General features: G+C 19.5%; 48 protein-coding genes, 1 tRNA gene, 1 rRNA gene and 1 other RNA gene (1 of these 51 only partly in view). 18 read left to right on the forward strand and 33 right to left on the reverse strand.

All coding sequences use genetic code 11. The annotated features are described in order from the left end of the window. Nucleotides 1–2: 2 nt before the first annotated feature. Nucleotides 3–1,573, reverse strand: a 16S ribosomal RNA gene (locus tag GJT98_RS01775). 196 nt (nt 1,574–1,769) lie between these two features. After that, on the reverse strand, nt 1,770–2,582 hold the full coding sequence (murI, locus tag GJT98_RS01780; protein ID WP_168821247.1) for a glutamate racemase: 813 nt from the start codon (nt 2,580–2,582) through the stop codon (nt 1,770–1,772). 161 nt (nt 2,583–2,743) lie between these two features. Here murI and GJT98_RS01785 point away from each other — a divergent pair, with 161 nt between their 5' ends. Then, entirely contained in the window at nt 2,744–3,904 is a 1,161-nt protein-coding gene (locus GJT98_RS01785; protein ID WP_168821249.1) for a cysteine desulfurase family protein, read from the forward strand. A gap of 29 nt (nt 3,905–3,933) precedes the next feature. Here the strand turns inward: GJT98_RS01785 and pykF are convergent, their stop codons facing one another. From pykF to murJ, 8 genes are all read right to left on the reverse strand, one after another. Next, the gene (pykF, locus tag GJT98_RS01790) at nt 3,934–5,343 is read right to left on the reverse strand and encodes a pyruvate kinase PykF (protein ID WP_168821251.1); all 1,410 of its coding nucleotides are present in this window, start codon (nt 5,341–5,343) and stop codon (nt 3,934–3,936) included. A gap of 72 nt (nt 5,344–5,415) precedes the next feature. Continuing rightward, nucleotides 5,416–5,847, reverse strand: a complete 432-nt coding sequence (sufE, locus tag GJT98_RS01795; protein ID WP_168821253.1) for a cysteine desulfuration protein SufE — start codon at nt 5,845–5,847, stop codon at nt 5,416–5,418. A gap of 5 nt (nt 5,848–5,852) precedes the next feature. Beyond that, the gene (locus tag GJT98_RS01800) at nt 5,853–7,082 is read right to left on the reverse strand and encodes a SufS family cysteine desulfurase (protein WP_168821255.1); all 1,230 of its coding nucleotides are present in this window, start codon (nt 7,080–7,082) and stop codon (nt 5,853–5,855) included. Continuing rightward, entirely contained in the window at nt 7,072–8,352 is a 1,281-nt protein-coding gene (locus tag GJT98_RS01805; protein ID WP_168821257.1) for a SufD family Fe-S cluster assembly protein, read from the reverse strand. The genes GJT98_RS01800 and GJT98_RS01805 overlap by 11 nt, the downstream gene beginning before the upstream one ends. Continuing rightward, nucleotides 8,342–9,085 carry a Fe-S cluster assembly ATPase SufC gene (gene sufC, locus GJT98_RS01810; RefSeq protein WP_168821259.1) on the reverse strand — a complete coding sequence of 248 codons (744 nt, stop codon included), beginning with the start codon at nt 9,083–9,085 and terminating at the stop codon, nt 8,342–8,344. The genes GJT98_RS01805 and sufC overlap by 11 nt, the downstream gene beginning before the upstream one ends. 30 nt (nt 9,086–9,115) lie before the next feature. Continuing rightward, entirely contained in the window at nt 9,116–10,564 is a 1,449-nt protein-coding gene (gene sufB, locus GJT98_RS01815; protein WP_168821260.1) for a Fe-S cluster assembly protein SufB, read from the reverse strand. A gap of 4 nt (nt 10,565–10,568) precedes the next feature. Beyond that, nucleotides 10,569–10,952, reverse strand: coding sequence for a HesB/IscA family protein (locus tag GJT98_RS01820; protein WP_168821262.1), 384 nt, complete (start codon nt 10,950–10,952; stop codon nt 10,569–10,571). A 252-nt stretch (nt 10,953–11,204) separates the two neighbouring features. Next, the gene (murJ, locus tag GJT98_RS01825) at nt 11,205–12,752 is read right to left on the reverse strand and encodes a murein biosynthesis integral membrane protein MurJ (protein ID WP_168821264.1); all 1,548 of its coding nucleotides are present in this window, start codon (nt 12,750–12,752) and stop codon (nt 11,205–11,207) included. A gap of 185 nt (nt 12,753–12,937) precedes the next feature. On the opposite strand from murJ, the gene ribA reads away from it, so the two are divergent. Beyond that, nucleotides 12,938–13,531 (forward strand): GTP cyclohydrolase II, encoded by a 594-nt coding sequence (gene ribA, locus GJT98_RS01830; protein WP_168821266.1) that lies wholly within the window; start codon nt 12,938–12,940, stop codon nt 13,529–13,531. Here the strand turns inward: ribA and sbcB are convergent. Beyond that, nucleotides 13,523–14,947 (reverse strand): exodeoxyribonuclease I, encoded by a 1,425-nt coding sequence (gene sbcB, locus GJT98_RS01835; protein ID WP_168821268.1) that lies wholly within the window; start codon nt 14,945–14,947, stop codon nt 13,523–13,525. The genes ribA and sbcB overlap by 9 nt on opposite strands. A 56-nt stretch (nt 14,948–15,003) precedes the next feature. On the opposite strand from sbcB, the gene GJT98_RS01840 reads away from it, so the two are divergent. Together GJT98_RS01840 and GJT98_RS01845 are read left to right on the forward strand one after the other, a co-directional pair. Beyond that, nucleotides 15,004–15,088, forward strand: a tRNA-Ser gene (locus GJT98_RS01840). Between the two features lie 58 nt (nt 15,089–15,146). Beyond that, nucleotides 15,147–15,713, forward strand: coding sequence for a DedA family protein (locus GJT98_RS01845; RefSeq protein ID WP_168821270.1), 567 nt, complete (start codon nt 15,147–15,149; stop codon nt 15,711–15,713). Between the two features lie 3 nt (nt 15,714–15,716). Here the strand turns inward: GJT98_RS01845 and GJT98_RS01850 are convergent, their stop codons facing one another. From GJT98_RS01850 to parC, 17 genes are all read right to left on the reverse strand, one after another. After that, a complete protein-coding gene (locus GJT98_RS01850) occupies nt 15,717–17,189 on the reverse strand; it encodes an NADH-quinone oxidoreductase subunit N (protein WP_168821272.1) in 1,473 nt (490 codons plus the stop codon). Nucleotides 17,190–17,240: 51 nt separating this feature from the next. Continuing rightward, nucleotides 17,241–18,761: an NADH-quinone oxidoreductase subunit M gene (nuoM, locus tag GJT98_RS01855; RefSeq protein WP_168821273.1), complete on the reverse strand. Its 1,521-nt coding sequence runs from the start codon at nt 18,759–18,761 to the stop codon at nt 17,241–17,243. A gap of 61 nt (nt 18,762–18,822) precedes the next feature. Continuing rightward, entirely contained in the window at nt 18,823–20,691 is a 1,869-nt protein-coding gene (gene nuoL / locus GJT98_RS01860) for an NADH-quinone oxidoreductase subunit L (RefSeq protein WP_168821275.1), read from the reverse strand. After that, nucleotides 20,688–20,990, reverse strand: a complete 303-nt coding sequence (gene nuoK / locus GJT98_RS01865) for an NADH-quinone oxidoreductase subunit NuoK (RefSeq protein ID WP_168821277.1) — start codon at nt 20,988–20,990, stop codon at nt 20,688–20,690. The genes nuoL and nuoK overlap by 4 nt, the downstream gene beginning before the upstream one ends. 40 nt (nt 20,991–21,030) lie before the next feature. After that, nucleotides 21,031–21,531, reverse strand: coding sequence for an NADH-quinone oxidoreductase subunit J family protein (locus GJT98_RS01870; RefSeq protein WP_168821279.1), 501 nt, complete (start codon nt 21,529–21,531; stop codon nt 21,031–21,033). 25 nt (nt 21,532–21,556) lie between these two features. Next, nucleotides 21,557–22,099 (reverse strand): NADH-quinone oxidoreductase subunit NuoI, encoded by a 543-nt coding sequence (gene nuoI / locus GJT98_RS01875; protein WP_168821281.1) that lies wholly within the window; start codon nt 22,097–22,099, stop codon nt 21,557–21,559. A gap of 25 nt (nt 22,100–22,124) precedes the next feature. After that, nucleotides 22,125–23,102 carry an NADH-quinone oxidoreductase subunit NuoH gene (nuoH, locus tag GJT98_RS01880; protein WP_168821283.1) on the reverse strand — a complete coding sequence of 326 codons (978 nt, stop codon included), beginning with the start codon at nt 23,100–23,102 and terminating at the stop codon, nt 22,125–22,127. Next, a complete protein-coding gene (gene nuoG, locus GJT98_RS01885; protein ID WP_168821285.1) occupies nt 23,099–25,810 on the reverse strand; it encodes an NADH-quinone oxidoreductase subunit NuoG in 2,712 nt (903 codons plus the stop codon). The genes nuoH and nuoG overlap by 4 nt, the downstream gene beginning before the upstream one ends. A gap of 96 nt (nt 25,811–25,906) precedes the next feature. Further along, a complete protein-coding gene (gene nuoF, locus GJT98_RS01890) occupies nt 25,907–27,187 on the reverse strand; it encodes an NADH-quinone oxidoreductase subunit NuoF (protein WP_168821287.1) in 1,281 nt (426 codons plus the stop codon). After that, complete coding sequence (gene nuoE, locus GJT98_RS01895) at nt 27,126–27,677, reverse strand: NADH-quinone oxidoreductase subunit NuoE (protein ID WP_168821289.1); 552 nt, start codon at nt 27,675–27,677, stop codon at nt 27,126–27,128. The genes nuoF and nuoE overlap by 62 nt, the downstream gene beginning before the upstream one ends. An 11-nt stretch (nt 27,678–27,688) precedes the next feature. Further along, a complete protein-coding gene (gene nuoC, locus GJT98_RS01900; protein ID WP_168821291.1) occupies nt 27,689–29,512 on the reverse strand; it encodes an NADH-quinone oxidoreductase subunit C/D in 1,824 nt (607 codons plus the stop codon). Between the two features lie 33 nt (nt 29,513–29,545). Further along, a complete protein-coding gene (locus tag GJT98_RS01905; RefSeq protein ID WP_168821293.1) occupies nt 29,546–30,208 on the reverse strand; it encodes a NuoB/complex I 20 kDa subunit family protein in 663 nt (220 codons plus the stop codon). A 31-nt stretch (nt 30,209–30,239) separates the two neighbouring features. After that, nucleotides 30,240–30,623, reverse strand: coding sequence for an NADH-quinone oxidoreductase subunit A (gene ndhC / locus GJT98_RS01910; protein ID WP_168821295.1), 384 nt, complete (start codon nt 30,621–30,623; stop codon nt 30,240–30,242). A gap of 35 nt (nt 30,624–30,658) precedes the next feature. Further along, nucleotides 30,659–31,963, reverse strand: coding sequence for a threonine synthase (thrC, locus tag GJT98_RS01915; protein WP_168821297.1), 1,305 nt, complete (start codon nt 31,961–31,963; stop codon nt 30,659–30,661). Then, a complete protein-coding gene (gene thrB, locus GJT98_RS01920; RefSeq protein WP_168821299.1) occupies nt 31,960–32,901 on the reverse strand; it encodes a homoserine kinase in 942 nt (313 codons plus the stop codon). Before thrB ends, thrC begins: the two co-directional genes overlap by 4 nt. Before the next feature lie 24 nt (nt 32,902–32,925). After that, nucleotides 32,926–35,379 carry a bifunctional aspartate kinase/homoserine dehydrogenase I gene (gene thrA, locus GJT98_RS01925; RefSeq protein WP_168821300.1) on the reverse strand — a complete coding sequence of 818 codons (2,454 nt, stop codon included), beginning with the start codon at nt 35,377–35,379 and terminating at the stop codon, nt 32,926–32,928. Between the two features lie 270 nt (nt 35,380–35,649). Further along, nucleotides 35,650–37,905, reverse strand: a complete 2,256-nt coding sequence (gene parC / locus GJT98_RS01930; protein ID WP_168821302.1) for a DNA topoisomerase IV subunit A — start codon at nt 37,903–37,905, stop codon at nt 35,650–35,652. A 189-nt stretch (nt 37,906–38,094) separates the two neighbouring features. On the opposite strand from parC, the gene GJT98_RS01935 reads away from it, so the two are divergent. Both GJT98_RS01935 and tyrA read left to right on the forward strand, forming a co-directional pair. Then, nucleotides 38,095–39,153: a 3-deoxy-7-phosphoheptulonate synthase gene (locus GJT98_RS01935; protein WP_168821304.1), complete on the forward strand. Its 1,059-nt coding sequence runs from the start codon at nt 38,095–38,097 to the stop codon at nt 39,151–39,153. A 34-nt stretch (nt 39,154–39,187) separates the two neighbouring features. Then, a complete protein-coding gene (gene tyrA, locus GJT98_RS01940) occupies nt 39,188–40,303 on the forward strand; it encodes a bifunctional chorismate mutase/prephenate dehydrogenase (RefSeq protein WP_168821306.1) in 1,116 nt (371 codons plus the stop codon). 59 nt (nt 40,304–40,362) lie between these two features. On the opposite strand, the gene bamD is transcribed toward tyrA, so the two are convergent. Beyond that, complete coding sequence (bamD, locus tag GJT98_RS01945) at nt 40,363–41,109, reverse strand: outer membrane protein assembly factor BamD (protein ID WP_168821308.1); 747 nt, start codon at nt 41,107–41,109, stop codon at nt 40,363–40,365. A gap of 75 nt (nt 41,110–41,184) precedes the next feature. Here bamD and GJT98_RS01950 point away from each other — a divergent pair, with 75 nt between their 5' ends. The 5 genes from GJT98_RS01950 to typA all read left to right on the forward strand — a co-directional run bounded on the left by GJT98_RS01950 (nt 41,185) and on the right by typA (nt 46,012). After that, complete coding sequence (locus GJT98_RS01950; RefSeq protein WP_168821310.1) at nt 41,185–41,364, forward strand: S4 domain-containing protein; 180 nt, start codon at nt 41,185–41,187, stop codon at nt 41,362–41,364. Nucleotides 41,365–41,405: 41 nt separating this feature from the next. Next, nucleotides 41,406–42,140 carry an RluA family pseudouridine synthase gene (locus GJT98_RS01955; protein WP_246208950.1) on the forward strand — a complete coding sequence of 245 codons (735 nt, stop codon included), beginning with the start codon at nt 41,406–41,408 and terminating at the stop codon, nt 42,138–42,140. A 135-nt stretch (nt 42,141–42,275) separates the two neighbouring features. Beyond that, the gene (locus tag GJT98_RS01960) at nt 42,276–42,962 is read left to right on the forward strand and encodes a DsbA family protein (protein WP_168821312.1); all 687 of its coding nucleotides are present in this window, start codon (nt 42,276–42,278) and stop codon (nt 42,960–42,962) included. Nucleotides 42,963–43,007: 45 nt separating this feature from the next. Further along, nucleotides 43,008–43,874 (forward strand): 5'-3' exonuclease, encoded by an 867-nt coding sequence (locus GJT98_RS01965; protein ID WP_168821313.1) that lies wholly within the window; start codon nt 43,008–43,010, stop codon nt 43,872–43,874. Between the two features lie 302 nt (nt 43,875–44,176). Then, nucleotides 44,177–46,012, forward strand: coding sequence for a translational GTPase TypA (typA, locus tag GJT98_RS01970; RefSeq protein ID WP_168821315.1), 1,836 nt, complete (start codon nt 44,177–44,179; stop codon nt 46,010–46,012). Between the two features lie 45 nt (nt 46,013–46,057). Here typA and ssrA read toward each other — a convergent pair. After that, nucleotides 46,058–46,421: a transfer-messenger RNA gene (ssrA, locus tag GJT98_RS01975) on the reverse strand. 9 nt (nt 46,422–46,430) lie between these two features. Continuing rightward, entirely contained in the window at nt 46,431–46,871 is a 441-nt protein-coding gene (smpB, locus tag GJT98_RS02320; protein WP_168821441.1) for an SsrA-binding protein SmpB, read from the reverse strand. A 336-nt stretch (nt 46,872–47,207) separates the two neighbouring features. On the opposite strand from smpB, the gene grpE reads away from it, so the two are divergent. From grpE to rpmG, 3 genes are all read left to right on the forward strand, one after another. Further along, nucleotides 47,208–47,861 carry a nucleotide exchange factor GrpE gene (grpE, locus tag GJT98_RS01985; RefSeq protein ID WP_168821317.1) on the forward strand — a complete coding sequence of 218 codons (654 nt, stop codon included), beginning with the start codon at nt 47,208–47,210 and terminating at the stop codon, nt 47,859–47,861. Nucleotides 47,862–47,971: 110 nt separating this feature from the next. Next, nucleotides 47,972–48,190, forward strand: coding sequence for a 50S ribosomal protein L28 (gene rpmB / locus GJT98_RS01990; protein WP_168821319.1), 219 nt, complete (start codon nt 47,972–47,974; stop codon nt 48,188–48,190). Nucleotides 48,191–48,209: 19 nt separating this feature from the next. Next, the gene (rpmG, locus tag GJT98_RS01995) at nt 48,210–48,374 is read left to right on the forward strand and encodes a 50S ribosomal protein L33 (RefSeq protein ID WP_168821321.1); all 165 of its coding nucleotides are present in this window, start codon (nt 48,210–48,212) and stop codon (nt 48,372–48,374) included. A 124-nt stretch (nt 48,375–48,498) separates the two neighbouring features. Here rpmG and rpmE read toward each other — a convergent pair whose 3' ends face one another. Continuing rightward, nucleotides 48,499–48,720, reverse strand: coding sequence for a 50S ribosomal protein L31 (gene rpmE, locus GJT98_RS02000; protein WP_168821323.1), 222 nt, complete (start codon nt 48,718–48,720; stop codon nt 48,499–48,501). A 113-nt stretch (nt 48,721–48,833) separates the two neighbouring features. On the opposite strand from rpmE, the gene priA reads away from it, so the two are divergent. The 4 genes from priA to nrdB all read left to right on the forward strand — a co-directional run bounded on the left by priA (nt 48,834) and on the right by nrdB (nt 56,782). Beyond that, nucleotides 48,834–50,879, forward strand: coding sequence for a replication restart helicase PriA (priA, locus tag GJT98_RS02005; RefSeq protein ID WP_168821325.1), 2,046 nt, complete (start codon nt 48,834–48,836; stop codon nt 50,877–50,879). Nucleotides 50,880–50,931: 52 nt separating this feature from the next. Then, a complete protein-coding gene (mnmG, locus tag GJT98_RS02010; protein ID WP_168821327.1) occupies nt 50,932–52,812 on the forward strand; it encodes a tRNA uridine-5-carboxymethylaminomethyl(34) synthesis enzyme MnmG in 1,881 nt (626 codons plus the stop codon). A 516-nt stretch (nt 52,813–53,328) separates the two neighbouring features. Then, nucleotides 53,329–55,611 carry a class 1a ribonucleoside-diphosphate reductase subunit alpha gene (gene nrdA / locus GJT98_RS02015; RefSeq protein ID WP_168821329.1) on the forward strand — a complete coding sequence of 761 codons (2,283 nt, stop codon included), beginning with the start codon at nt 53,329–53,331 and terminating at the stop codon, nt 55,609–55,611. Between the two features lie 40 nt (nt 55,612–55,651). Beyond that, nucleotides 55,652–56,782 carry a class Ia ribonucleoside-diphosphate reductase subunit beta gene (nrdB, locus tag GJT98_RS02020; RefSeq protein ID WP_168821330.1) on the forward strand — a complete coding sequence of 377 codons (1,131 nt, stop codon included), beginning with the start codon at nt 55,652–55,654 and terminating at the stop codon, nt 56,780–56,782. Nucleotides 56,783–56,871: 89 nt separating this feature from the next. On the opposite strand, the gene GJT98_RS02025 is transcribed toward nrdB, so the two are convergent. After that, nucleotides 56,872–57,671 carry the 3' portion of a basic amino acid/polyamine antiporter gene (locus tag GJT98_RS02025; RefSeq protein WP_168821332.1) on the reverse strand. The gene runs 592 nt beyond the window's last position, so only the last 800 of its 1,392 coding nucleotides appear in the window; its start codon lies off the right edge, out of view; the stop codon is at nt 56,872–56,874.

Raw genomic sequence — 57,671 nt, forward strand, 5'->3', positions numbered from 1 at the left:
GTAAAGGAGGTGATCCAACCACAGGTTCCCCTACGGTTACCTTGTTACGACTTCACCCCAGTTATGAATCACAAAGTGGTAAGCGCCCTCCTGTAAAAGGTTAAGCAACTTACTTCTTTTACAACCCACTTCCATGGTGTGACGGGCGGTGTGTACAAGGCCCGGGAACGTATTCACCGTAGCATTCTGATCTACGATTACTAGCGATTCCGACTTCATAGAGTCGAGTTGCAGACTCCAATCCGAACTAAGATATATTTTATGAGATCCGCTTACTCTTACGAGGATGCTTCCCTTTGTATATACCATTGTAGCACGTGTGTAGCCCTGGTCGTAAGGGCCATGATGACTTGACGTCGTCCTCACCTTCCTCCGGTTTATCACCGGCAGTCTCCTTTGAGTTCCCAGCCTAACTGATGGCAACAAAGGATAAGGGTTGCGCTCGTTGCGGGACTTAACCCAACATTTCACAACACGAGCTGACGACAGCCATGCAGCACCTGTCTCATGATTCCCGAAGGCACTAAAATATCTCTATTAAATTTCATGGATGTCAAGACCAGGTAAGGTTTTTCGCGTTGCATCGAATTAAACCACATGCTCCACCGCTTGTGCGGGCCCCCGTCAATTCATTTGAGTTTTAACCTTGCGGTCGTACTCCCCAGGCGGTCGACTTAACGCGTTAGCTACGAAAGTTATAAGTCAAGCTTACAACCTCCAAGTCGACATCGTTTACGGCATGGACTACCAGGGTATCTAATCCTGTTTGCTCCCCATGCTTTCGCACCTGAGCGTCAGTATTCGTCCAGGGGGCCGCCTTCGCCACTGGTATTCCTCCAGATATCTACGCATTTCACCGCTACACCTGGAATTCTACCCCCCTCTACGAAACTCAAGCTAATTAGTTTCAAATGCAGTTCCTAAGTTAAGCTTAGGGATTTCACATCTGACTTAATTAACCGCCTACGTGCTCTTTACGCCCAGTAATTCCGATTAACGCTCGCACCCTCCGTATTACCGCGGCTGCTGGCACGGAGTTAGCCGGTGCTTCTTTTACAAGTAACGTCAATGATAAAATATATTAGATTTTATCTTTTCTTTCTTGTTGAAAGTACTTTACAACCCTAAGGCCTTCTTCATACACGCGGCATAGCTGCATCAGGCTTTCGCCCATTGTGCAATATTCCCCACTGCTGCCTCCCGTAGGAGTCTGGACCGTGTCTCAGTTCCAGTGTGGCTGATCATCCTCTCAGACCAGCTAGGGATCGTTGCCTAGGTAGGCTTTTACCCTACCTACTAGCTAATCCCATCTGGGTTCATCTAATGGTATAAGGTTTTATATAAAAAATAAAATCCCCTACTTTAATCTTAAAAAAAGAYATTATGCGGTATTAGCTGTCGTTTCCAACAGTTATCCCCCTCCAAAAGGCAGATCCCCAGATATTACTCACCCGTTCGCCGCTTGCCGACAATAAAAAAATTTTGCAATTTCTTTATTTCGCTGCCGCTCGACTTGCATGTGTTAGGCTTGCCGCCAGCGTTCAATCTGAGCCATGATCAAACTCTTCAGTTATACATAAAAATTTTAACAAAAATAAATATATAAATTTTATTAAAACAAATTTATACACTTAATAACACTCTTCAAAGAGTGTCCTTAAAAGTTTTTTACAAATTTTTAAAGAACTATAAAATAGTATTAACTATCTTACATATTCATAATAAATAGTCAAGTATTTTATTTAAAATTTAAATAAAATTATAATCTTCTATATCTTTAATTTAGAAATAATGGTAAAACCTTTTTTTAAAAAAAAAAATTTTATTTTATTTATAAATTTATTTGTTTTAGTGTAAAAAACAATATTTTTTTTTTTACTTGAAATTATTTCATTATAATTTATTATTTTTTTTAATTTTAAAAGAATATTTTTTTTAGAATCTAAAAAACTTATATTTTTAGGGAAAATAGTTTTTAATTCATTTATAATTAATGGAAAATGTGTACAACCTAAAATTATAGTATCTGGAAATATTTTTAAAGTAAACCAAGAAAGAAAAATTTTTTTTATTTCATCTATAATAATTTTATATCCTAGTAATTTTTTTTCAGCTAAAAAAACTAATTTAGAAGATGATATCGTTTTTATTATATATTTTTTATTTAAAAAATTAATTTTTTTTTGTATTTTAGAATTTTTTAAAGTTGTATTAGTCGCTAAAAAACCAATTACGTTATTTTTAGTTTTTTGAATAGCTAAATTTATAACAGGAGTAACTCCAATAATAGGGAAATTAAAATATTTTTTTATTTGAGGTAAACTAGAAACACTAGCAGTATTACATGCAAGAATTGCTAATGAAATATTATAACTATTTGAAATTTTTTTTAAAATTTTAATTAATCGTTGTAAAATAAAATTTTTTGATTTATTTCCATAAGGAAAATATTTATTATCTAATAAATAGATAATATTTGTATTAAAAAAAATATTTTTAATATAATTATATATTGTAATACCACCTAGTCCAGAATCAAAAATAAAGATTGTTATTTGTGATTTTAAAAATATTTCTTTCATAAAAGATCCTAATTTATTTACAATATTTATATTTTAAAAATAAATAATATTATTCTTTTAAATTAATAAATATATATTATATAATATGAAAATATTAAATTTATTTTTAATAATTTTTACTTTATTAAAAATATATAAATTATATATTAATATTTTAAAATATGAAAAAATTAATTTATTTAGATTATGCATCTACAACTCCAGTTGATAAAAGAGTTTTAGAAAAAATGAATAATTATCTTACTATAGAAGGAATATTTGGTAATCCATCTTCTTATACACATGCTTATGGAATAGAAGCAAAAAATGCTATTGAAAAAGCTAGAATTAATATAGCAAATATTATTGGTGGAACAGAAGAAGAAATAATTTTTACATCTAGTGCTACTGAATCTATTAATTTAGCAATTAAAGGAATTATATATAATTATTTTAATTGTCAAAAAGAATATGTTATTACAAGTACAAGTGAACACAAAGCTGTATTAGAAACTTGTAATTTCATAAAAAAATTAGGAGTAAAAATTATATATATACAAAATTCAAATACAGGAATAATAAATTTAAATTTATTAGAAAAACAAATAACAAATAAAACTATTTTAGTTTCTATAATGCATATTAATAATGAAATTGGAACTATTAATGATATAAATAAAATTGGTAATATATGTAAAAAAAAAAATATATTTTTTCATGTAGATGCTACACAAAGTGTAGGTAAATATTCATTAAATTTAAAAGAAATGAATATTGATTTATTATCATTTTCTGCTCATAAATTTTATGGACCGAAAGGAATAGGAGTTTTATATATTAAAAAAACTAAAGATAAAATAATCTTATCACCATTATTACATGGTGGAGGACAAGAAAAAGGGATAAGATCAGGAACCTTAGCTGTACACCAAATTATTGGTATGTCAACAGCATTAAGTATTGCTAATGATGAATTAAAAAAAGAAAAAAAAAGAATAAAAATATTAAAAAAAAAATTATGGAATGGAATAAAAAATATTTCGGGTATATATTTAAACGGTAATTTAAAAAATAGTTCTCCCTATATCATTAATATAGGCTTTAAAAATATTTTTAATAAAATTCTTATGATAGAATTAAAAAATATTGCTATATCATCTTCTTCTGCATGTAATTCAAATATTCATAATACATCACATGTTTTAAAATCTTTAGGATTAACAGAAAAATTAATTCATAATTCTATTCGTATTTCTCTGGGTAGATTTACTACTAAAAAAGAAATTAGTATTACAATTAAAAATTTATATCTTGCTATTAAAAAAATTAGAAAAAATTTATAACTTTTATATAAAAATATAATTTTTAAAAATTATATAATATGTACAGAAGTTGTATTAGTTGTCCCACTGGGAACTAGTGCACCTGATACCATCACAATAACATCTCCCTTTATAGCATATTTACTAGATAAAGCTACTTTTTTTCCTATAAGATAAAAATCATCTGTAGATGATATTTTATTAACTAATTTAGGTATTATTCCTTTACTTAAAATTAATTGTTTTACAGTTTTTGTATTTGTAGTTAAAGCTAAAATAATTGCTTTAGGAAAATATTTTCTTATTGATTTTGCTGATTTTCCTAATTGAGTAGCTACAATGATTAAAGGAGCTTTTAATTTTTCCGCTATTTCTACTGCACTACGACAAACTGCATCAGTAATACTCATATCTGTATTATCATAAAAATTAATTCTATTAGTCATTGTAATATCTGTTCTTTCACAAATTGTTGACATAATAGATACAGATTCTAATGGATATTTTCCTTTAGCACTTTCTCCAGATAACATTACAGCATCTGTTCCATCTAAAATAGCATTAGCTACATCACCAGCTTCTGCTCTTGTTGGACGAGGATTTTTAATCATAGAATCTAACATTTGTGTTGCTGTTATGACTATTTTACCAAAATAATTACATTTTTTAATTATCATTTTTTGAGCAAAAATTACATTTTCTACAGGAATTTCTACTCCTAAATCACCTCTAGCAACCATTATACCATCAGATATATCTAATATTTCATCAAAATTGTTCAATCCTTCTTGATTTTCAATTTTAGCTATAACTTGAATATTATTTCCATTATGTTTTTTTAAAAAATTTTTTATTTCTAAAATATCTTGTTTTTTACGAATAAAAGAAGCAGCTATATAATCTATTTTATTTTGACAAGCAAAAATTAAATCATATTTATCTTTTTCTGATAAAGCAGGTAATTTTATGGATATTCCAGGTAAATTAATACTTTTATTTTCTGATAATTTTCCATTATTTAATATTTTACAAATAATTTTATTATCTATAATTTTTAATACTTCCATTGCTATTAAACCATCATCAATTAATATTTTATTTCCAATATTTAAATCATTAATAAGATTAGGATAAGTAATAGCAACACATTTATTATTACCAATAATTGATTGATTAGTAGTTAAAACAAATTTTTTTCCAGATTCTAAATATACATCTTGACCTTTATATAAAGTCATAGTACGTATTTCAGGTCCTTTAGTATCTAATAAAATTGCTGCATTTTTACCTGTTTCTTTTATAATTTTTTGTAAAGTATTAATTCTTTTTTTATGATCATTATGATTACCATGTGAAAAATTTAATCTAGCAACATTCATTCCTAAATTTAATAATTGAGTTAAAATATATTTAGATTCAGAACTAGGTCCTATAGTACAAACTATTTTTGTTTTTTTCATAATATTTATATTTCCTAAATTTATCTAGTAAATTAATATTAAAATTAATTATATTTTTTATAATATTTTTATTTATTTTAAACTTAAAATTAATTTTCTTAATTTATTTTTAATTGTTTTAATAATAATATTCATACCTTGTATCCGGGAAAAAGTTAAATATTTATTAAAGTATAATTTTTTAAAACATGATTTAATATCAAATTTAATAATTTCATTATAAGTTTTTTTATTATAAAAAACAAAAATCATTGTTAATAACCCTTTAACTATAGAAGAATCACTATCTCCTCTAAATATAATATTATTATTTGAATCAATTTCTATTGAAATCCATACTCTACTTTGACATCCTGGAATAAAATTTTCTAAAGAATGTTGTTTAGGTAATAAAACAGGAATTTGTTTACCTAATTCTATTATATATAAATATTTTTCTTCCCAATTATTACAATTTATAAAATTAATTTTAATTTTATTTATACTAGGTAAAATATATGACATAATGATTAATTTAATAAATTATTTATATGTATTAATTTTTCTGTAAAAAAATTAATATCGTCTATATTATTATAGATAGAAAATGAAATTCTACACATAGATTGAACTTTAAAATATTTCATAACAGGTATAGAACAGTGATGACCAGTACGAATAGCAATACCATATTGATTTAAAAAATTACCTACATCATAGGGATGATGTTTTCCTAAATTAAATGCAATTATACCTATTCTATTATTAGTAAAATATTTTTCTCCAAATATTTTAATATTTGATATAGAACTAAATTTTTCAAAAGTATATTTTGTTAAAAATCTATTATATTCAATTATATCTTTGATATTAAAAGACATAAACCATGATATTGCTGCTCCTAAACCTATAATACCAGATATATTTGGAGTCCCAGCTTCAAATTTCCAAGGTATTTTTTCCCAAACAGGATTATTTTTATATATGTCTACAATCATACCTCCTCCTCCTTGCCATGGAGGCATTAATTCTAATATTTCTTTTACTCCATATAATATACCTATACCAGTAGGTCCAAAAATTTTATGACCAGAAAAAACAAAAAAATCACAATCTAATTCTTGAATATCAATTTTTTGATTTGCAATTGCTTGAGCACCATCAATTAAAGTTATAATTTTTTTTTTTTTAGCTAACTGAATTATTTTTTTGATAGGATTAATAGTTCCTAGAATATTAGAAATATATGTAATTGATATTAAACAAGTATATCTATCAATTAAATCATCAATTCTATCTAATTTTAAATTTCCATTTTTATCTAATGGAATAACACGTATACTAAATCCTATTTTTTTAGATAATATTTTCCAAGGAATAATATTAGAATGATGTTCCATTTCAGAAATAATAATGTTATTATATGAAAGAATATTATTTTGTCCCCATGTATTTGCAATTAAATTAATACTCTCTGTTGTACTTTTTGTAAAAATTATTTCTTCAGTATATTTTGCATTAATAAATTTTGCAATTTTACAACGTATTTTTTCCATTTTATTTGTTGCATTTATACTTAAGTTATAAATACCTCTATTTACTGAAGAATATTCATTTTTATAAAAATAATTTAATGCAGAAATAACTTTTTTAGGTTTATGTACAGTAGTTGCATTATCTAAATAAATAAGTTTATTTCCATTAATTTTATTAAATAAAATAGGAAATTGTTTCCTAATATTTTTTATATTAAAATTCATTAAAAAAATTCTCTACTGACAAATAACATGATATTTTTTTTGAGATTTTTATTTTTAAATTGTTATTATTAATTTCTCTTAAAGAATCTTTTATAAATATTATAAATAATATATTATATGCCTTTTTAAAACTTATTCCTCTACTTCTTAAAAAGAATATTTGATTAGAATCTATTTTACCTGTAAAAACGCTGTGTTGACATTTTACATTTTTATTAAAAATATCTAATTTTGGTTGTATATTTATTTTTGATAAATTACTTAATAATAAACTACTATAATTTATTTGTCCATTTGTTTTTTCTGCATATTTATTAATTTTTAATAATCCAATTGAATTTATAGTAGATTGATCTAAACTAATTGCTTTATGTGATTGAATACTACAACAATTTTTTCCATTATGTTCTATATGATTATTTATGTTAATTAAATTATCATTTTTAGAAAATAAAATACTTTTATATATTAATTTTGATTTTTTACCTATAAATTGAAAATTATTACTTTGATTCATATGTTTATTAGAAATAAATAAATCATATTTTTTTAAAAAAATACTATCATATAAATAATATTCATTATTAATAGAGCAACAATTTTTGTTATTATTTTCATTAGTAAAAAATCTATAGTATTCTACTTTAGAATTATTTTTTAAAATTAAAGTATTATAGATATTATTAAAATATAATTCATCTGTATTTATATGATGTTCTATTATAGAAATAGAAGATATATTATTTATATATATATAATTTCTATAATTAGACATAAAAATTTTATTATTTTTATTTCCTTCATTAAAATATACTAAATAAAGTGGTTTAATGTTAATATTTTTAACATGATTAATATCAATAGATACGATTTCTTTTGTTAAAGTTTCAGATAAACAAGTAAAGATATTATTTTTAAAAAAATTATTTTTATAATCAATATTATTATATGTATTAATATTTATTTTATAATATAAATTATTTATATTACTAATATTTTTATCTATTTTCCCGTTAATAAAAAATAATATAACAGAATCTATTTCAAATAAAAAATTTTTTAATTTATTTTTATTTATAGATAATGTTGGGGAATTTATTAAGAAATTATTATTTATATATTCTAAAAATTTTTTTTTATCATTATCATATTTTTTATTTTTTAATAAAATTTTTAATTTAAGCCAATTAATTTCTGATTTATTTGAAAAATGATATTTTTTATGTAATTTATAAATATTTTTTATTTGATTATAAATATTATTTTTCATTAATCCATCCATATCCATGTTTTTCTAGTTGTGAAATAATATCAAGTTTTCCTGATTTAACAATTTTCTTATCATATAAAATATGGACATAATCTGGATTTATATAATCAAGAATACGACGATAATGTGTAATAATTAAAAATGACCTATTTATGTTTTTCATTAAATTAATTATTTTAGCTACTAATTTTAATGCATCTATATCTAATCCAGAATCAATTTCATCTAAAATACAAAGATCTGGTTCTAATACAAACATGTGAAATATATCATTAATTTTTTTTTCACCTCCAGAAAAGCCCACGTTTACAAAACGTTGTAAAAAATCTTTTGATTTTCCTAAAATTTTTATTTTTTTATTAATAATTTCATTATAGGTAAATCTGTCTAATTTAATTTTTTCTTTATATTTTTTTATTGCTTTTAAAGAATTGAATAAAAATATATTATTACTTAATCCTGGAATTTCAATAGAATATTGAAAAGAAACAAATATTCCTTCTCTAGCTCTAATTTCTGGTTTCAGATATAATAAATTTTTATTTTTAAAATATATTTCTCCTTTAGAAACAATATATTCTTTTTTTCCAGATAATACATATGATAATGTACTTTTGCCTGAACCATTAGGTCCCATAATAACATGAATTTCTCCAGAATTTATAGATAAATTTAATTTATTTAAAATTATTTTATTATTTATGTGAACATATAAGTTTTTAATTTTTAACATAATTTTTTAATTATTACTAAAGATATTGTTTTATCCTATACTATTTTCTAAATGAAGAGATAATAATTTTTGTGCTTCTACTGCAAATTCTAAAGGAAATTTAACAAAAATTTCTCTACAAAATCCATTAATAATAAGAGAAATAGCATTTTCTTTATCTAATCCTCTTTGTAAACAAAAAAATATTTGGTCTTCTTCAATTTTAGAAGTACTTGCTTCATGTTCAACTTGTGCAGTATTATTTAATATATTTATAGTAGGATATGTATGTGCACTACATTTAGAACCAATTAAAATAGAATCACATTGAGTAAAATTACGAGAATTTTCTGCATACTTATTAATATGAACTAATCCACGATAAGTATTTTTACTGTTTTCCGTAGAGATACTTTTAGAAATAATTGTTGATTTTGTATTTTTTCCTATATGAATCATTTTAGTACCAGTATCAGCTTGTTGATTACAATTGGTTAAAGATATAGAAAAAAATTCTCCAGTAGAATTATCTCCTTTTAAAATAATACTAGGATATTTCCAAGTAATAGCAGATCCTGTTTCTGATTGAGTCCAAGACATCTTACTGTTTTTTCCTTTACATATTGCTCTTTTAGTAACAAAATTTAAAATTCCTCCTTTATTATTTAAATTTCCTGAAAACCAGTTTTGTACAGTCGAATAATTAACTTGTGCATTTTTATGTAAAATTACTTCAACTACTGCAGCATGTAATTGAGAATTATCTCTAATTGGTGCAGAACAACCTTCTATATAATTTACATAACTATTTTCATCAGCAATTAAAATAGTACGTTCAAATTGTCCTATTTTTTTTTCATTAATTCTAAAATAGGTAGATAAATCTATAGGACAATGTGTATTTTTTGGAATATAAATAAATGTTCCGTCCGAAGCTACAGCGGCATTTAATGATGCAAAAAAATTATCATCTGCAGGAACTATAGAACCTAAATATGTTTGTACTAATTCAGGATAATCTTTTATTGCATCATTAAATGAACAAAAAATTATTCCTTTATTTAATAATTTTTTTTTATTTGTTGTAATAACTGAAATAGAATCAAAAATAGCATCAATAGCTATATTAGAATTTTCATTAATAGGAATATTTAATTTATTAAATGTTTTTTTAACTTCAGATGTTAAATATTTATTTTTAATATTTTTATTTTTTTTTACCTTATATAAAGGAGTAGGAGTAGAATAATAAATATAATTTTGATAATTTAATTCTTTATAAAAACCATTTAACCAGTGAGGTTCTTTTTTATTAATCCAAGAATAATATCCTTTTAATCTAAAATCTAACATCCATTTTGGTTCATTATGTATTTTAGATATTTGAAATATTGTATCTAAATTAATACCAGGAATAAATTTTTTATTTTTTAATTTTGTAAAAAATCCTTCTTTATATTTCTTTTTTTGTTTTCTTAAATATTTTAAATTATTATTCATATTATTAATTCTTTTTATAATCAATATTAAAACTTTTTTTACATCCACAAAATTGTTTAATTTTATTATTATAAAATTGAAAAGATTGTAAAAAATTATTTTTTGTAAAATCAATAATAGTACCATCTATAAAAATAATATCTTTATTATTAACAAAAATATATATTTTTTCTTTTTTAAATAATATTTCATTATCAAGTATTTTTTTTATTAATAAAATTTTATATTTAAAACCAAAACAACCAGATTTTTTTAAAAATAATTTAATTTTTTTATCATATTTTTTAATTATTTTATTTATTTGTAAAAAGGCATTTTTTGTTATATATAAACCTTTATAATTATTTTGTTTACATTTTAAATGTATTAAATCTTTTTTAATTATCATATAATAACCTAAAAATATAAATTTATACATATTTTAATATATAAAAAAAATGAAGAAAATTTAATAAATTTTAATATATAAAAATTAATTATTTTAAAAAATTAATTTTACATATTAATCTAAGTTAGATAAAAATTATTTTTTGTTTAACTTAAATAATTATCTTTTTATAATAAAAATTATAAATTTTGTATATTATTTAAATTTAAATAATTAATTATTAATATATTAATTATTTTAAAAAATAAAATATTATTTTACCATATCTTTTAAAGAAAAATCTTTTATACGAAATCCTAATAAAAATAATATAAATATATATAATACAAAAATTAAAAAACAAATACTTAATAAACAAAACATACGTATTTTAAAAGGAGATAAAATTAACCATTTTTCAGATATTATTTTAGAAATAAATAATAAAAATATACTTAAAATAATTGTTACTATAGTAATTCGAGATAAAAAATTTAACCAGCCAAATTCTGGTTTATAAATATTTCTTTTAACTAATGTTTTAAATAATAAAATAACATTTAAAAATGCTGCAAAACATATAGAAATAGGAAATCCTATATGATGTAAGAAAAAAATAAAAATAGGACTAATTAATTGAGTAATAATTAAAACAAATATATTAATTTTAACAGGTGTTTTAACATCCTGTCTTGCATAAAAACCTATAGCTAAAACTTTTGCAATTATTAAAAATATTAATCCAAATGAATATATAATAATATTTATTTGTGTCATTAATACATCAAAATAAGTAAATGCTCCATATTGAAATAAAGCAATTAATAATGGTTTAGATAAAAATCCTAAAATTAATGAACTAGGAACTATTAATAAAAAACATAAACGTAATCCTATATCCATTAATTGATTATATTCTTTTTTTTTATTTTGATTAAAAGCATCAGTTAAAGCAGGTAATAAAACTATTGTTAATGCAATTCCAAACATACTTATAGGTAATTCCATTAAACGATCAGCATAATAAATCCAAGTAATTGATCCTGTAATTAAAAAAGAAGCAAAAGCAGAATTAATTAGTAAAGATATTTGTGTAGCTGTTACACCAATAATTGCGGTACCCATTTTTTTAAAAACTCTTAATACTCCTTTATCAAATTTTTTAAAATTAGGTATAATTAACATATTTATTTTTTTTAAATAAATTAATTGATAAAAAATTTGTAATAATCCACCAATTAATACAGCCCATGCTAAAATTAATATTGAAGGTTCTAAAATATTAGGAAATATTATAATTAATAATATCATGCTTATATTTAATAAAATAGGAGTTATGGCTGGTACAAAAAAATTTTTCCAAATATTTAAAATTGAACTAGCTAATGAAGATAATGATACTAATAAAATATAAGGGAATGTCATTTTTAATATTTTTGATGTAAGTTTTAATTTATAATCTGTATTAACAAATCCAGGAGCAATTATAGAAATAATAAAAGAAGAAAATATTATTCCTAATACTACTATTATAGAAAGTATGATAATTAATATACCTGAAGTAGAAGCAATAAAATTTTCTGTATCTTTTTTACTTCTTTTATTTTTATATTCAGCTAATATAGGAGTAAAAGCTTGAGAAAATGCACCTTCTGCAAATATACGACGTAATAAATTAGGTAGTTTAAAAGCTATAAAAAAAGAATCACTATAAATTCCTGCACCAAAAAATTTTGCTATAAGACTATCTCTAATAAAACCTAATAATCTAGAAAACAACGTTATTATACTAACTGTCGTTAATGACTTTAATAAATTCATATAATTCCTAAAAATAATAGTTTATTATATAAATAAATTATTTTAATAAAAAATTCAATATAATAAATTATTTTCTTTTATAAAAAATATTTTAAAAAATATTTATTTTAATAAAATTTTTTAATAGATATTTATTTTTTATAAATTTTAATTTATTTAATAAGATTTTTCATAGGTAATATATTATGAATATAAAAGAAATATCTAGAGCAAAACTTCCAACAAAATGGGGAGAATTTATTATAATAGGTTTTGAAGAAATAAATACAGGTAATAATCATATTGCTTTAATATATGGATTAAAAAAAATATATAAAAATTCAAGTATATTAACAAGAATACATTCAGAATGTTTAACAGGAGATGCTTTTTTTAGCTTACGTTGTGATTGTGGTTTCCAATTACAATTAGCTTTAGAAAAAATTTCTAGAGCTGATTGTGGTATATTAATTTACCATAGACAAGAAGGTAGAAATATTGGTCTTCTAAATAAAATTAAAGCATATAATTTACAAGATCATGGTTTAGATACTGTAGAAGCTAATTATAAATTAGGTTTTCATGCAGATGAAAGAAATTTTATTTCTTGTATAAATATATTAAAAATATTAGGTATTTTGAATATTAAATTATTAACAAATAATCCTTATAAGATTAATATTCTAAAAAAAAATGGGATAAATGTTATAAGTAGAGTTCCATTAATTATAGGTTGTAATATATATAATTATAAATATTTAAATACTAAACATCTAAAATTAAAGCATATATTAAATTAATATATTTAATAAATTTTTTACATATTGTAACAAATTTTTTAAAATTATAATTTTTTTATTACAAAATTGATTTTGTAAAAGTTTTTCAATTTTTGAAATATAATTATTTAGGAATTTTTTATTAAAAATATTTTTTTGATATATATTCCACTGTTTCTGTTCTATTTTATTTAACATAAATGGGAAATTTCTTGCTTTATATTTAAATAATAGAATATTAGCTCTTGTATCTCTAAAAGAGAGTTTATTAAAATTTATATTAGTAAATTTTTTATTACATATTTGTTTGAATTTTAATAAATCTTCATTAGGAAAAAAATTTTTGTATAGTTGTTGATCTACATTATAAATATTTGTTTTGTTATTTAATTTATGAAAATTAATTAAATTTAATTTAATAATTTTTTTTATTTTTAAAAAATTTTTTTTAAATAGTATAAAATTATTTATATAAAACGTAATATTGAATTTTAAACGTTCAATATCTGTTTTTTTTAAAATATTTAAAGGCATTAATAATGGAGATTTACTAAAATTAATAGATTGTATATATAAAAAAATATATTCTTTATTTAAAGTTATTTTATTTTTAAAAAATTTTAAAAAATTATTTATATTTTTCATTAAATTAAAAGAAATTAATATATTTTTATTTTCTGGATGCCAAAATAATGGAGTAATACAATTTATATTATTATTTTTATTTTTATAAAAACTACTAATATGTATTAAAATTTGAATTTTTGATAAATTTATTAATTTTATTAATTTTTTTTTATTTCTAAATTTTAAAAAATATTCATATAACAATGGTTGTTTTTGTTTTATTAATCTAGTTATAGATATTGTAGTATATACATCAGATAAAGCATCATGTGCTTTATAATATGGAATTATATTATTTAAAATAGCTATTTTTTCAAGATTAAATATTGGAACATTATTAATTTTAGGCCAAAAAATTCCATTAGGTCTTAATACATAACATGCTCTAACTAAATTTAATATATCCCAACGACTATTATGGTTTTTCCAAAACCAACTATATGAATCTAAAAAATTACGATAAAATAAAAATTTACTAAATTCATCATCAAAATTAATATTATTATATCCTAATATACAAGTATTAGGATATAAAAATATTTTATTAATATAATTAGCAAATTCATTTTCTTTAATTCCTTTAGAATTAGCAATATAAGGACTAATATTATGAATAATAATAGATTGCGGATCAGGTAAATAATCATTAGGTATTTTACAATAAAGTACTATAGGTGAATTAATTATATTTAAATTTATATCAGTACGTATACAAGCAAATTGAGCAATTCTATCTTTTTGGGGATTTAACCCAAAAGTCTCATAATCATAAAATAAAAAATTAAATTTTAATTTTTTTTTCTTTAACATAGTATATAATACTATTATATTATTAATATTTTTACAATAATTATTATATAAATTATGGTGAGATGGCCGAGTGGTTTAAGGCGCATGCCTGGAAAGTATGTATATGGAAACATATCAGGGGTTCGAATCCCTTTCTCACCGAAAAATTATATATTTTTTTATAAAATATTAAATATTTTTTATATATGTAATATAAAATATGCTTGCTATTAATATTGCTAAAATAATAAATAAATACGGTTATTTTATTATATTATTAAGTTCTTTAGTTGAATGGGAAACATTTATTATAATTGCTGGAATGTTAGCTCATAAAAAAATATTATTTTTAAATAAAATAATCTTTATTACTATTACAGGTTCTATCATAAGTAATCAAATATTATTTTATTTAGGTAAAAAATATAGTAAGAATTTTTTATCTTTTTTTAAAAATTATAATTTAAAGATTCAAAAATACCGTAATTTAATTCTTAGCTATCCCTATTTATTTATTATCTTTACAAGATTTATTTACGGCTTTAGATTAATAAGTCCCATTACAATGGGTATTATTAATATTTCTAATATAAAATTTTTTTTATTAAATGTTATTGGTGCTGTTATTTGGACTATATTTTTTACTATTACTGGTTATTTTTTTGGAGAAATTATATCTACTTGGATAAAAGATTTTACTAAAATTATTAAATATATTTTATATATTATTTTATTATTTATAATACTTAAAATTTTATTTAAAATAATAAAAAAATTATACTTTTAATATTTAAATAAAAATTTTAATATATTGAATAATAAATTCAGGATATAAACCTATTATTATAGTCAATATACTTAATATTAATAATATATTTTTAATAAAAAAATAATTTTTATTTTTTATTTTAGTAAGATAAATATCTTTATTTATTTTAGATGGATTTAAATATAAACTAATAATAATACGTAAATAATAATATAATCCTATAGAACTTCCTAAGATAATAGCAGCAGTTAAATACCATATTTTAATTTTTATACTTAATGCTATTAAATAAAATTTAGATATAAAACCTATAGTTATAGGAATCCCAGCTAAAGATAATAACATAATAGTTAATGTAAAAGTTAATATTGGATCATACCAAAATAATCCACGATAAAAATATAATTTATCTATATTTTTTTCTTGTAAAGTTAAACTAGAAAATAAACTTATTACTCCTAAAATACCTAAATTATTTATTATATAACCAATAATATATATACCCATCATTTCTAAAGAAATTAAATGTATTTTATATTTTTGATTATAAATTAAAATTATAAACATATAACCAATATGAGCTATAGACGAATACGCTAATAAACGTTTAATATTATTTTTTGTCATAATACCCATAATATTACCAAATATAATTGATAATATTGAAATTAAAATTAATATTTTATATAAAAAATATTTATTATTATTAATTTTAGAACAATAAATTAAAAATTTTACTAAAAATATAAAAATAGATGATTTACTAAATGTATTTAAAAACATTGTAACAGGTGTAGGTGCACCTTGATAAACATCAGGAGTCCATAAATGAAATGGAACTATAGATAATTTAAATCCTAAACTTACAAAAATTAAACATAATCCAATTATAGTTAAATAATTAATTAAAAATTTATTATAAAATAAATAATGATTTAATAAAAATATGAAATTTAAACTACCATTATCTAAATAAATAAAAGATATTCCCAGTATTAAAAATGATGATGCTATTGTAGATAAAATTACATATTTAATACTAGCTTCTAATGAATATTTTAATTGAATATTATAACTTATTAAACCAAATGTAGGAATAGATATTAATTCAATACCTATTAACATAGAAATCAAATTATTTGAATTTATTAGAACCATACTACCTAGAGTTGATATTATAATTAATATATAAAATTCGTCTTTATTATATTTTAAAGTAGATAACCATTGATATGATATTAAACATATTAAAATATTGTTACAAATTAATATAATTATATAAAATATAGAATATGTATCATTTAAAAATAAAGAATTAATTAAAAAATTATTATTTTTTGTATAAATAATAGATATTATCGTTAATATAAATCCTAAAATTGTAATAATTAAACTTGTTAAATTATTTCTTTTAATTGATATTTTTATTAATAAAATTATTATTAATGAAATAATAGTAATTAAAGGTACTAATGATATTAATGATTTAGTCATAAAAAATTTCTATTTTATTTAATTAATTTTGTGTAAAATTATATATAAATTTTATTTATAATTAGTTAATATAATCCTATTATATATACTACTCATAGTTGAGTCTGATATATTTAAAATAATTTGTGGATAAAATCCTAAAATTACTAATAAAATTACAAGTGTAAAAATAATAATTTTTTCTCTTAATAACATATTTTTTATAAAAATATGTATTTTAGTTTTAGAACCATAAAAAATTTTTTGTATCATATTTAATGAATAAATACTAGAAAATAATAAACTAAAAGTAGCTATACTTGTACATATAGGATATGAATGAAAAGTTCCTAGTAATATTAAAAATTCTCCTATAAAATTTCCTGTCCCAGGTATCCCAATACTAGCAAAAGCAAAAAATAAAAATAATCCTGGTAATATTTTTATATAATTCCATATTCCTCCCATTATTTTAATATTTCGTGTTTTGAGTCTTTCATATATTTGCCCACAAAGAATAAATTGTGCTGCAGCAGAAATTCCATGTGATATCATTTGTATTATAACTCCTTGATAAGCTATTTTATTATGACTATAAATTCCCATTAAAATAAATCCCATATGAGATATGGAAGTATATGCTATAATTTTTTTAATATCTGATTGTGTACAAGCCATCCAAGAACCATAAAATATACCAGACATCCCTAATAATATTGCAATAAATGAAAATTTTAAAGATGATATAGGAAACAAAGGTAAAGTAAATCTTAATAATCCATAAGCTGCTGTTTTTAATAAAATACCTGCAAGATCAACTGATCCAGCTGTTGGAGCTTGACTATGTGCTTCAGGTAACCAACCATGAAAAGGTATTATAGGCATTTTAACAGCAAAAGCAATAAAAAAAGATAACATTAATAGAAATTCTGTTTGTAAACTTAAGTGATTTTTTAATAAATAACTATATTCAAAAGTTAATATACCAGTTAATGTTTGATTTAAAAAAACTAAAGATAAAATTCCACATAACATTAATAAACCGCTAGATTGAGTATAAATAAAAAATTTAGTAGCAGCTTTAATACGACTATGTCCTTTGATTCCTTTATGTCCCCATAAAGAGATTAAAAAATACATAGGTATTAACATAATTTCCCAAAATAAAAAAAATAAAAACATATCTACAGATAAAAATACTCCAATAACTCCACTTAAAATCCATAATAAGTTTAAATGAAAAAAACCATGCCATTTTTTAACTTCATTCCAAGAACATAAAACAGCCATTATTCCTAATAATCCAGTAAGATTAATCATTATTAATGATAATCCATCTATTGCTAAATGGAAATGTATTCCAAATCTTGGTATCCAATTTAATATAAATTCTGAGATCCATAAAGGATATATAAATGATATTTTATCATTTAAATGATATATATATAAAATATATTCTAAAATTGATATAAAAAAAATACAACTAATAGAAATCAGAGATATCCAACGAGGTAATTTAAAATTTATTTTTTCACTTTGCCAACAAATTATACCACTAATAAAAGGAACTAATATTAACCAAGGTAATAACATAAGAAAATTTCCTAATTATATTTTTTATTATTATATATATAAATTTAATTTTATTATTTAATTAATTATTAATTAATATTATTAAATATATAATAATTAGTATTAATCCTAAATACATTGTTGATACATACCAACGAATATATCCACTTTGACTTATTAATAATATTTTTCCTGTTTGATTTATAATTTTTATTATTAAAAAATCTATGAATTTAGAAATAGGATCATTTTTGATAATTGATAATATATTTATAAAAATATTTACAAAAAATTTTTTATAAAAAAAATCTATATAACATCCATTTAAAAAAAAATGATTTATAAAATAAAAATTATAACAATAATTTTTAATAATTTTTTTAATAAAATTTTTATTTTTAATATAAAAAAAATATGAAATAAAACTTATTATAAATATAAAAATGGATATTAATCCTAATATATGATAATAATTATGATTAATTAATAATATTTTATTAGGTAATAAAAATTTTTTTTTAATTGGTAATATTTTTATTCCAATATAACTTGATAATATACTTAGTATTATTAATGGAAAATTATGTGTAAAATAATTTTTTCGTATAGTAATAGAAAAAATATTTTTTTTACCATAAAATATAGTATAAAACATACGTATAATATATAGAGAAGTAAAAAAACTACCCATTATACCAATAATAAATAAAAAAATATGTTTATTTATTATAATTTCATATAAAATTTTTTCTTTAGTAAAACTACTCATAGTAATAAAAGGTAAAGATACTAAAGATATAGAACCAAATAAAAAACAATAATATATCAAAGGAGAATATCTTTTTATTCTTCCTATTTTAAATATATTTTGTTCATTTTTACATGAAGTAATAATAGATGCAGTACATAAAAAAAGTAGTGCTTTAAAAAAAGCATGTGATATTACATGGAATAAAGCAGCATACCATGAATTAATTCCTAACGCTAAAAACATATAACCAATTTGACTCATAGTAGAATAAGCTAAAATACGTTTAATATTATTTTGAACTAGAGCAGATAATCCAGATAATAATAATGTTATTGAACCAATAATACTAATTAAAAAAAGTATATTATTATTCATCAAAAATAATATATTATTGCGTAAAATTAAATAAATCCCAGCAGTAACCATAGTAGCTGCATGTATAAGTGCAGATACAGGAGTTGGTCCAACCATAGCATCTATTAACCAAGTATTTAATGGAAATTGAGCAGATTTACTTAATGCTCCTATAATTAACATTATTGATATTATTTTTAAATAATATGATTTATAATAAATAGGAGATGATGTTATTAAATTTGATATTTCTAAAAAATTAAAAGTATTAAATATTTTAAATATTAAAAAAATACCAATAATTAGAAAAATATCACTAAAACGAGTTATCAGAAATGCTTTTATAGCAGATAAACCATTTGAAGATTTTTTATAAAAAAATCCTATTAATAAATAAGAACATACTCCAACTCCCTCCCAACCAAAAAACATTAAAACAAAATTATTAGCTAAAATCAATAATACCATATTTGCAATAAATAAATTAGTATATGCAAAAAATTTAGAATATTCTTTTTCATTTTTCATATACCAAATAGAAAATATATGTATAAAAAAACCTACCCATGTTATAAGAACTAACATAGTTAAAGATAACATATCTAAATAAAGATCAAAATTAATATATAAATTATCAATATTTAATATTTTCCATAGAGATTGTTTATATGAAAAAATTCCATTTTTAATAAAAATATATCCTATTATTGATGCAATAATTGCACTTATTCCTATAGAACTAACTCCAATTATTGAAATTTTATTTTTGTTAAAATAATTTGGGAATAATGATAAGATTAAAAAACTAATTAATGGTATTAAAATAATTAAAAAAAGAAATTTCATCCATTCATCTCGCTAATTGAATCAATATTAATATTATTTTTATAATAATATAATTTAATTAATAGAATTAAACTTACACAAATTTCTATAGCTGATATACTAATTGATATTATATACATAATTTCTCCTTCCGTTTGTTTCCAATAATTACCAGAAATTATACATGATAATGCAGAAGCATTTATCATTATTTCAGTACAAATTAAAATATATAACATATTACGTCGAATTATTATTCCAGTTAATCCAATAATAAATATTATAATTATAAACATTAAAACATGATATAAAGGAATCATTTTATATTCTTCTTTTATTTTTAAATATTTAATAATAATTTTAATTAATTTTTCTTTTTCCTATATGTAAAACAATGATTATTCCTGATAGTAAAAGTATTGATACTAATTCTACAATAATTTTATATTGTGTAAATAAATTTATACCAATATCTTTTATACTAATAAAATTAGTAGTGATATATTTTTTATTATATAAATTACTTAAAATATAAAAAATTAGTATTAAAAATATTAAAGTTAAAAATAAAATAATTATTAAAAATAATATTTTTTTTAAAAAAAATTTTTTTTCTTCTAATTCAATATTTTTATAATTTAAGAACATTAAAAAAAATATAAATAATACAACAATTGCTCCTGCATATATAATAATTTCTAATGCACCAGCAAAATAATCTCCTAAAATAAAAAATATACATGATATTGAAATTAATGAAATTAAAAAATATAATAATGTATAAATAGGATTAATACTAATAATAATTAAAAATGTAAAAATTATTGATATACATCCTAATATATAAAACATTATTTCCATACATAAGACCTTTTTAAAATTTAAATTATGGTAATATATTTTTTATATCTACTTCGATACTGGAATCTTTATTTATATTATTATGATTATTTTTAATATTGACTCCTGAAATATTATAAAAATTATATTTAATATCTTTTCCTTGATTATTAATTAACAAATTTTTTTTTTCATATATTAAATCTTTTCTATTAAATTCACATAACTCAAAATCTGGAATTAATTGTATTGCTCCCGTTGGACAAGCTTCTTCACAAAATCCACAAAAAATACATCTAGACATATTAATTCTGAAAAATTCAGGGTAAGATCGTCCATTTTTCTTTATTTTTTTTTTCAAAGTTATACAACCAACAGGACAAGAAACTGCACAAAGATTACAAGCAACACATCGTTCATTATTATCTGAATCAACTGTTAATATAATTCTACCTCTATATCTTGGTGGTAAATAAATTTTTTCTTCTGGATACATTATAGTCTCTCTTTTACTAAAGAGATTAATAAAAACTAAAAAAATACTTTTTACCTGACTTATTAAATCTATAAAAAATTTTATAATTTTCATAATTTTATTTTTTTTAAAAATATAGTTACTTAAATTTTACAATAAATGCAGTAATAATAAGATTAATTAATGTTAATGGTAAACATATAAACCAACTAAAGTACATTACTTTATCATAACGAGGTCTAGGTAATGACGCTCTTATTAAAAAAAATAATAATATAAATATTATAGTTTTAATTAAATACCATATTATAGATGGGAAAAAAGGTCCTAACCAACCACCAAAAAATAAAATTACTATTAAAGAAGATAATATTATTATATTAATATATTCTCCTACGAAAAAAAGACCAAATTTCATTCCAGAATATTCAATATGATAACCATCAACAAGTTCTTGTTCTGTTTCTGGTTGATCAAAAGGATGTCGATGACATAATGCTATAGAAGCTATAAAAAATGATATAAAACCAAAAAATTGAGGAATTATATTCCAATAATATTGATATTGATGATATACAATATCGAATAAATTAAAGGATCCTGTTTGACAAATAATTCCCATTAAAGATAAACCTAAAAAAATTTCATAACTTATTATTTGTGAAACTCCTCTAACTGTTCCTAATAAAGCATATTTATTATTACTAGCCCATCCTGCAAATAAAATAGAATAAACAGAAAGACTAGCCATCATAAAAAAAAAAAGTATTCCGATATTTAAATTAGATATCATTAATTGAGGAGTAATAGGTAATATAGCAAATACAGATAATAATGTATTAAAAGCTATAATAGGAGCAATATTAAATAATAATTTATTATTGGAAAAATTTGGAGTCCAATCTTCTTTAAAAATAATTTTTATCATATCTGCTAATATTTGTAAACATCCATATAATCCAACCCTATTAGGACCATAACGATTTTGAAATAAAGCTAATATACGTCTTTCTCCAAAGCTTAAAAAAGCACCACTTATTATTAATATTAATAACATAAATAATATTTTCAATAAAAATATTATTTTTATAGTTTTCAAAAAAGAAAATAAAATCATTTTAATACCTTTATTTTTTCGATAGTTTTTCCTAAAAAAGATAATGAAATTTCTTTTATTCCTAATGGAATACTAATTAATCCTGGATGTAAAAATTCTGAAATATATGCTTTTAATATAAAAATATTATTTAAACAATATAATTTAACTAGATTATTAGTTAAGATTCCTAATCTTATTGCATCTTTTTTATTAAAAAAAACATAATGATTACAAAAATATTTTTTTATTAAAAAAGATTTTTGTATTAAACTATTACTATTAAATAAAGTATGATGAATAGTAATTACTAATTTATTAGAAATGATAAATTTATTAATATAATTATTTTTAATATTAATTATATTATCTTTTTTTTTAGAAATTTTAAATCCTGAAGGACCATATTTATATGATATTCCTATTTCTTTTTGAAATTTATGTAATGATTGAGAAGAATTCCATCCAGGAGACCATAAAAATGGTATATGTGTACAATTAATATTTGAATTATAATTTCCTTCCATAGAAAAATTAAAAATAGTATCTTTATCTTGAGGTTGTTGTGGTTCATGTATATTATTATTAGATAATATTGACGTTCTTCCACTATATCTAATAGAAGATCTAGCAAATTTTCTATTATATACTTTATAAGTAGAAGCAGGTGCTGCTAAACTAATTCCATCCAATATTGGAATATATTTTTCACATTTTTTAATAACTTCATCTAAAGTAATATTTTTATTTAAATTATTTAATTTAGCATATATTTTATATATCCATTTCCAACTAGCTTTTCTATCATTATTTTTATCATAAAAAGAAGGTTTATAAACTTGAAAAAATCGTTGCGCTCTACATTCATTATTAATTACAGTACCGCTGCTTTCCATAAAATTTGATACTGGTAATATTATATTAGCTTTTTTCATAGTTTTAGTTAAAATATGATCTAATACAATTATATTAGGAATTTTTTTTAAAAAACTATTTAATTTATTTTTTTCTTCATAAAAATATAAATCATTTTCCATAACAATAATTGTATCTATATCTAGATTATTATTAGATTTATTTTCTATAAATAAATCATTTAAAGATTTACCTTTAATTAAACCAATTCCCATACTATTTACTTCATGTAGTACATAAAATAATCCTACATTTTTTCTTTTTTTATTTAATGCTTTAACAATAGAATAAGATGCAGAAATTAATTCTAAAGAACCGGATCCAGTACCAGAAATAATTAAAGGTTTTTTAGCATTTAATAATATTTTTTTTATTTTAAAAATTTGATTTTTTAATTTTTTATCATTTAAAATAATATTATTATTTTCAATATAATCTGCTAATATAAAACCAAATTGAGCTTGTTTTATAGTAGGTGCATAATAGTTCCATAAAGAAATATCGTCTAATAATGTTTTATCATTACTTGTTATAAACAATGGATTAATAAATTTATTTTTAAAATTTAAAATTGCATCAGCATTCCAATAAGGAATATTTTTATGATTAATATTATTTTTTATAGCTTGTCTAACTGCTAAAGCAACTCGGGGATTAGTATTACTTAAATCTTCTCCTAATATTAAAATAGCATCATAATTTTCTATTTCAGATAATGTAGGAAAATAAATATTAGTATTTTGTAATAATACTTTTATTATATAATTAATTTGTTTTTTTTCGTTTTCTAAAATACCTAAAAAAAAATTTTCTTTTCCAACTAATTCTTTAAGAAGAAAATTACTTTCTATACTTGCTCTAGAAGAGCCAATACCAATAAATTTTTTCGATTTTAATATTAAATTAGTAATTTTTTTAATAATTTTATTATCATTTAAAATTAATTTTTTATTATTTTTATAATATATTATTTTTATAGGATTATCTTTTAAGTAAGTATATCCATAACCAAAATAACCTTTATCACAAAGAAAATAATGATTTATTTCTTCATGAAATCTATTTTGTATACTAGATAATTTCCCATAACGTTCTCCAACAAAAATATTACATCCTAATGAACAATGTTGACAAATACTAGGTGCATATTGTAAATCCCATTTTCTTGAATAATTTATATTATAAGTTTTATCAGTAAAAACTCCTGTAGGACATATTTCAATTAAATTTCCAGAAAATGGATTTTCTAATATTCCGTCTAAATATCTACCAAAATAAATATTATCTTTTGAACCAAAAACATTAAAATCTTTTCCATCTGAATAATTTTTATAAAATCTTACACAACGATAACATGTAATACAACGATTCATTGTATGAGATATAAATGGTCCTAAATATTGATTTTTATATTTTCTTTTAGTAAAAGAATATCGACGAATATTATGACCTGTCATAACAGTCATATCTTGTAAATGACAATTACCACCTTCATCACAAATAGGACAATCATGGGGATGATTTAACATCAGTAATTCAAGTATTTTTTTACGAAAATTAATTGAATTTTTATTATTAATTGAAATATATGATTTTTTAATAGGTGTGGATATACAAGACATAATTATATGTCCATTTTTTTTTGTAGAACTATCATATTGTGTAATAGCACATTGGCGACATGAACCTATACTACCTAAAATTGGATGCCAACAAAAATATGGTATATTAAAACCTAAAGATAAACATATTTTTAATAAATTATCTTTTTCATTAACTTTATATAATTGACCTTCTATGTTGATATTAATCATAATATAAATTCCATAATATTTTTATTGAAGTAAATAAATATATTATCTCTCTTAAATAATATTTATAAATTTATTTATTTTTTATATAAAAAATATTTAATTAGCTATTCCATATTTAAATTCATTTAAAAAATATTTTAATGCACTATTTAATGGTTCCATAGCACCTGATGCATGTCCACAAAAAGGACCTCCATTTATTAATTGATTACTTATATCTTTAAGAAGATAAATATCTTTTTTTGATCCTTTTTTTTTTTCTAAATTATTTAATATTTTAACAATCCAAGGTAATCCTTCTCTACAAGGAGTACAAAAACCACAAGATTCTCTAGCAAAAAAAATTTCTAAATTTTTTACTAAAGATACTATACTAATACTAGTATCTATAGCTAGAGATATTCCTGTTCCTAGTCTACTACCTGCTTGGCTAATATTTATAAAATCCATAGGTAAATCTAAATGATTTTTTGTTAAAAAACCCGTTCCTGCACCACCTGGTTGCCACGCTTTAAATATAAATCCTTTTTTCATTCCTCCTGCATATTTTTCTAATATTAAACGAGCTGGTGTTCCAAAAGGTAATTCCCATAATCCAGGTATTTTTACGTTACCTGAAAAACCTAACATTTTTGTACCAGTATCATATATACTATTAGATATATTTTTATACCAAATAGGACCATATTTTATTATCCCAGGTATATTAAATATAGTTTCAACATTATTAATACATGTTGGTTTACCCCATAATCCTATTAAAGCAGGGTATGGAGGTTTTAAACGTGGATTAGCTCTTTTTCCTTCTAAAGAATTAATTAAAGCCGTTTCTTCTCCACATATATATCTTCCTGCTCCAGTATGGAGATATAAATCAAAATTAAAATTACTATTTAATATATTTTTACCTAAAAATTTAAAATTATAAGCTTCTTTTATTGCTATATTTAAAATTTTTGCACAATTTGTATATTCACCTCTTAAAAAGATATAGCCTTTATTAGCTTGAATAGCAAAAGCACTTATAATAATTCCTTCTATTAATTGATGAGGTATATGTTCTATTAAAAAACGGTCTTTATATGTTCCTGGTTCCATTTCATCAGCATTACATATAAAATAACGAATTTCATTATTATTAGTTTTCTGAGGGATTAAACTCCATTTTAATCCAGTATAAAAACCTCCTCCTCCTCTTCCTTTTAATTTTGATTTTTTAACAATATTAATTATATCTTCAGGAGTATTTTTTAATAAACTATCTTTTAAACTTTGATAACCGTCTTTTTTTATATATTTTTTTAAAAATATGGTTTTATTTTTGCAGATACGCCATGTTAGAGGATGTGTTTCTGGATTGGGATTTATTATTTTCATTAATATAATTATCCAATATTTGATCTATATAATTAATAGATAATGAAGTATAAATTTTTTCATTAATCATTATAACAGGACTATTTTCACAATGACCTAAACAGCATATAGGTATTAAAGTAAATAATTTATCAATAGTTGTTTGTCCTGGTTGTATTTTTAATTTTTTTTGAATATGTTTTAAAATTTTTTCATATTTTGTTATATAACAAACAATACTATCACAATATTTAATAACATATTTTCCAACTGGTGATCTAAAAATTTGACTATAAAAAGTTGCTATACTATCAATTTCAGCAGGATTTATATTTAAAATATCAGAAATAATTCTAATTATATCATTAGATATCCATCCATGTTTTTTTTGTAAAAATATTAATATTTCAATAATAGCCGCATTATTAGATTCATAATGATTTTTAATTTTATTAATTATTTTTAATTCTTTTTTATTTAAAAAAATATTTATGTTATTTTTCTTTTTCATAAAATTATATTTTAACGATCTACATCAGACATAACAAAATCAATACTTCCTAAGTATGTAATTAAATCTGATATTAAACTACCACATATTACAGATGGTATTTGTTGTAAATGAGGAAAACTAGGGGTTCTAATTCTAGTTCGATAACTTATTGAACTTCCATCACTAATTAAATAATAACTATTAATCCCTTTAGTAGCTTCAATCATCTGAAATGATTCATCAGCAGGTATTAATGGCCCCCAAGATACTTGAATAAAATGATGTATTAAAGTTTCTATATCATTTAACATCCTCTTTCTGGGAGGAGGTGTTGTTAAAGGATGGTCAACTTTATATTGTCCTTCAGGCATATAATTTAAACATTGCTGTATAATATGTAAACTTTGCCAAATTTCTTCTAATTTTAATAAAATTCTTGAATAACAATCACTAATCCTATTTCCTATAGGAATATCAAAATCAAAATTTTCATATCCAGAATAAGGACGCCATTTTCTAACATCAAAATTTAAACCAGTAGCTCTTAATCCAGTTCCAGTAATACCCCAAGATATTGCTTCTTGTTGATTATATATTGCTATATTTTTAGATCTAGATATTAAAATACTATTTTGTAGTGCTCCTTTTTTATATATATTCAATCTTTTAGGTAACCAATTTAATAATTTTTTTACTAAAAGATTCCATCCATTAGGTAAATCTTGTGCTAATCCTCCTATTCTAAACCAAGCAGGATGCATTCTAGCTCCTGTAATAGCTTCAATTATATCATATATTTTTTGTCTATCTGTAAAAACTAAAAATATAGGAGTCATTGCTCCTACATCTTGTATGAAAGTAGATAAACATAATAAATGACTATTTATACGAAATAATTCAGATAACATTATTCTAATAACTTTAATTCTATCTGTAACAATAATATTAGCTAATTTTTCTATTGCAAGAATATAAGGCATTTCATTTACACAACCACCTAAATACTCAATTCTATCGGTATATGGAATATAAGTATGCCATGTTTGTCTTTCAGCTATTTTTTCTGCTCCCCTATGATGATAACCTATTTCTGGTATACATTGAATAATTTTTTCTCCAGATAATTTTAATATTATTCTAAATGCACCATGTACAGAAGGATGATTAGGACCTAAATTAAGGTACATATAGTCATTTAATTTATTTTTTGTTGATAAATTATAATTTTTAGGATTAAATTTAGTTGATTCAATATCTGTTTTATATTTTTTTTTTGTTAAAAAATAAGGAGGAGATTCAGTAGCTCTGGAAGGAAAATCCTTACGTAATGGATAACCATAATTCCAATTTTGAGGTAATAATATATGTGATAAACAAGGATGATTAATAAAATTAATTCCAAACATTTCCCATATTTCTCTTTCATACCAATTAGCATTTTTAAAAATATTAGTAATAGTATTTACATTTAAAAATTTTTCTTTTAAAGGAATTTTTATAATTATATCTGAATTTCTATTAATAGATATTAAATAATAAAACAATGAAAAATCCATTTTTTTCATTAAAAAAAATTTATTATAATGTAATCTTTCATCTACTCCATGCATATCGTATAACATATTATATGGATTTTTAATTTGAGAAAAAAATTTTATAAATTTAATTAAATCTTTTGCTCTAATCCAAATAGTAAGAGGAATTTTATTATTAATATTATTTTGTATAATAAAATCTTTAAAATTAAAAGTATTATTTAATTCATCTAATATAGGTTCTATATTTGTTTTAAAAAAAGATTTATTATGTATATCTCCTATTTTTTCAACTACATTATCAAAAAATTTATTCATAAATAATAACCTTACTATAAGTAGTATTTTATATTATATATTTTTTATTGATTTAAATTTAATATTTTTATTATGAAAAAATTTATTAGATGATTTTAGTTTAGCTTTATAAATACCTTGATCTCCTACAACCCAAGATAAAGGACGTCTTTCATAATTAATAGATTTTTGTAATAATAATAATGCTTGAATATATGATTCTGGTCTAGGAGGACATCCAGGTATATAAATATCTACAGGTAAAAATTTATCAACTCCTTGTACGACAGAATATATATCATACATTCCTCCAGAATTAGCACAAGATCCCATAGAAATTACCCATTTTGGTTCTAACATTTGATCATATAATCTCTGTATAATAGGTGCCATTTTTAAAAAACATGTTCCTGCTATTACCATGAAATCAGCTTGTCTTGGAGAAGCTCTTAATACTTCTGAACCAAAACGAGAAATATCATTAATAGATGTAAATGATGTAGTCATTTCAACATAACAACAAGATAATCCAAAATTATAAGGCCATAAAGAATTTTTTCTTCCCCAATTAATAATTTGATGTGTTATTTTTTTTAAATTACCTAAAAAAATATTTTTACTAATTTGATCATTTAATGGATCTGTATTAATATTTTTTCTATCTTCTAAAGGATAGGTTTTTTTATTATTTTTAATTTTATTTAGAATATATTTCATTTTTTATTATTTATTTTATATTTTAATGTAATCATATATTTTTATATTTCCAATTTAGAGCTTTCATTTTAAATAAATAAAATAAAGTAATTAAAATAGTAAAAATAAATAGAATTCCTTCTATAAAACCTTCTAATTCTATAATTTTAATAGAAATAGACCATAAATATAAATATAAAGATTCAATATCAAAAATTATAAAAAATATTGCTATTAAATAAAAATTAATATGTATTTTTATTTGAGCATTTTCGTAAGAAAAAACTCCAGATTCAAATGGTACTTGTTTACCTAAATTATATGATCGTCCTCCTAAAAAAAATGATATTAATATCATTATACAACTAATAATAATAGCAAAAATTTGAAAAATTATAAAATATTCATGATTATAAGTTAATTTATTTATTAACATAATTAATTTTCTTTATTTTAAAAAAAAAATTTAATTTATATTATATAATTTTTTATTAAAAATTCTTTTAAATTAGAAAAATTATTAGATAATATATGAGATAAATTTTTTTTTTTCATACAATTAATTAAAATACTAGGTAATATTATTTTTTGATTTAAAGTATTATAAATATAATCTTGAAATTTAGCTGGATGAGCAGTACCAAGAAATATATTAAACGTATCTTTTTTAAAAATTTGAGATTTTAGTGCACAAAAACTTACAGCTGAATGAGGTTCTAAAATATATTTATATTTATTATAAACATTTTTTATTGTTTCAGTTGTTTGTATATCTGTAATAGAATTAGATTCTAATTTTTTTAAATTCCAATTATTTTTGTTAAAAATTTCTATAACTCTAGGCCAATTGTTAGGAATACTAACATCCATTGCATTAGATAATGTTGATATAGTTTTTTTAGGTTTCCAATATCCTTTTTTTAAATATCTAGGTATTGTATCATTAATATTAGTTGCTGCAATAAATTTATATATAGGTAGTCCTATTGTTTTAGCTATTAATCCAGCAGTTAAATTACCAAAATTTCCACTAGGAACTGAAATAATTATTTTTTTTTTTCTTTGATTTAAAGGAATTTGAGCATAAGCTTCAAAATAATAACATATTTGTGCTATTAATCTACTAATATTAATTGAATTAGCAGAATTTAAACATAATTCTTTTTTAAGTTCTTTATCATTTAAAACTTGTTTTATAAGTTTTTGACAATCATCAAAATTACCTTTAATAGCAATTGTTTTAATATTATCTCCTAATGTACAAAATAATTTTTCTTGTAAAATAGAAATTTTTTTATAAGGATATAATATTATTACTTCAATATTTTTCATATTATAAAAAGCATGAGCAACAGCAGCTCCTGTATCACCAGAAGTTGCAGTTAAAATAATAATTTTACTTTTTTTGTTAAAAAAATTTAGCATTTGTGCCATAAAACGAACACCAAAATCTTTAAATGCTAAAGTAGGGCCATAAAATAATTCTAAACAAGCAATATTTTTATCAATTAATTTTAATAATAATGGAAAATTAAATGCTTTTTGTATCTTTGTTTTTAAAGTTTCTAATAAAATTTCTTTTTCATTTAAAAATAATGATATTATATAACTACTTCTATCTATAAAATTTAGATCTAATAGATCTTGAATTATTTTATTATTTAATTTAGGTAAATTCATAGGAAAAAATAAGCCTTGATTTTTTCCTAAACCTATTTTTAATACTTGACTAAAATTTTTATTTTCTTTATGAAAATTAAGATTATAAAATTTCATTTTTTCTCCATAATTTGAGTACCTATATTATTAATTTTACATATATAAACAAAACCTGTATTATTTTTTAAATAATTTTTTTTTAACCAATTAACCATTGTATATGCAGTATTTAAATTATTAAAAATACTAAATATAGTAGGTCCTGATCCTGATATACCATAACTTAAAGCACCTAATTTTTTTGATGTATAAGAAATTTGTTCAAAATTAGGTATAAATGATTTTCTATATGGTTCGGCGATAAAATCTTTCATTAATTTTGATGCTAATAACTCTTGTTTAGTATGACTAGCATGAATAAATCCAGCTAAATATTGACTTTGTTTAATAAAAATCTTTTTTTTATATAATTTTGGTAAAATTTTTCTAGAACAAAAAGTAGATAATTTAATTCCAGGATATGCAATAACCCAAAACCAATTTTTAAAAACTGGTATATTTTGAATAATTAAATTATTTTTATTTATAATTAATATTAGTTTCATTCCACCTAATAAACAAGGTACTATATTATCAAAATGTATATTTCCAGATAAAAATCCTTCTAATTCTCCCATTAATTTTAATAAATCAGTATTATTTAATGGATTATTACAAAATAAATTTATTCCTTTTAAACAAGCAACTATAGAACATGCACTAGAACCTAGTCCTGATGCAACAGGAACATTTTTTTCTAAAATAATTTTTAAAGGAATTATTTTCTTAATTTTGTTACAAAATTTTTTCCAACAATGAAAAATAATATTTTCATTATTATTTTTAGGTAAATCATTTAAAAATTGACCTTTATTAATTAAAATAAATTTATTAGATGAAGAAATTGTTATTAAATCTCCTAAAATTCCTCCATCAATTCTAGATAATGCTATTCCTAATGTATCAAAACCTACATTAATATTACCAATAGAAGCAGGAGAATAAATTTTAATCATAAATAATAATTCCTTATTTTTTAATTAAATTAAACGTAATAAATCAGTTAATACTCCTGCTGCAGTTACGTTATTACCAGCACCATATCCTCTTAATATTAATGGATATGGTTGATAATAATTAGTATAAAAAGCAAAAGAATTTTCTCCATCTTTTATTTTAAAAAAAGGATGATTATTATCAATTTTTATAATTTTTATTTTACATATACCTTTTGAATTTATACTACCAATATAACGTAATACTTTATTTTTTTTTTGTGCTTCTTTTATTTTTTTTTCGTAAATTATATCTAAATCTGATAAAGAATTAAGAAATTCTTTAATAGAATTTTTTTTATTAAAAATATTATTAGGTATAATAGATTCAATATTAATATCATTTAATTCTATATTAAAACCTATTTCTCTAGCTAATATGAGTAATTTTCTAGCTACATCTATTCCTGTAAGATCTATACGAGGATCTGGTTCTGTAAAACCCATTTTTTGAGCCATTATTATTGATTTAGATAAAGTAATTCCTTCTTCTAATTTACCAAAAATAAATGAAAGTGAACCAGATAAAATACCAATAAAGCTATTAAATTGGTCACCTGTTTTTAATAAATTTTGTAGAGTATTAACAACTGGTAATCCAGCTCCAACATTTGTTTCATAAAAAAATTTTAAATTTAATTTTCTTGCTGTAAAACGTATTTGATTATAATATTCTAATGTAGATGAATTTGCTTTTTTATTAACAGCAATTATATTAAATCCATAATTTAAAAAATTAATATACTGATCTGCAATTTTTTGTGAAGAAGTACAATCAATAATTACAGGATTAATAAATTTATATTTTTTAAAATTTTGTAATAAATTTTCTATAGTATTATTATTAAAATAATATTTAATTTCTTTTTTCCAATTTTTTATATCAAGACCATCTAAATTTATTAAAGAATATTTTGTATTTAAAATACTACAAATTTTTAAATTAATATTTTTATTTTTAAAATAATGTTTATTTTGATAAATTTGTTGTAAAAGAGTACTCCCAATACTTCCAGTACCTATAATAAAAATCTCTAATATTTTTTTTTTATGAAATAATATTTTATGCGTTATTTTTATAATATTTTTAGCATATTTTTCTTGGATAGCAACAGTAATATAATTTTGAAAAATATTTTGTGATATAGCTAATATATTAGTTTTTGTTATTTTTAAAATATTTAAAAATTTTGAAATTATATTTATAGAATAATTAATTTTATTATTTACTAATGTAATTAATGATAAATTTTGAATAATCTTGAATTGTTTGATTAAATTACATTTTAATTCTAAATAAAATTCTTCTTCTAATAGTAATTTTAAAGTATTTAAATTTTTATTTAATAAAAAAATATTAATATTACAATCCTCAGAAGATTGAGTAATAAAATAAATAGGCATTTTTAATTTAAATATAAAAAATAGTATTCTTGCTATAATATTTTTAATTTGTTTATTTTTATCACCACTAATATTTAACATTGATATATTTTTTAATTCTGTGATTCCTTTTATTTTTGGTAATGAATATTGATTAATATTAAAATTATTAATTAAAGTTCCATTAGATTTTGAATTCATTATATTTTTAATAATACAAGGTATATTATTTTTTAACATTGGAGCTAAAGTTTTATAATGAATAACTTTAGCTCCAAAATATGATAGCGTAATAGCTTCTTTATAAGTAATAAATTTTAATAATTTTGTGTTTGATATTATATTAGGATCCGCAGTATGCATACCATCAACATCAGTCCAAATTTCACAACACTTAGCTTTTAAGCAAACAGCTAATACTGCAGCTGAATAATCAGAACCATTTCTACCTAATAATACAATTTCATTTTTTTTATTAACAGCAGAAAATCCAGGCATTAATATTATATCAATATTTAATAAATTAATTTTTTGAATATTTTTAAAAGTTATAGAAATATCTACTGTTGATTCTAAATAATTTCCATATGCTAATAAATACTTTTTAGGAGAAATTATAAATATTTCATATTTTCTTATCTTTAATAAATATTTTAATAAAATAATAGAAAATTTTTCACCTTGTGATAAAATTTTTGCTTTAATTATATCTGGACAATTATTAATTAAATTAATACCATATAATAATTTTTTTATTTTATTAATAATTTTACTTATATTATTATTTATAATTAAAATGTCTAAATTTTTTATTCTTTTTTTTAAATTATTAATTAAATTTATAAAAAAATATTCTATATATATAATATCTTTTTCATAATTTTTTTTTTTTATAGATTTTTCTATCATTACTTCTAAAATATTTGTAATAGTTGCAGGAGCAGATAAAACAACAGCTATTTTTTCATCTTTTAGATAAAGACTAACTATATTAGTTACTAATAAAAATCTTTCTGCATTCTTTAATGATGTACCACCAAATTTCAATACTCTCATATTGTGAAACCTACCTAAAATTTTAAAATATAAAAATATGAATAATTATACATTTATAATTTTTATAAAATAAATATATAATAATATTATTATTAATGTAATTAAAATATTTAATTTATTTATATTTTCATATAAATAGATAATTAAAGAAAATTTTTAATTTATGTACAAAAATTTTTATTTATAATTTAAAATTACAAGTAATTTATAATAAATTAAAATTTTTTATATAAAATTTAAATATTTAAAAATAAATAATAAATATAAATTTTAAGTTTTTATTGTTTTTATAAAAATATCTTCAATATTTTTTATATTTTTATATAAAAAACCTTTTTTACCTTTTACTGAATAAAAATTTTTAAATTCTTTATATTTTAATTTAAATTTTTTATTATTTGTTTTTATATAAATTATAGAATTTTTATTAATAAAAAATATCCATTTTAAATAATCTTTATTTTGAAGAAAATCTTTATTATCAATAAAAATTAATCTACTACCTTTACCACGAGATAATTTTGGTATTTCATCTATAGAAAATATTAAAAATTTATTTAAAAAAGATACAGTTAATATTTTATCATTTTTATTTTTAATTACTAAAGGAGGTAAAATTTCAGAGTTATCTGATAAAATAATAGATAATTTTCCATTTCTATTACATGCTATTAAATCATTAAATTTACATATAAAACCATAACCAGAACTTGCAGAAAGTATAATTTCTTTATTATTTGATTCCATTAATAAACTTTTAATTATAGATCCTTGTGAAATATTTAATTTTCCGTTTAAAGGTTCTCCTTGACTACGAGCAGCAGGTAAGGAAATTGAATCAATACTATAACTACGTCCTTTAGAATCTAAAACTACTATCATTTGATTTTTTTTACCTTTTACAGAAATAAAAAAAGAATCTCCTGATTTATAATTAAGATTTAATGGATTTATAGTATGTCCTTTTGCACACCTTATCCATCCCATTTTTGATAAAATAATAGTAATAGGTTCACTTAAAATTAACTCTGATTCATTTAATAATTTTGCTTCTTTTCTTTTTTTTAGCATTGAACGACGATTATTATAGTAATTATTAGAAGCTGATAATATTTCTTCTTTTAATAAAAAATTCATTTTTTTTTCTGAAAATAATATTTTTTCAAGATTTTTATGTTCTGTTTCTAATTTTTTTTTTTCATTTATTAATTTTTTTTCTTCTATAAAAGAAATAGAACGTAATTTGAAATTAAGTAAGGTTTCTACTTGTAAATCAGTAAGATTAAATTTTTTTTTAATAATAAATTTAGGATCTATGTTTAAACGAATAATCTTTATAAATTTTTCTAAATTAGAATAAACAATTAATAATCCTGTTATTATATGTAATCTTTTACTTATTTTATTTAGATGAAAATTTAAACGTTTTTTTACTATTTTACGTCTAAATAAAATCCATTCTGATAATATTTCTATTAAATTTTTTACAGCTGGTTTATTATTTAAACCTATCATATTTAAATTAATACGATAACTTTTTTCTAAATCAGTAGTAAAAAATAAATGATGCATAATTTGTTCAATCTTTAAATAATGAAAATTATTACGGATTATAATAATTATTCGAGTAGGATTTTCATAATCAGATTCATCTCTTATTTCTTCAATCATTGGTAATTTTTTATTTCTCATTTGTGTAGTAATTTGTTCTATAATACGTATTCCAGAGATTTGATAAGGTAATGCTGTAATAATTACGGAATTATTTTCAATTTCCCATACAGCTCTTAATTTAATAGAGCCTCTACCTTTTTCATATATTTTATATATTTCTTCTTTAGAAGTAATAATTTCACTTCCTGTTGGAAAATCTGGTCCTTGAATTATATTCAAAAGTTCACTTAATTTAATTTTAGGATAATCAATTAATTTTATTATAGCATGGGATACTTCTTTTATATTATGAGGAGGAATATCTGTTGCCATTCCTACTGCTATTCCAGAAGCTCCATTTAAAATTATGTTTGGTAAACATGCAGGTAATATTTTAGGTTCTAACAATGTCCCATCAAAATTAGGAATAAATTCAACAGTACCTTTTTCTATTTCATTTAATAAAATATCTGAATATTTTGATAAACGAGATTCTGTATATCTCATTGCTGCAAATGATTTTGGATCATCTTGAGATCCCCAATTACCTTGTCCTTCTATTAAAGGGTATCTATAAGAAAAAGGTTGAGCCATTAAAACCATTGCTTCATAACATGCAGCATCACCATGAGGATGGTATTTACCTATAACATCTCCAATTGTTCTAGCTGATTTTTTAAATTTACATGAATATTTTAATCCTAATTCAGACATGGCGTATATAACTCTTCTTTGAACTGGTTTTAATCCATCCCCAATATGGGGTAATGCTCTATCTGAGATTACATAAATAGAATAATTTAAATAAGCATGTTCTGCGAATTTATATAATGATATTGATTCTATTATATTTTTTTTTTTTAATTTATTCATTTATTATTATTCCTAATAAAAAATTTTTTATATAAATTATTTTTTTATTATAAATAAACTTTAAAATATTTTAACTATAAAAATAAATAAATCTTATTTTTCTTTAAGTTTAAAATATAAATTAAATTGAATTTTATAGAATAAATATGTTATTTTTATGCAATAATATTTTATTTATGGATATTTTTTATGCAAAAAAATAATTTTAATAATAAAAATTATTTAATAACTCCAAAAGAATTAAAAAATAAATTACCAATATCTCAAAAAATAAAAAAACAAGTATTAATTTCACGTAAGATTATATCAAATATTATTTTAGGAAAAGATTTTAGAATATTAATTATTTGTGGGCCTTGTTCTATACATAATATTAAAGAAGCACTAGAATATGGTAAATATTTAAAAAAAATTTTTTCCAAAATTAATAAAAATATTTATCTTATTATGCGAGTATATTTTGAAAAACCTAGAACAATTTTAGGTTGGAAAGGCTTAATTAATGACCCATACATGGATAATACTTTTAATATAAATGAAGGATTATATTTAGCACGTAAATTATTAATTCAATTAGTTGAAAATAATATTTTATTAGCTACTGAAATTTTAGATCCTAACACATCAAAATATTTTGATGATCTTTTAAGTTGGATAGCAATTGGAGCACGTACTGTTGAATCACAAATACATAGGGAAATTGCTTCCTTACTTCAAATTCCTGTTGGTTTTAAAAATAATACAGATGGTAATATATTTTCTGCTATTAATGCAATTCAAACTTCTTCTCAAGAACATAATTTTATAAGTTTAGATGAAAATGGTAAAATTTGTATAGTTAAATCTACAGGAAATAAAAATTGTCATCTTATTTTAAGAGGTGGTAAAAAACCTAATTATTATAAAAATAATATTATAGAATGTGAAAAATTTTTATTAAATGTAGGATTAAAATCTAAAATAATGATAGATTGTAGTCATGGAAATTCTAATAAAGATTTTAAAAAACAAATTTTAGTTATTGAATCTATTATTTCACAAATTAAAGAAGGTAATACTTCTATTATGGGTATAATGATAGAAAGTTATATTCATGAAGGAAATCAAATTTTAAATATTAATAATTCTAAAAAATTAAAATATGGTGTATCAATTACAGATGAATGTATAAATTTACAAACAACACAAGATATTTTATATAAAATAAATCATGAATTAGATTCAATACTTAAACTACGTTTATTATAAAATAATGTTAATTAAATATAATTATTAAAAAAATATGTTAAATAAAATAAATTTGTTACGTAATAAAATTGATGTTCTAGATTTAGAATTATTAGATATTTTAGTAAAAAGATTAAAAATAGTAAAAAAAATAGGATTAATAAAAAATAAATATGGATTGCCTATATATGTACCAAAAAGAGAAAAAGATATAATTAATTTAAAAAGGGAAGAAGCAAAAAAAAAAGGAATATCTCCTGATTTTATTGAAGATATATTATATCTAATAATGAATGAATCATGTTTACATGAACAATTAAAAACATTTAAAAAATTAAAACCTGATTTTTCAAAAATATTAATTATTAGTAATAGTAAAATAGGTCTATTATTTAAAAAAATGTTAACTATGACTGGATATGATATCAAATATATAAAAGAAGAAAATTTAAATATTAATAATGATATAAATTCTATATTTGTTAATGTAAAAATGATTATTATTGATATATCAAAATTTTTTTTTAAAAAATTAATAAAAAAATTATTTCTTTTACCTAAAAATTGTATTTTAATTGATTTATCCCCTATAAAAGAAATATCAATAAAAAAAATATTAGAAGTATATAAAGGACCAGTTTTAGGTTTATATCCATTATTTAATTATCAGAAAAATATTTTAAAAGAATCTATAATTTATTGTCATGGTCGTAAAAAAAAAAAATACGATTGGTTTTTGAAACAGATGGAGATTTGGGGTTTAAAAATTCATTATATGACTCTAATAGAACATGATAAATATATTTTTTTTATAGAGTCATTAAAATATTTTTTTACTTTAATATATACAACTTTTTTAATAAAAACAAAAATATCATTAGATAAAATTTTAGTTTTATCTAAACCTATTTATTATTTAAATTTATTTATTTTAGAAATTTTTTCTTCACAAAATCAATTATTATATATTAATTTAATTTCAGAATCTGAAAATAATACAGAAAATATTAAAAAATATTTAGATTATATAAACAATTTAATGATTTTAATTGATGAAAATAAAATTATAGAAATAAAAAATATTTTTAATAAAATTAAAGATTTATTAAAAGATAATATAAAAAATTTTAAAAATAAATATAAAAAAAATTTTTTTTTATATAAATCTTAATAATAGTAGAATTATTTAAACACTTAATATGTATACATACATATTAAGTGTTTAAATAATTATTTATTATATAAATTTATTTTGTGATACGAATTTTTTAAAATTTTTTTAACTAAATTAATTTCTCTACTATTAGGATAGTTTTTCAAAAAAATTAAACATCTATTAATTGTTGCTATATATATTTTTTTTTTAAAATAAAATTTAATAATACTTAATTCAAATTTTTCTACACGTTCTTTCATAAAAATTAATTTTTTTTTTAAATATTTTGTATAAATACTATTAGGATAATTTTTAATAAATATTTCTGTATCATTAATAGCTAATTTAGTATAAAAAGGATTACAGTTTATTCTATTTATTCTGAAAAAATTTTGTATTTCCGTATTTGTATCTAAAGATATTTCTGACATAATTCTAATATAAAGAACATAATTCATAAATGCAGAAAAACTATATGATTTAATAAATTCATTTGTTAATTCTAAAACATTTAAAAAATCTTTATTTATATAATTTAAATACATTAAATAAACCAAAATTTTTTCATTATATATATTATATGGATAATTTATATATAAATTACTAAATCTTATTAAAGCTTTATCATATTTTTTATCAACTAAAAATTTTATTGCTTCTAAATATCTTTGTTTTAAAGAATTATTTAAATCTTTTTCTTCTAAATAATTATTTAAATATTTTTGTTTTAAAGTATAATATTCACAATTAGTCGTAAATATTAATAATATACATATTATTATATTAATAAAAAAAATTTTATTTTTTGTAAAAAATTTCATTTTAAACTTTTAAAAAATTAATAATTTATATTAATATATACTAAATTTTTTCTTAAAATTCAAAATATAAAATATATGAAAGATATAAGTTTAACTTTAAAAGTTTGTATAAAATATGATAGAAAAAGATTAGATTTATTTCTCACTAAAAAAATTATACAATTTTCTAGATCACAAATAAAAAAAATTATATTAAATAATAATGTTAAAATAAATAATAATATTATAAATTTACCTAAAAAAAAATTTTTTTAGGAGATATAATTAAAGTTAATGCTTTTATTTTAAAAAAACAAATTAAATGGAAAGCACAAAATATATTTTTAAACGTAGTTTACGATGATAAATATGTTTTAGTTATAAATAAAACATCTAATTTAGTTGTGCATCCTGCAAATAAAAATATGAATAATACTATATTTAATTCTTTATTATATAATTATCCATATTTAAGAGATGTACCTAGAGCTGGTATTATACATAGATTAGATAAAAATACTACAGGATTAATGATTATAGCTAAAAATATTGATGTATATATGTTTTTAAAAAATGAATTAAAAAAACATAATATAATAAGAGAATATGAAGCTATTGTGAATGGTATAATTAAAAAAAATGATATAATAAATTACCCAATAAAACGTATATATAAAAAAAAAAATATTTATATGGATGTTCATCCATTAGGTAAAAAAGCAATAACAAAATATTTTATAAAAAATATTTTTAAAAATTATACTCACTTAAGAATTCAATTAAAAACAGGTAGAACACATCAAATTAGAGTACATCTATCATATATTAAACATAGTATTGTTGGTGATCCAGTTTATAATAAATATCAAAATATTTTTTTAATTAATAATTTTTATAAAAAAAGTATTAATAAAATAATTCAAAGACAAGCTTTACATGCTTGTTATTTAAAATTTATACATCCTTTTTATAAGATAAATATAAAATTATATTCAAAATTACCAAATGATATAAATAATTTAATTTATTTTTTAAAAAATAATGATATTTAAAATATTTAAAAAATTTTTAATTTAAAATAAAAAAAAATACATTAATTTTAAAAAATAATTTTATTAAAATAATTAATTAGTTTATAATGAAAAAATTGTAATCTTATATTTTATTTAATCAAAGGTAATAAAACTATGATAAATATAAAAAAATATATGTTATATTTTAGTATGCTATTTTTATTATTAGTTACATCTTCTAATAATTGCTTAGCATCTAAAAGACCACCCCAAATTCCTCTTTATGATATATTAACAAAAGAAGAACAACAATTACATGTAAAGGAATTTGGTAAAAAACCAGTTATAGTTGAATTTTTTTCATTTTTATGTCCTCATTGTTATGACTTTTATCAATATTTGAATAAAAAATCTTTAAAAATTAAAATACCAAAAAATGTAAAAATTATAAAAATTCATTATAGTAAAATGGGGCAAGAAGAAGGTTTATCTACTGTATTAGGTTATGCATGGGTTGTTGCAAAAATCTTAGATGTAGAAGATAAGATAATAGGTCCAATTTTTGATGGTATTCATAAAACTCAAATTATTCATGATTATAATTCTATAAAAAGAATTTTTATAAAAGCTACTGGTATTACTGGTAATATATTTGATGCTGCATGGAATAGTAATATAGCAAAAATATTATTTGAAAAAGAATATGATTTAGTTGAAAAACTTAATATACATTTAGTTCCTGATGTTTATATTAATAATAAATATGTAATAAATATTTCTTCATTATATAGTATTTATGATGATGATATTGCCCCACATTATATTAATTTAATAAGAAAACTTTTAAAAAATAAAATTTAATTTTAATAAAGTATATAAAATATATTTTTTAGTATATTAAAAAATATGAAAAAGAAAATAATTTTAATAGATGGATCATTTTACCTGTATCGTGCTTATTATGCTTTACCTAATTTAATTAATAATAAAGGATACCCTACAGGGGCAATATATGGTTTTATTAATATGTTTAATAAAATTATAAAAATGAATATAAATAGTTATTTTTTAATCATATTTGATGCTAAAGGAATATCTTTTAGAAAGAAAATTTTTAGTAAATATAAATCAACAAGAATAAATATGCCTGTGAATTTAATTATACAAATTAAACCTTTATTTAAAATTATACAGGCAATGGGATATAATGTTATATCAATAAAAAATATAGAAGCAGATGATATAATTGGCACTTTATCATTACAAGCAGAAAAAAAAAATTATTTTGTTTTTATTTTCAGTATAGATAAAGATATAGCTCAATTAGTTACTCAAAATATTAAAATAGTAAATCCTATTAACTATTCTATTTCTGGGCCGAAAGAAATATATAAAAAATATGGAGTATACCCGAAATTTATTAGTGATTTATTAGCACTAAGCGGTGATCCCATAGATAATATTCCTGGAGTTCCAGGAATAGGAAATAGAATAGGCCAAAATTTAATAAATAAATTAGGTGATTTAAAATATATTTATAAAAATATAAATTATATTGATAATATTAATTTTAGAGGAGGAAATAATATAAAAAAAAAACTTCTAAAATATAAAAAATTAGTTTTTTTATATCATAAACTAACAAAAATTAAAACTAATATTTTAATCAATATAGATAATTTAAATTTAAAAATGAAAACACAAAAAAAAAATTTAAAATACTTATTTAAATTATATAAATTTAATAAATGGATAAAGAATTTTCATTGTTAATTAGATATTTTAAAAAAAAATAATTAATAAAAAATTTTTATTTTTTAAAAAAATTTAATATATAAAATAAACTAAAAAATTTATATAAATAAAATTTTTTATTAAAATAAAAAACTATCTATATTTAAATCCTAATAGAATAATATAATAATTATAAAAATTATATTTAAAATATTAAAATTTAAATTAATTATATTATAATAATTAATTATTTTTTATATAATAAAATTAATTTTTTAATATAAAATATTAATAAAAAATTTAAATAATTAAAAATTATATTTTATTAGGATTTATTTTTTATGAAAAAAGTACGTAATATAGCTATTGTCGCTCATATAGATCATGGAAAAACTACACTAATAGATAGATTATTACAAGAATCTAATAATTTTAAAAGTATTAAAAATTCTTTTAAAAATCAAAATAATATAAATAGAATAATGGATAGTAATGAATTAGAAAAGGAAAAAGGAATAACTATTTTTTCAAAAAATACATCTATTTTTTGGAAAGATTATAAAATTAATATAATTGATACTCCAGGACATGCTGATTTTGGTGCAGAGGTAGAACGTATTTTATCAATGGTAGATTCTGTTTTATTATTAGTTGATGCTGTTGAAGGACCTATGCCTCAAACTAGATTTGTTACGTTAAAAGCTTTTGCCTATAAATTAAAACCTATTGTTATAATAAATAAAATAGATAGAAAATTTATTAGACCAGATTGGGTTATTAACAAAATATTTGATTTATTTGTTAATTTAAACGCTTCTGATGAACAACTTGATTTTCCGATAATATATACATCTGCTCTTAAAGGAACTTCTGGATATAATATAAATGAAATGAAAAATAATATGAATATCTTATATGAAACAATTATTAATCACGTTCCTTGTCCAAAGGGAGATATTAATAAACCATTTCAAATGCAAATATCTCAAATAGAATATAATAATTATATTGGAAATATTTGTATTGGTTTAATAAAAAGAGGAAAAATTAAAATAAATCAATATGTAACTTTTATTAAACATAATAAAATATTTAAAAAAGCTAAAATTTTATATATTATATTTAATATAGGTTTAAAAATTACATATGCTAATACAGCTAAAACAGGAGATATTATTGGAATTGCTGGTACAGGATTTGAAAAAATAAATATTTCTGATACAGTTTGTGATATTAATCACTATTCCCCCTTACCTCTATTAATTATAGAAAAGCCTAAAATTAGTATGTTATTTCATGTAAATAATTCTCCATTTACAGGTATGGAAGGTAAACATATTACATCTAATAAAATATTTGATAGAATTAATAAAGAATGTTTTCATGATGTTGCTTTACAAATTAAAAAAACTAAAAATAATAATATTTTTCATGTTTCTGGTAGAGGAGAATTACATTTAGTTATTTTGATAGAAAATATGAGAAAAGAAGGATTTGAATTATTAGTATCTAAACCTCAAGTTATATCTAGAATTATTAATGGAAAAAAACAAGAACCATTTGAAATATTAACTTTAGATTTTGAAAAAAACAAAAAAGGCAATATAATACAATTAATTAGTAAAAGGAAAGCAATTATAAATAATATTACTTTAGATGATTCTAATAATAGAATAATAATTGAAGCAGTTATTTCAAGTAAAGGTTTAATTGGTCTTAGAAATGAATTTATAAATATAACATCAGGTACTGGAATAATAAATTCTTCTTTTAGTCATTATGATGTAAATAATTATAATATAATTGGAGAAAGAAATAATGGTGTTTTAATTTCAAATAAAGAAGGTTATGCAGTTGCATTTTCTTTATATAATTTACAACCTAGAGGTAAATTATTTATTAATCCAGGAGAAAAAATATATGAAGGACAAATTATTGGAATACATAATAAACCTGATGATCTTGTTGTAAATTGCTTAATTAATAAAAAATTAACTAATATGAGAGCTTCAGGAAACGATAATTCTATTAATTTAATTTCTGTTAAAAAGATGTCATTAGAAGAAGCAATAAATTTTATTAATAATGATGAATTAGTAGAAATTACTCCGAAATCAATTCGTATTAGAAAAAAATATTTAACAAAATCCCAGCGTAAATTAAAACAAAAAATATAAAAATTTAATTTAAAATATTTTATATAATTTTATTTTTAAAATAATTATTGGAGCTGGGGGGATTTGAACCCCCGTCCAAAATTATTACACTTTCAGAACTACATGTTTAGTTTTATCTTATAAAATTCATTAATATAAACTGATAAAACAAAGTTATATATTATATATTCTAATATACTACTTTAGTATATTTATCTTAGATTAATTTATATACGATCTCTTTTATTTATGACCTATTTACTTTTCATCAAAGAGAAAATAATAAGTAATAGGGCTCCTACAGTTTTTTATGCTGCTAAAGCGTAATTTTGATTATTTGCAACTATTTTATACGGTTTTTTTACAAGGCCTACCGTACCTTGACATGCTCTTAGAGTTTTATAACTTTGTCAAATCCATAATCAGCCCCAGTAAAATTTTAAATATCTTTTTTTAAAAAACGTTTTTTATTAATATTCCATTCTTTATTTTTTAAAATATTTCTTTTATCGTATTTTTTTTTACCTTTAACAATAGCAATTTTTAATTTACACCAAGATTTTTTCCAAAATAAACCAAGTACGACAACTGTAAAGTTTTTTAAATTTATATAATTTTTTAATAATTCTATTTCTTTTTTTTTTAATAATAATTGTTTTTTTCTGTTAATATCACATTGAATGTGATTACAAATTGTTTCTAAAGGATTAATTTTTAAATTAAAAACATAAACATTATTATATAAAATACTTATGTAACTATTAATAATTGCTACTCTATTTAATCTTAAAGATTTTACTTCCCAACCTTTTAATATAATACCTGCATTTATTTTTTCTTTAATAAAAAAATCATAAAAAATTTTTTTATTAAGAATAATATATTTTTTTTTCCATTATAAAAAATTTTATTATTAAATATTATTAATTATAATAAATATATTTATTAAAATCAATATATATATTTAATTTAATAAAATATATATTTTTTATTTAAAATATATTTATAATTTTCATATAAAAGAATTTTTATTTAATAAAATAATAAGTAAATATAAATAATTTTATTAATTTAATTATTAATATTTGATAAATATTTAATAAAAATTTAATAATTTTTTTTTAATATTTATTATTATAAAAAATAATATATATTATTATCTACAATAAATATTTATTTTTAAAATCTATATAAAAAATTTATATAAGGATAACATATGAAAAATAATCAATTATTAAATGATATACAAGAAAATAATATAGAAAAAAAAAAAAATAATGATAAATTAAATGATATAAATTTAAATAATAATGTAAAAGATAAAAAATTTATTAATGAATGTGAAACAAAAAATACAATTAAGTTTCTTAAAAAAGAAAATAATAATTATAAACTTGAAATTATTGAACTTAAAAATAAAATTAAAAAAAAAAAAGATGATTTATGGGATTTAAAATTACGTTCTCAATCTGAAATTGAAAATATAAGACGTAGAGCTGCATTAGATATAGAAAAAGCTTATAAATTTTCATTAGAAAAATTTATTCATGAATTATTACCAGTAATAGATAATTTAGAAAGAGCTATAGAACTAAAAGTAAAAGAACAAAATCCTCTTAAATTATCTATTATAGAAGGAATTAAATTAACTTTAAAATCATTATTAGTTTTAATTAAAAAATTTGGTGTTAGTATTATAAATGAAACTAATGTACCTTTTGATCCATCTAAACATCAAGCAATGTCTATTCTAGAGTCCAATATAATTAAAGAAAATTATATTATAGAAATTTTACAAAAAGGATATTTACTTAATAAAAGATTATTAAGACCAGCTATGGTTATAGTAGCTAAAATAAAAAAAATTTAAAATATTAATTAAAATTAATTTTAATAATATGTTTATGTATTATAAAATAATAATAAACATATTATTATATATATATTTTTTTAAAATTTTATAAATATAAGGAATTATAAATGACTAAAATCTGTCAAATAACAGGTAAAAAAACTATAAAAGGTAATAATCGTTCTCATGCAATGAATGCAACTAAAAGAAAATTTTCACCAAATATTCATTATCATAAATTTTGGTTACAAAAAGAAAAAAAATTTATAACTATAAGAACATCTACAAAAGGAATGAGATTAATAAATAAAAAAGGAATAGAAAATATTTCTTTAAATAAAAAATAATAAATAATGGTATAATATTATGGCAAAAAAAAAACGTATTATAATTAAATTAGTATCATCAGCTAAAACTGGTCATTTTTATACTATTACTAAAAATAAAAAAAATATAAAAAAATTAGAAATTAAAAAATTTGATCCTTTTTTAAGAAAACATGTTATATATAATGAAAAAAAAATAAAATAAAAATATTTTTAGTTAATTTAATTGTAAATTAATATATTAATCAATAATGTTCCTTTTATTAAATAAATAGATCATTATTGATTATTTTTAATAAAAAATTTAGATTTTTTAAAATAAAAAAAATTTATTCAAATATTTTAGAATTTTTAAATCTTTTTTTAAATTGTTCAACACGTCCTTTAGTATCTGTTATTTTTTGTTTACCTGTATAAAAAGGATGACATATATTACAAACATCTAAATTTAATTCTTTATTATTTTTTAAAGTTGATCTAGTATTAATAATATTACCACAAGAACATTTAAAAGTAATTTTATTAAATTGAGGATGAATATTTTTTTTCATGAAATTACCAATAATATATTTTATATTAAAAAATTTATTTATTTTTATATTTTATAAATATATTTTTTTATTACAAGAGAATTTTTTATAAAAAAGATAAAAATTTTAAAATTATGAAAATCATTAAAGTAGCACTTAATAATTCTATTATATATAATACATTTGATTATTTATTACCTAAAAATATGTTTGTTTCTATTGGTAATAGAGTAATTATACCTATAAAAAAAAAACATTATATAGGTATAGTGGTAGAAATTAATAATTCTTCAAAAATAGCTATAAATAAATTAAAATTTTTATCTAAAATTTTAGATAAAAATTCACTTTTTAATTTTTTAATTTGGAATTTTGCAAAAAAAATTTCTCAATATTATAAATATCCTATTGGATCTATTTTATTTCAAATATTACCAATATTTTTAAGAAAAAAGAATAAATATATAATAAATTTAATAAGTAATATACAATTAAAAAAAATAAATTTCTCTAATAATATTAAAATATTAAAATTATATAATTTACAAAACATAAAAAAAGATAATTTTTCTTATGAAAAAGATAGAAATAATATTTTAGAATTTTTAAATAAAAGATATTTTCAAAAAAAATTTTTTGTTTGGATTACACAAGATAATATTATTATGCTTGAAAAAATTAATATTTATTTAAAAATTATAAAAATAATTATATCACAAAAAAAACAAATACTAATAATAGTACCTCAAAAATATTTTTTTATAAATTTATATCAATATTTTATATCTAAATTAGATATTTTAATTTGTTTATTATATTCAAATTTTACGGATCAAAAAAAATTATTGATATGGGAAAATATTAAAAAAGGTAAAATTTCAATTATTATTGGTACAAAATTTACTATTTTTACTCAATTTTCAAAATTAGGATTAATTATATTAACTGAAGAACATGATTTTATATATAAAAAAACAAATATATCCAGATATAATATTAGAGATATTGCTATTTTAAGAGCAAAGATAGAAAATATTCCTATAATATTAAGTTCTAAAACATTAAGTTTAGAAACATTACATAATATTAATACTGGAAAATTTAAATTTTTATTACAAAATAATAAAAAAATATTATATAAAAAATTTTTTAAATTTATAATTTTGGATATAAATAAAGAAATACTAAAATTACAAATATTTTCTAAAATTTTAATAAAAATGATGAAAATATGTATTCAAAATAATGAACAAATTATTATATATTATAAATATAAAGGATATTCAACATTAATTTTATGTAATTTTTGTCAAAAAATTTTAAAATGTAAAAATTGTAGTAAAAATTTTATTTTTTATAAAAAAACATGGAAATTATATTGTAAATATTGTAAAAAAAGTATTAATATGTTAAATTTTTGTCCATTATGTAAAAAAAATTTTTTTATCCCTATAGGAATAGGAATAGAACAATTAATTGAGTTATTAAATAAATTATTTCCTAAAATATTAATTTTAGATCTGAATAATAAAAATTTTTTAACAAAAATTATATTAATTAAAAATAATAAACCATTAATAATAATTACTTCTCAAATTTTATATAAACAATATTTTTCTTTTTTAATAAATAGTTTAATTATTTTTTTAAATGTAGATAATATTTTTTTTTCTAAAAATTTTCGAGCAACAGAATATTTTTCTCAATATATTTTTAATATATTAAATAATCATTTAAATAATAAAAAAAAAACCGTTATTATTCAAACATATTATCCACATAATGAAATTTTTAAAAAAATATTTAAAGAATATAATACATATTTTGATATTACAAATTTTATTTTAAAAGAAAGAAAAATAATGTTATTACCTCCTTTTACTCATCATATTATGATAGTTATAGAATCTCATAATAAAAAAATTTTATTAAATTTTTTAAATATATTAAAAAAAAAATTAATATCTAAATATATAAATGAAAAAAATTTTTTAATTATTGGCCCTTTATCTTTAATACAATATAAAAGAAAAGGATTATTTAGAAAACAAATTATTTTACAACATATTTTAAAAATAAAATTACAATTTATTATAAAATATATTTTTACTTTTATAAAAAAAATTACAAATTTTAATAAAATTAAATTAATAATTAATGTTGATCCAATAGAACTATAAATTTAAAAATAAAGTACTTAAATATGTTATTCAAAATATGGTATATAATTCTATGTATAATTTTAATAAATTTGATATAATAGTTATAGGTGGAGGTCATGCTGGTACAGAAGCTGCTATAGCTAGTGCTAAAATGAAAAAAAAAACTCTTTTAATTACAAATAACATAGATACAATAGGACAAATGTCTTGTAATCCTGCAATAGGAGGTATTGGAAAAAGTCATTTAGTAAAAGAAATAGATGCATTAAATGGAATAATGGCTACTGCAATTGATTATTCTGGAATTAATTTTAAAATACTTAATAGAAGTAAAGGACCTGCTGTTAGATCTACAAGAGCTCAAGCGGATAGAGAATTATATAAATCTCAAATAAAAATTCTTTTAAATAAACAAAAAAATTTATTTATTTTTCAACAAGAAGTAAAAAAAATTATAATTAAAAATTATAAAATAACAGGTATTGTTACTAAAAATAATGACATCATAAATACAAAAGTTGTAATTTTAACTACAGGAACTTTTTTAAATGGAAAAATTTATATTGGATTAAATAATAATTTTAATGGTGGAAGGATTAATGATTCTTCATCTATAGAATTAGCTAATTTTTTAAATGAATTACCCTTAACTAAGGGTAGATTAAAAACAGGTACTCCTCCCCGTATTGATAAAAGAAGTATTAATTTTTCTAAATTAGAAATACAAAACAGTGATAATCCTTTACCTTATTTTTCTTTTATTGGTAATAATAAACAACATCCTAAACAATTACCTTGTCATATTACATACACTAATAAAAATACCCATCAAATAATAAAAAATAATATTATAAAAAGTCCTATATATAGTGGTTTATTAAAAAGTACAGGACCTAGATATTGTCCATCTATTGAAGATAAAATTATTAAATTTCCTGATAAAAAACAACATCAAATTTTTTTAGAACCAGAAGGTATATTTAACTATGAAATTTATCCTAATGGAATTTCTACTAGTCTTCCATTTAATATACAACTCTTAATTATAAGATCTATTAAAGGTTTAGAAAATGCATATATTACAAGACCTGGATATGCTGTAGAATATGATTTTTATGATCCTAGAGGCTTAAAACCAACAATGGAAAGTAAATTTATAAAAAAATTATTTTTTGCAGGACAAATTAACGGAACTACTGGTTATGAAGAAGCAGCTGCACAAGGATTAATAGCAGGATTAAATGCATCTCTTTTAATTGATCATAAAGATACTTGGTATCCATCAAGAAATGAAGCATATATAGGAGTATTAGTAGATGATTTATGCACTTTAGGTACAAAAGAACCATATCGTATGTTTACTTCAAGAGCAGAGTATAGATTACTTTTAAGAGAAAATAACGCAGATATGAGATTAACAGAAATTGGACGTAAATTAGGTTTAATAGATAATTTTCGTTGGAAAAAATTTAATGAAAAATTAGAAAATATTGAAAAAGAATATCAAAAAATTAAAAATTTTTATATTAATATTAATAATAAAATAAATATTAAAAAATTAAATTTTTTATTAAAAAATCCTATTAAAGAAAATATTAATGGAATTAATTTATTAAAACGTTCTGAAATAAATTATATAGATTTACTAAAATTAAATATATTTAATTTTAAAATAAAAAATACAGAAATTATTGAATATATTGAAACAGAATTAAAATATGAAGGATATATAAAAAGACAAGAAGAATATATAAAAAAAAGAAAAAAAAATGAAAATACATTAATTCCAATAGATATAAAATATTATAATATAAAAAGTTTATCACATGAAGCAATAGATAAATTTAATTTTCATAAACCTTATACTCTTGGACAAGCTTCTAGAATTCCAGGAATAACACCAGCGGATATTTCAATACTTTTAATTTATTTATTAAAAAATAAAAAATAATTTCTATATATAGAACATAATATATATATTTTATATAAAAATATTTTTTAAAAATATATTTTCTTTAAATTTATTAAAAAAATTAAATTTTAAAATTAATAAAATTTCTATTAAATTTTTTATAAGTTAATTAATAGTATTAATAATATTTTTCTATAAATAAAAAAATTATAAAAATTTATAATTTTAAATATAAATAATTTATCTATATCTAAATATAGATAGGAAAAATATTAAAAATAATAAATATCTTAATTATAAAATTAATATTTATTAAAAAATAAATTTAATATTTAAATATATATTATTCACAATAAATTAATAGATATTATTTAAGTAATTTTTTAAAATTTTATTATATAAATAATATTTTTATTATTATAAAATTTTTTGTTACTTTAATAAGTAATAATTAAATATTTTTATAAAATAAATTTTTAATTTCTAATCTATTAGATGTCTTAAATTTACTTAAAATATATTATTCCTATTTTTTATTTTTTAAAGGTATTATATATGAAACAAAATTTGTTTGTTATAAAAAGAAATGGATGTAAAGAGTTAATAAATATAGATAAAATAAATATAGTATTATCTCGTGCAGCACAAAATTTAAAAAAAATATCTTTATCACAAATACAAAAACAATTATGTTTACAATTATATAATAAAATTAGTACGGTAAATATTCATAATATTATAATTAAAATTACATCAGATCTTATTTCAGAAGAAAATCCTGATTATCAATATATGGCAGCTAAATTAGCTATTTCATATCTAAGAAAAGAAGCATATGGACAATTTACCCCACCTAAATTATATAATCATATAAAAAATATGGTTTATTTAAAAAAATATGATAAATTTATTTTAGAAAAATATACAAAAAAAGATTTTTACTTAATGGAAAAATTTCTTAATCATAATCGTGATATGACTTTTTCTTATGCAGCAGTAAAACAATTAGAAGGAAAATATTTAATTAAAGATCGAATAACAGGAAAAATTTATGAAAGTGCTCAATTTTTATATATATTAATTTCAGCTTATTTATTCGCTAAATATCCACTTAATAAAAGAATAATTTATATAAAGAATTTTTATAATGCTATTTCTACTTTTAAAATTTCTTTACCAACACCAATTATGTCTGGTGTACGTACTCTTACAAAACAATTTAGTTCATGTATTTTAATTGAATGTGGAGATAATATAGATTCCATAAATGCTACTACTAGTAGTATAGTAAAATATGTATCTCAGAAAGCAGGTATTGGTATTAATGCAGGAAGAATTCGTGCTTTAGGAAGTCCTATTAGAAATGGAGAAGCATTCCATACAGGATGTATTCCGTTTTATAAGCATTTTCAAACAGCAATTAAATCCTGTTCTCAAGGAGGGGTAAGAGGAGGAGCTGGAACTTTGTTTTATCCTTTATGGCATTTAGAAATTACTAATTTATTAGTTTTAAAAAATAATAGAGGAGTAGAAAATAATAGAGTAAGACATTTAGATTATGGTGTACAAATTAATAAACTATTATATCAACGTTTAATTGATGGAGAGAAAATTACTTTATTTAGTCCTTCAGATGTTCCTAAACTATATGAATATTTTTTTTCAAATCAAAAAAAATTTAATAATCTTTATAAAAAATATGAAAAAGATATTACAATTAGAAAAAAAAAAATTAGTGCTATTAATTTATTTTCGTTAATGATGCAAGAACGTACTTCAACAGGAAGAATATATATTCAAAATGTTGATCATTGTAATACCCATTCTCCATTTAATCCTAAAATTGCTCCTATAAAACAATCAAATCTTTGTTTAGAAATTACTCTTCCAACAAAAATTCTAAATAAAATTGATGATCCGGATGGAGAAATAGGATTATGTACTTTAGCTGCGTTTAATTTAGGAAAAATAAAAAATTTAAAAGAAATAAAAAATTTATCAGACTTAATAGTAAGAGCATTAAATTGTTTATTAGACTATCAAACTTATTTAATTCCTGCTGCAAAAAATTCAGCTTTAGGTCGTAGACCATTAGGTATAGGAGTAATTAATTTTGCTTATTATTTAGCAAAAAATAATGTACGTTATTCTGATAATAGTGCAAATAATTTAACACATAAAACATTTGAAACTATACAATATTATTTATTAAAAGCATCTAATAATTTAGCTAAAAAAGAAGGATCTTGCCCCTTATTTCAGGAAACAAATTATTCAAAAGGTATATTACCTATTGATACTTATAAAAAGTATATTGATAATATTCATACAGAAAATTTACATCATAATTGGGAAAAATTAAGAAAAAACATAAAAAAATATGGATTACGAAATTCTACTTTATCTGCTTTAATGCCCTCTGAAACTTCTTCTCAAATATCTAATGCTACTAATGGAATTGAACCACCTAGAGGATTTATTAGTATAAAAACATCCAAAAATGGTATTTTAAAACAAGTAGTTCCTGAATTTTTAAAATTAAAAAAAAAATATGAATTATTATGGAATATACCTAATAATAATGGATATTTAAATTTAATAGGTATAATGCAAAAATTTATTGATCAATCTATTTCTTCAAATATAAATTATGATCCAACTCGTTTTAATAAAAATAAAATACCAATGCAACAATTATTAGAAGACCTATTAACTTCTTATCAATTAGGTATTAAAACTTTATATTATCAAAATACTAGAGATGGAGCAAAAGATGTACAAAATGAAAATATTTTAGAAAAAAATAATATGTGTTTTAATGGAACTTGTATAATTTAATTTTAAAATAATTTATAATTAAAATTTGGATAATAATATTATGAGTTATACTACTTTTTCAAAAAAAAAAAATAATCAATTAAAAGAACCTATGTTTTTGGGACAATCTGTAAATATTGCACGTTATGATCAACAAAAACATTATATTTTTGAATATTTAATTGAAAAACAATTGAGTTTTTTTTGGAGACCTGAAGAAATAGATATATCATATGATCGAATTAATTACCAAAATTTAAAAAAAAACGAAAAACATATATTCATTAGTAATTTAAAATATCAAACTTTATTAGATTCTATTCAAGGTAGAAGTCCAAATATAGCACTACTTCCTTTAATTTCTATACCAGAACTAGAAACATGGGTAGAAACATGGTCTTTTTTTGAAACAATACATTCTAGATCTTATACTCATATAATTAGAAATATTGTAAATGATCCATCATTAATTTTTGATGACATTGTTACTAATAATAATATTATTCTTCGAACAAATGATATTATAAAATATTATGATGAACTTATTGAAATGACTAATTATTGGCATTTATTAGGTGAAGGTACTTTTTTAATAAACAAAAAAAAAATTATAATTAGTTTATATGATTTAAAAAAAAAATTATACTTATGCTTAATAAATATTTATATTTTAGAGGCAATAAGATTTTATGTAAGTTTTGTATGTTCCTTTGCTTTTGCTGAAAGATCTTTAATGGAAGGTAATGCAAAAATTATTAGATTTATAGCACGTGATGAATATTTACATTTAAAAGGTACTCAATATATTATAAATTTAATGAGACAAGGAAAAGAAGATCAAGACATGGAAAAAATTTCTATTGAATGTCAAAAAAAGTGTTATCAATTATTTATTAATGCATCTATACAAGAACAAAAATGGGCAGAATATTTATTCTCTAATGGTTCTTTAATAGGATTAAATAAAAATATTTTATGTCAATATATTCAATATATTACTAATATTAGAATGGAAAAAATTGGACTTAAAAGTCCGTTTACAATTATAAAAAATCCTCTTCCATGGATTAATTCTTGGTTAATTTCAGATAATGTTCAAATGGCACCTCAAGAGGTTGAAGTCAGCTCCTATTTAGTAGGACAAATTGATTCTACAGTAGATCTTAAAAAATTTAAAAATTTTAAATTATAGTTTATTAATTTTATGACTGTTATAAAAATAATTTATAACAGTCATAATATATATTAAATTATAAAAAATAGTTTTTAATAAAAAATTTTTTATTTTATTAAAAAATAAAAAGAATAAAAAGATATTATCAATAAAATAAAACAAAAAAATTTTTCTATTTTATTTAAAAATAAAATATTTGGATTAATAATTTTAGTTATTAATAAAAATATTAATCCAGGAATATATAATATTAATGATAATAATAAATTTAAGAATCCTGCTGCATATAATAACCATATAGTATAAATACAGGAACCAAGACTTATAAATAAGTTAAATTTATTTTTTTTTTTAAAAGATATTTTAAATAAATATGCTCCAATTAAAAAATATGGTATTAATATCATTTCAGATGCAATAGTTAATAATTTATTATAATCTAATTTAGTTATTCCAATTAATATTAAACATATTTGCATACTTATATTAGTAAACCATAAAGCATATATTGGAGCTTGATTATTATTTTGTCTAGATAAAATTTTAGGAAAAATATTATTTTTAGCAGCTATCCATGGTACTTCTGCTGCCATAATAGTCCAACTAAGATAAGAACCACATACTGATATTATTAATCCTAATAATATAAATATATTTCCCCATTTTCCTATTAAAACTGTCATTATTCCTGCCATAGAAGGATTTTTCATACTTGCTAAATCTATTCTACTTATAATACCAAAAGGTAATAAAGTTACTAATAAATATATAAATAATGCAATAATAACTGCTAATAAAGTAGCTTTACCTACATCATTTTTATTTTTTGCTTTAGATGATAAAATAACAGCACCTTCTACTCCAATAAATACCCATAAGGTAATTAACATTATATTTTTTATTTGTT

Origin of the sequence: Enterobacteriaceae endosymbiont of Donacia sparganii (assembly GCF_012569045.1) — a bacterium.
In the GTDB taxonomy this organism is placed as follows: Bacteria; Pseudomonadota; Gammaproteobacteria; order Enterobacterales; family Enterobacteriaceae.

Coding starts and splice junctions, on each gene's coding strand:
- murI (WP_168821247.1), bottom strand. CDS start 2,582: ATGAAAGAAATATTTTTAAAATCACAAATAACAATCTTTATTTTTGAT.
- rpmE (WP_168821323.1), bottom strand. CDS start 48,720: ATGAAAAAAAATATTCATCCTCAATTTAATAAAATTACTTTTAAATGT.
- GJT98_RS01870 (WP_168821279.1), bottom strand. CDS start 21,531: ATGGAAATAATGTTTTATATATTAGGATGTATATCAATAATTTTTACA.
- thrB (WP_168821299.1), bottom strand. CDS start 32,901: ATGATTAAAATTTATTCTCCTGCTTCTATTGGTAATATTAATGTAGGT.
- GJT98_RS01845 (WP_168821270.1), top strand. CDS start 15,147: ATGCTTGCTATTAATATTGCTAAAATAATAAATAAATACGGTTATTTT.
- typA (WP_168821315.1), top strand. CDS start 44,177: ATGAAAAAAGTACGTAATATAGCTATTGTCGCTCATATAGATCATGGA.
- nuoC (WP_168821291.1), bottom strand. CDS start 29,512: ATGAATAAATTTTTTGATAATGTAGTTGAAAAAATAGGAGATATACAT.
- ribA (WP_168821266.1), top strand. CDS start 12,938: ATGAATATAAAAGAAATATCTAGAGCAAAACTTCCAACAAAATGGGGA.
- sufE (WP_168821253.1), bottom strand. CDS start 5,847: ATGTCATATATTTTACCTAGTATAAATAAAATTAAAATTAATTTTATA.
- nrdB (WP_168821330.1), top strand. CDS start 55,652: ATGAGTTATACTACTTTTTCAAAAAAAAAAAATAATCAATTAAAAGAA.
- murJ (WP_168821264.1), bottom strand. CDS start 12,752: ATGAATTTATTAAAGTCATTAACGACAGTTAGTATAATAACGTTGTTT.
- thrA (WP_168821300.1), bottom strand. CDS start 35,379: ATGAGAGTATTGAAATTTGGTGGTACATCATTAAAGAATGCAGAAAGA.
- rpmG (WP_168821321.1), top strand. CDS start 48,210: ATGGCAAAAAAAAAACGTATTATAATTAAATTAGTATCATCAGCTAAA.
- GJT98_RS01800 (WP_168821255.1), bottom strand. CDS start 7,082: ATGAATTTTAATATAAAAAATATTAGGAAACAATTTCCTATTTTATTT.
- GJT98_RS01905 (WP_168821293.1), bottom strand. CDS start 30,208: ATGAAATATATTCTAAATAAAATTAAAAATAATAAAAAAACCTATCCT.
- grpE (WP_168821317.1), top strand. CDS start 47,208: ATGAAAAATAATCAATTATTAAATGATATACAAGAAAATAATATAGAA.
- nuoF (WP_168821287.1), bottom strand. CDS start 27,187: ATGAAAATAATAAATCCCAATCCAGAAACACATCCTCTAACATGGCGT.
- pykF (WP_168821251.1), bottom strand. CDS start 5,343: ATGAAAAAAACAAAAATAGTTTGTACTATAGGACCTAGTTCTGAATCT.
- nuoH (WP_168821283.1), bottom strand. CDS start 23,102: ATGATTTTATTTTCTTTTTTGAAAACTATAAAAATAATATTTTTATTG.
- GJT98_RS01960 (WP_168821312.1), top strand. CDS start 42,276: ATGATAAATATAAAAAAATATATGTTATATTTTAGTATGCTATTTTTA.
- sufB (WP_168821260.1), bottom strand. CDS start 10,564: ATGAATAATAATTTAAAATATTTAAGAAAACAAAAAAAGAAATATAAA.
- GJT98_RS01850 (WP_168821272.1), bottom strand. CDS start 17,189: ATGACTAAATCATTAATATCATTAGTACCTTTAATTACTATTATTTCA.
- rpmB (WP_168821319.1), top strand. CDS start 47,972: ATGACTAAAATCTGTCAAATAACAGGTAAAAAAACTATAAAAGGTAAT.
- nuoM (WP_168821273.1), bottom strand. CDS start 18,761: ATGTTATTACCTTGGTTAATATTAGTTCCTTTTATTAGTGGTATAATT.
- nuoK (WP_168821277.1), bottom strand. CDS start 20,990: ATGATTCCTTTATATCATGTTTTAATGTTTATAATTATAATATTTATT.
- thrC (WP_168821297.1), bottom strand. CDS start 31,963: ATGAAATTTTATAATCTTAATTTTCATAAAGAAAATAAAAATTTTAGT.
- nuoE (WP_168821289.1), bottom strand. CDS start 27,677: ATGAAAAAGAAAAATAACATAAATATTTTTTTAAATAAAAAAGAATTA.
- nuoG (WP_168821285.1), bottom strand. CDS start 25,810: ATGATTAATATCAACATAGAAGGTCAATTATATAAAGTTAATGAAAAA.
- mnmG (WP_168821327.1), top strand. CDS start 50,932: ATGTATAATTTTAATAAATTTGATATAATAGTTATAGGTGGAGGTCAT.
- GJT98_RS01805 (WP_168821257.1), bottom strand. CDS start 8,352: ATGAAAAATAATATTTATAATCAAATAAAAAATATTTATAAATTACAT.
- GJT98_RS01785 (WP_168821249.1), top strand. CDS start 2,744: ATGAAAAAATTAATTTATTTAGATTATGCATCTACAACTCCAGTTGAT.
- GJT98_RS01820 (WP_168821262.1), bottom strand. CDS start 10,952: ATGATAATTAAAAAAGATTTAATACATTTAAAATGTAAACAAAATAAT.
- sbcB (WP_168821268.1), bottom strand. CDS start 14,947: ATGTTAAAGAAAAAAAAATTAAAATTTAATTTTTTATTTTATGATTAT.
- bamD (WP_168821308.1), bottom strand. CDS start 41,109: ATGAAATTTTTTACAAAAAATAAAATTTTTTTTATTAATATAATAATA.
- ndhC (WP_168821295.1), bottom strand. CDS start 30,623: ATGTTAATAAATAAATTAACTTATAATCATGAATATTTTATAATTTTT.
- sufC (WP_168821259.1), bottom strand. CDS start 9,085: ATGTTAAAAATTAAAAACTTATATGTTCACATAAATAATAAAATAATT.
- nuoL (WP_168821275.1), bottom strand. CDS start 20,691: ATGAAATTTCTTTTTTTAATTATTTTAATACCATTAATTAGTTTTTTA.
- tyrA (WP_168821306.1), top strand. CDS start 39,188: ATGTTAAATAAAATAAATTTGTTACGTAATAAAATTGATGTTCTAGAT.
- parC (WP_168821302.1), bottom strand. CDS start 37,905: ATGAATAAATTAAAAAAAAAAAATATAATAGAATCAATATCATTATAT.
- priA (WP_168821325.1), top strand. CDS start 48,834: ATGAAAATCATTAAAGTAGCACTTAATAATTCTATTATATATAATACA.
- GJT98_RS01965 (WP_168821313.1), top strand. CDS start 43,008: ATGAAAAAGAAAATAATTTTAATAGATGGATCATTTTACCTGTATCGT.
- nuoI (WP_168821281.1), bottom strand. CDS start 22,099: ATGAAAATTATAAAATTTTTTATAGATTTAATAAGTCAGGTAAAAAGT.
- GJT98_RS01950 (WP_168821310.1), top strand. CDS start 41,185: ATGAAAGATATAAGTTTAACTTTAAAAGTTTGTATAAAATATGATAGA.
- nrdA (WP_168821329.1), top strand. CDS start 53,329: ATGAAACAAAATTTGTTTGTTATAAAAAGAAATGGATGTAAAGAGTTA.
- GJT98_RS01935 (WP_168821304.1), top strand. CDS start 38,095: ATGCAAAAAAATAATTTTAATAATAAAAATTATTTAATAACTCCAAAA.